This is a genomic window from Clostridium sp. FP1, from assembly GCF_011065975.2.
GTDB classification, from domain to species: Bacteria; Bacillota; Clostridia; order Clostridiales; family Clostridiaceae; genus Clostridium_AD; species Clostridium_AD tagluense.
Genome location: NZ_JAAMNJ020000001.1, coordinates 1178087 through 1235757 on the forward strand (window position 1 = coordinate 1178087; position 57671 = coordinate 1235757).

General features: G+C 31.0%; 47 protein-coding genes, 1 tRNA gene and 3 pseudogenes (2 of these 51 running past the window's edge). 39 read left to right on the forward strand and 12 right to left on the reverse strand.

Going from position 1 to position 57671, the window contains the following annotated elements:
* A protein-coding gene (locus tag G9F70_RS05750) for a permease (protein ID WP_164947113.1) crosses the window boundary here: on the reverse strand, positions 1 to 884 show its 5' portion. It extends 40 nt beyond the left edge of the window; the window shows 884 of its 924 coding nt (coding positions 1-884); its start codon is at positions 882 to 884; the stop codon falls past the left edge of the window.
* Entirely contained in the window at positions 884 to 1141 is a 258-nt protein-coding gene (gene saoT / locus G9F70_RS26915; RefSeq protein WP_263484254.1) for a thioredoxin-like (seleno)protein SaoT, read from the reverse strand. The genes G9F70_RS05750 and saoT overlap by 1 nt, the downstream gene beginning before the upstream one ends.
* A gap of 484 nt (positions 1142 to 1625) precedes the next feature.
* Between saoT and G9F70_RS05760 the strand changes: the two genes are divergently transcribed.
* From G9F70_RS05760 to G9F70_RS05785, 6 genes are all read left to right on the forward strand, one after another.
* Positions 1626 to 3344, forward strand: coding sequence for a methyl-accepting chemotaxis protein (locus tag G9F70_RS05760; RefSeq protein WP_164947112.1), 1719 nt, complete (start codon positions 1626 to 1628; stop codon positions 3342 to 3344).
* A gap of 518 nt (positions 3345 to 3862) precedes the next feature.
* Positions 3863 to 5032, forward strand: coding sequence for an ABC transporter substrate-binding protein (locus tag G9F70_RS05765; RefSeq protein WP_164947111.1), 1170 nt, complete (start codon positions 3863 to 3865; stop codon positions 5030 to 5032).
* An 85-nt stretch (positions 5033 to 5117) separates the two neighbouring features.
* Positions 5118 to 6002, forward strand: coding sequence for a branched-chain amino acid ABC transporter permease (locus G9F70_RS05770; RefSeq protein ID WP_164947110.1), 885 nt, complete (start codon positions 5118 to 5120; stop codon positions 6000 to 6002).
* A gap of 10 nt (positions 6003 to 6012) precedes the next feature.
* The gene (locus tag G9F70_RS05775; RefSeq protein WP_164947109.1) at positions 6013 to 6963 is read left to right on the forward strand and encodes a branched-chain amino acid ABC transporter permease; all 951 of its coding nucleotides are present in this window, start codon (positions 6013 to 6015) and stop codon (positions 6961 to 6963) included.
* Positions 6941 to 7723, forward strand: a complete 783-nt coding sequence (locus G9F70_RS05780) for an ABC transporter ATP-binding protein (protein WP_164947108.1) — start codon at positions 6941 to 6943, stop codon at positions 7721 to 7723. Before G9F70_RS05775 ends, G9F70_RS05780 begins: the two co-directional genes overlap by 23 nt.
* Positions 7717 to 8421 carry an ABC transporter ATP-binding protein gene (locus G9F70_RS05785; RefSeq protein ID WP_164947107.1) on the forward strand — a complete coding sequence of 235 codons (705 nt, stop codon included), beginning with the start codon at positions 7717 to 7719 and terminating at the stop codon, positions 8419 to 8421. The genes G9F70_RS05780 and G9F70_RS05785 overlap by 7 nt, the downstream gene beginning before the upstream one ends.
* Before the next feature lie 75 nt (positions 8422 to 8496).
* Here the strand turns inward: G9F70_RS05785 and G9F70_RS27440 are convergent, their stop codons facing one another.
* Positions 8497 to 8646, reverse strand: coding sequence for a double zinc ribbon domain-containing protein (locus G9F70_RS27440; protein ID WP_224617805.1), 150 nt, complete (start codon positions 8644 to 8646; stop codon positions 8497 to 8499).
* A 426-nt stretch (positions 8647 to 9072) separates the two neighbouring features.
* Between G9F70_RS27440 and G9F70_RS05800 the strand changes: the two are divergent.
* The 4 genes and pseudogenes from G9F70_RS05800 to G9F70_RS05815 all read left to right on the forward strand — a co-directional run.
* A pseudogene (locus tag G9F70_RS05800) lies at positions 9073 to 9255 on the forward strand (methionine ABC transporter permease); the annotation flags it as partial.
* Between the two features lie 63 nt (positions 9256 to 9318).
* Positions 9319 to 11394 (forward strand): sigma-54 interaction domain-containing protein, encoded by a 2076-nt coding sequence (locus tag G9F70_RS05805; RefSeq protein ID WP_164947104.1) that lies wholly within the window; start codon positions 9319 to 9321, stop codon positions 11392 to 11394.
* 189 nt (positions 11395 to 11583) lie between these two features.
* A complete protein-coding gene (locus G9F70_RS05810; protein ID WP_164947103.1) occupies positions 11584 to 12750 on the forward strand; it encodes a MalY/PatB family protein in 1167 nt (388 codons plus the stop codon).
* Positions 12751 to 12818: 68 nt separating this feature from the next.
* Entirely contained in the window at positions 12819 to 14147 is a 1329-nt protein-coding gene (locus G9F70_RS05815; protein WP_164947102.1) for an APC family permease, read from the forward strand.
* 38 nt (positions 14148 to 14185) lie between these two features.
* Here G9F70_RS05815 and G9F70_RS05820 read toward each other — a convergent pair whose 3' ends face one another.
* Positions 14186 to 14401 (reverse strand): BlaI/MecI/CopY family transcriptional regulator, encoded by a 216-nt coding sequence (locus tag G9F70_RS05820; protein WP_164947122.1) that lies wholly within the window; start codon positions 14399 to 14401, stop codon positions 14186 to 14188.
* A gap of 137 nt (positions 14402 to 14538) precedes the next feature.
* Here G9F70_RS05820 and G9F70_RS05825 point away from each other — a divergent pair, with 137 nt between their 5' ends.
* The 5 genes from G9F70_RS05825 (at position 14539) to G9F70_RS05845 (ending at position 21704) form a co-directional block, all read left to right on the forward strand.
* Positions 14539 to 15393, forward strand: coding sequence for a DUF1186 domain-containing protein (locus tag G9F70_RS05825; RefSeq protein WP_164947101.1), 855 nt, complete (start codon positions 14539 to 14541; stop codon positions 15391 to 15393).
* 55 nt (positions 15394 to 15448) lie between these two features.
* A complete protein-coding gene (locus G9F70_RS05830) occupies positions 15449 to 16894 on the forward strand; it encodes a DEAD/DEAH box helicase (RefSeq protein ID WP_164947100.1) in 1446 nt (481 codons plus the stop codon).
* Positions 16895 to 17043: 149 nt separating this feature from the next.
* Positions 17044 to 18003 carry a helix-turn-helix domain-containing protein gene (locus G9F70_RS05835; protein WP_164947099.1) on the forward strand — a complete coding sequence of 320 codons (960 nt, stop codon included), beginning with the start codon at positions 17044 to 17046 and terminating at the stop codon, positions 18001 to 18003.
* Positions 18004 to 18238: 235 nt separating this feature from the next.
* Entirely contained in the window at positions 18239 to 19996 is a 1758-nt protein-coding gene (locus G9F70_RS05840; RefSeq protein ID WP_164947098.1) for an ABC transporter ATP-binding protein, read from the forward strand.
* A gap of 1 nt (position 19997) precedes the next feature.
* On the forward strand, positions 19998 to 21704 hold the full coding sequence (locus G9F70_RS05845; protein WP_164947097.1) for an ABC transporter ATP-binding protein: 1707 nt from the start codon (positions 19998 to 20000) through the stop codon (positions 21702 to 21704).
* 212 nt (positions 21705 to 21916) lie between these two features.
* On the opposite strand, the gene G9F70_RS05850 is transcribed toward G9F70_RS05845, so the two are convergent.
* The 3 genes from G9F70_RS05850 to G9F70_RS05860 all read right to left on the reverse strand — a co-directional run bounded on the left by G9F70_RS05850 (position 21917) and on the right by G9F70_RS05860 (position 24592).
* Positions 21917 to 22108, reverse strand: a complete 192-nt coding sequence (locus G9F70_RS05850) for a hypothetical protein (protein ID WP_125003220.1) — start codon at positions 22106 to 22108, stop codon at positions 21917 to 21919.
* A 376-nt stretch (positions 22109 to 22484) separates the two neighbouring features.
* Positions 22485 to 23693: a DUF5692 family protein gene (locus G9F70_RS05855; RefSeq protein WP_164947096.1), complete on the reverse strand. Its 1209-nt coding sequence runs from the start codon at positions 23691 to 23693 to the stop codon at positions 22485 to 22487.
* A gap of 50 nt (positions 23694 to 23743) precedes the next feature.
* The gene (locus tag G9F70_RS05860; RefSeq protein WP_164947095.1) at positions 23744 to 24592 is read right to left on the reverse strand and encodes a hypothetical protein; all 849 of its coding nucleotides are present in this window, start codon (positions 24590 to 24592) and stop codon (positions 23744 to 23746) included.
* 302 nt (positions 24593 to 24894) lie between these two features.
* On the opposite strand from G9F70_RS05860, the gene G9F70_RS05865 reads away from it, so the two are divergent.
* Together G9F70_RS05865 and ppaX are read left to right on the forward strand one after the other, a co-directional pair.
* The gene (locus G9F70_RS05865) at positions 24895 to 25491 is read left to right on the forward strand and encodes a TetR/AcrR family transcriptional regulator (protein WP_164947094.1); all 597 of its coding nucleotides are present in this window, start codon (positions 24895 to 24897) and stop codon (positions 25489 to 25491) included.
* Positions 25492 to 25698: 207 nt separating this feature from the next.
* Positions 25699 to 26346 (forward strand): pyrophosphatase PpaX, encoded by a 648-nt coding sequence (gene ppaX / locus G9F70_RS05870; RefSeq protein WP_164947093.1) that lies wholly within the window; start codon positions 25699 to 25701, stop codon positions 26344 to 26346.
* Between the two features lie 91 nt (positions 26347 to 26437).
* Here ppaX and G9F70_RS05875 read toward each other — a convergent pair whose 3' ends face one another.
* Positions 26438 to 28093, reverse strand: coding sequence for an oleate hydratase (locus G9F70_RS05875; RefSeq protein WP_164947092.1), 1656 nt, complete (start codon positions 28091 to 28093; stop codon positions 26438 to 26440).
* A 414-nt stretch (positions 28094 to 28507) separates the two neighbouring features.
* Here G9F70_RS05875 and G9F70_RS05880 point away from each other — a divergent pair, with 414 nt between their 5' ends.
* Positions 28508 to 29413 carry an MBL fold metallo-hydrolase gene (locus G9F70_RS05880; RefSeq protein WP_164947091.1) on the forward strand — a complete coding sequence of 302 codons (906 nt, stop codon included), beginning with the start codon at positions 28508 to 28510 and terminating at the stop codon, positions 29411 to 29413.
* 45 nt (positions 29414 to 29458) lie between these two features.
* Here G9F70_RS05880 and G9F70_RS05885 read toward each other — a convergent pair.
* A tRNA-Leu gene (locus G9F70_RS05885) sits at positions 29459 to 29543 on the reverse strand.
* 88 nt (positions 29544 to 29631) lie between these two features.
* The gene (locus G9F70_RS05890; protein ID WP_164947090.1) at positions 29632 to 30429 is read right to left on the reverse strand and encodes a hypothetical protein; all 798 of its coding nucleotides are present in this window, start codon (positions 30427 to 30429) and stop codon (positions 29632 to 29634) included.
* Between the two features lie 223 nt (positions 30430 to 30652).
* Here G9F70_RS05890 and G9F70_RS05895 point away from each other — a divergent pair.
* The 7 genes and pseudogenes from G9F70_RS05895 to G9F70_RS05925 form a co-directional block, all read left to right on the forward strand.
* A pseudogene (locus G9F70_RS05895) lies at positions 30653 to 30751 on the forward strand (methionine ABC transporter permease); the annotation flags it as partial.
* Positions 30720 to 31181, forward strand: a pseudogene (locus G9F70_RS05900) (MetQ/NlpA family ABC transporter substrate-binding protein); the annotation flags it as partial. The pseudogenes G9F70_RS05895 and G9F70_RS05900, both read left to right, overlap by 32 nt.
* Before the next feature lie 61 nt (positions 31182 to 31242).
* Positions 31243 to 31785: a uroporphyrinogen decarboxylase family protein gene (locus tag G9F70_RS05905; protein WP_224617446.1), complete on the forward strand. Its 543-nt coding sequence runs from the start codon at positions 31243 to 31245 to the stop codon at positions 31783 to 31785.
* Positions 31786 to 31851: 66 nt separating this feature from the next.
* Positions 31852 to 32253 carry an IS200/IS605 family transposase gene (tnpA, locus tag G9F70_RS05910; RefSeq protein ID WP_164947089.1) on the forward strand — a complete coding sequence of 134 codons (402 nt, stop codon included), beginning with the start codon at positions 31852 to 31854 and terminating at the stop codon, positions 32251 to 32253.
* 17 nt (positions 32254 to 32270) lie between these two features.
* Positions 32271 to 33731, forward strand: coding sequence for a transposase (locus tag G9F70_RS05915; protein WP_224617447.1), 1461 nt, complete (start codon positions 32271 to 32273; stop codon positions 33729 to 33731).
* Between the two features lie 162 nt (positions 33732 to 33893).
* Positions 33894 to 34229, forward strand: a complete 336-nt coding sequence (locus G9F70_RS05920) for a uroporphyrinogen decarboxylase family protein (RefSeq protein WP_224617448.1) — start codon at positions 33894 to 33896, stop codon at positions 34227 to 34229.
* A 178-nt stretch (positions 34230 to 34407) separates the two neighbouring features.
* Positions 34408 to 35856: a lipopolysaccharide biosynthesis protein gene (locus G9F70_RS05925; protein WP_164947386.1), complete on the forward strand. Its 1449-nt coding sequence runs from the start codon at positions 34408 to 34410 to the stop codon at positions 35854 to 35856.
* 59 nt (positions 35857 to 35915) lie between these two features.
* Here G9F70_RS05925 and G9F70_RS05930 read toward each other — a convergent pair whose 3' ends face one another.
* On the reverse strand, positions 35916 to 36593 hold the full coding sequence (locus G9F70_RS05930; protein WP_164947389.1) for a YARHG domain-containing protein: 678 nt from the start codon (positions 36591 to 36593) through the stop codon (positions 35916 to 35918).
* Between the two features lie 400 nt (positions 36594 to 36993).
* On the opposite strand from G9F70_RS05930, the gene G9F70_RS05935 reads away from it, so the two are divergent.
* On the forward strand, positions 36994 to 39291 hold the full coding sequence (locus G9F70_RS05935) for an HD domain-containing phosphohydrolase (RefSeq protein WP_224617449.1): 2298 nt from the start codon (positions 36994 to 36996) through the stop codon (positions 39289 to 39291).
* A gap of 150 nt (positions 39292 to 39441) precedes the next feature.
* Here G9F70_RS05935 and G9F70_RS05940 read toward each other — a convergent pair whose 3' ends face one another.
* On the reverse strand, positions 39442 to 41160 hold the full coding sequence (locus G9F70_RS05940) for a methyl-accepting chemotaxis protein (protein ID WP_164947385.1): 1719 nt from the start codon (positions 41158 to 41160) through the stop codon (positions 39442 to 39444).
* Between the two features lie 368 nt (positions 41161 to 41528).
* Between G9F70_RS05940 and G9F70_RS05945 the strand changes: the two genes are divergently transcribed.
* The 13 genes from G9F70_RS05945 to G9F70_RS06005 form a co-directional block, all read left to right on the forward strand.
* Positions 41529 to 42452: an NUDIX hydrolase gene (locus G9F70_RS05945; RefSeq protein ID WP_164947384.1), complete on the forward strand. Its 924-nt coding sequence runs from the start codon at positions 41529 to 41531 to the stop codon at positions 42450 to 42452.
* A gap of 92 nt (positions 42453 to 42544) precedes the next feature.
* Positions 42545 to 44035, forward strand: a complete 1491-nt coding sequence (locus tag G9F70_RS05950; protein WP_164947383.1) for a nicotinate phosphoribosyltransferase — start codon at positions 42545 to 42547, stop codon at positions 44033 to 44035.
* Positions 44036 to 44077: 42 nt separating this feature from the next.
* Positions 44078 to 46765 (forward strand): sigma 54-interacting transcriptional regulator, encoded by a 2688-nt coding sequence (locus tag G9F70_RS05955; protein ID WP_164947382.1) that lies wholly within the window; start codon positions 44078 to 44080, stop codon positions 46763 to 46765.
* Between the two features lie 306 nt (positions 46766 to 47071).
* Complete coding sequence (locus G9F70_RS05960) at positions 47072 to 47389, forward strand: PTS sugar transporter subunit IIB (protein WP_125003255.1); 318 nt, start codon at positions 47072 to 47074, stop codon at positions 47387 to 47389.
* A gap of 93 nt (positions 47390 to 47482) precedes the next feature.
* Positions 47483 to 48817: a PTS cellobiose transporter subunit IIC gene (celB, locus tag G9F70_RS05965; protein ID WP_164947381.1), complete on the forward strand. Its 1335-nt coding sequence runs from the start codon at positions 47483 to 47485 to the stop codon at positions 48815 to 48817.
* Between the two features lie 384 nt (positions 48818 to 49201).
* Positions 49202 to 49519: a PTS lactose/cellobiose transporter subunit IIA gene (locus G9F70_RS05970; RefSeq protein ID WP_164947380.1), complete on the forward strand. Its 318-nt coding sequence runs from the start codon at positions 49202 to 49204 to the stop codon at positions 49517 to 49519.
* Between the two features lie 54 nt (positions 49520 to 49573).
* Positions 49574 to 50887 (forward strand): 6-phospho-beta-glucosidase, encoded by a 1314-nt coding sequence (locus tag G9F70_RS05975; protein ID WP_164947379.1) that lies wholly within the window; start codon positions 49574 to 49576, stop codon positions 50885 to 50887.
* Positions 50888 to 50978: 91 nt separating this feature from the next.
* Complete coding sequence (locus G9F70_RS05980; protein ID WP_125003262.1) at positions 50979 to 51239, forward strand: HPr family phosphocarrier protein; 261 nt, start codon at positions 50979 to 50981, stop codon at positions 51237 to 51239.
* Between the two features lie 38 nt (positions 51240 to 51277).
* The gene (locus G9F70_RS05985) at positions 51278 to 52366 is read left to right on the forward strand and encodes a DUF871 domain-containing protein (RefSeq protein ID WP_164947378.1); all 1089 of its coding nucleotides are present in this window, start codon (positions 51278 to 51280) and stop codon (positions 52364 to 52366) included.
* Between the two features lie 143 nt (positions 52367 to 52509).
* Positions 52510 to 53247: a 2,3-diphosphoglycerate-dependent phosphoglycerate mutase gene (gpmA, locus tag G9F70_RS05990; protein ID WP_164947377.1), complete on the forward strand. Its 738-nt coding sequence runs from the start codon at positions 52510 to 52512 to the stop codon at positions 53245 to 53247.
* A gap of 151 nt (positions 53248 to 53398) precedes the next feature.
* A complete protein-coding gene (locus G9F70_RS05995) occupies positions 53399 to 55156 on the forward strand; it encodes a sigma 54-interacting transcriptional regulator (RefSeq protein ID WP_164947376.1) in 1758 nt (585 codons plus the stop codon).
* A 273-nt stretch (positions 55157 to 55429) separates the two neighbouring features.
* Positions 55430 to 56668, forward strand: coding sequence for a threonine synthase (locus G9F70_RS06000; RefSeq protein ID WP_164947375.1), 1239 nt, complete (start codon positions 55430 to 55432; stop codon positions 56666 to 56668).
* A 29-nt stretch (positions 56669 to 56697) separates the two neighbouring features.
* A protein-coding gene (locus G9F70_RS06005) for a pyridoxal-phosphate dependent enzyme (protein ID WP_164947374.1) crosses the window boundary here: on the forward strand, positions 56698 to 57671 show its 5' portion. The gene runs 514 nt beyond the window's last position; 974 of the gene's 1488 nt are visible here — the first part of the coding sequence; its start codon is at positions 56698 to 56700; its stop codon lies beyond the right edge, outside the window.

Consider the following 57671-nt stretch of genomic DNA (forward strand, 5'->3'; position numbering starts at 1 on the left):
GAAATTGCACGGATGCAAAATAAAAATATAATAAATGAACATAAATATTTTAACCATTCTGGTGCAACAAAAATAATTTTATTAGCTGCACTTATTGAATTATCTACTCTATCAAAGTTCATAGCTGGTTTAAAATTAGGCATTAAAATTAAATTAGTTATATAACCCACTAATACCGAAGTTGTAACAATTACCGAGGAATATATAATAACCGTACGTTTACCTATGATTTTGTAGATACTTATTAATTCCGGGAGATTGGTTGCCGCTCCAGCCATTAAAAATGTAATAGCTATCCCCGGTGCTGCTCCACTGGCTATAAGTGCTGCAACAAAAGGAATATGTCCTACGGCACAAACATACATAACAGTTGCCAGTAATGTTATAAATATAAGTGAAATAGCACTTGGATTTCCAAGATAAGCTTGAATATTTTCTTCTACACCTGGTGCTTTTAGCTCTGAACCTCCAAAAGTATTACCTATAATTCCAATAATAATTGGAACTACAAATCCAGTAGTTAAATAAATTATTGAAATTTCTGGACCTAAAAGTCCAAAGCATAATATAACTGCTATGGGATTTATAATGGGAGTAGCTACCATAAACGCTAGTGTTGGTCCTAAATACGCTCCTGAATAATACATACTCAAACCTAATGGAATTACTCCACAGCTGCAAATAGGTAACAGCATACCGGATATAGTACTTTTAATTAGTGAACTTATTTTTTTATTACCAAGCATTTTTTGAAATTTATCAGGGGCTAATATATCATGGAGTAGTCCTGCTAAAATGAAGCTAATGACTAGCCATACTGAAGCACCATTTAATATATTAATTGAAGCAAGTACAATTTTTTCTATGTAATTTAAAATTGACATTAGCTATTTATCACCGCCTCTTCAATTGCTCTCGAAATTACTCCTTCTGATAAATTTTGAATTTTCTTTTTTTCGTTAATAACTATCATACTTTTAGTAACCATTCCGTATTTCTTTATGTAGTCAAAATCTTTACCTACACGATAAATTTTTAGCTTCATTTTTCCATTATATTTTTTTACTTCATCTTCAACGAAGACAGCATATTTATTACATCATGCACATGTATTAACAAATTCAACTAGAATATTATCCATTATTTCCACTACCCTTCTTATAGACTAATCAGTAATATAGCTGTTTATTCCTTTTTTTTTCGTTTTTCTTTATTATTTTGTATAATATAACGATTAATGACGTATATATTACCACATGATTCATTAGATGTAATATCTTGTTTTTATATACATAAACTCATTGCTATAGATAAACATAATAAACCTAATTTTACAAAAATTTGAGATAAATAAAAAATTTATTATTTTTACTTGTACTTTACCAAAAAAAATGTTTAATTATCCTTTATAGTAGTCCTGATGATCGGTACTTTAGAATATACTTGAGCTTATAATGGTGATCTATTCTGTTATATATTATATTCAGGTAAGTTTATATAAAAAATCGGAAAAAGTCAGAATAAATAGAATTTTCTGCTAAAGTTGATGCATATTTTAACGATATATTTAATGTTAAATTAATTATTTAGTGTTATAAAATTAAATTAAAAAGGGAGAGAAAATTATGGGATTAATTAAAAATGCTAAGGTGAAAACAAAAATACTATCATCCTTTATTATTATGCTATTATTATCATTAACTGTATCTACATTGTCTGTGGTTAGGGTAACAGATCTTAAAAATTCCTTTACTAATATTAAAGATAAGGAGATGAAAAAATTAGATTTTATGTACAAAATGAGAGGCGAATTAAATAATATTAGTAGCTCATATAGTGATATGCTTATACACCAAGATATTAAAGATATTGCCGATGATTCAAAAAAAATAGATTTAGATATAGAAAATTATAAAAAGTCATCAGATGAATTAAATTCTATGATTACCACGCCAACGGGAAAAGACGGCATGAATAAAGTTAAACAAGCAGAGGAAAAGGGATTTAAACTTTTGGATGAGTTTGAAAAGCAAGCACAAAGAACTGATTTAACTAAGGGGGAAATTATAACTTTAAATAATCAATTATCTACTATTAAAAATGAATGGATGGGTAGCATAGAAAATATTGTTAATATAATAAACACATATCTTGATAATCAAAATAAAACAGTAATGAATATGATTACTTCTACTATAACAATTATATTTATAACATCTGGAATTATTATTTTATTAGCAGTAGTATTAACTTCAGTTATAACTAGAGATATAACTGTACCTTTATCAAAAATAAAGCAGTTTGCAGAAAATATGGCACAGTATGATTTTTCAACACCTATTATTATAAGTAGAAAAGATGAATTTGGTGATACTGGAAATGCTTTAAACAAAGCACAAGAAAACACTAAAGACCTTGTAAAAATTATTCTAGAAAAATCAACGGATTTAAGTGCTGGTAGTGAGGAATTGTCAGCTACAGTAGAAGAAATGACTTCAAAATTAGAAGTAATAAATGAAGCAACTAAAGGAATCGTTAATTCGGCTCATGAATCAAGTGCAGTAACAGAAGAGATATCAGCATCAGCTGAAGAGATAGATTCAAGTATAAATATACTTTCAAGTAAAGCATTGGAAGGAAGCACTGAATCTTCTAAGATAAGCCAAAGAGCAATTCAAGTTAAAAATAAAGCGCAAATTTCAAGCAATGAGACGCAAAGTCTTTATAAAGAAAAGCAAAAGGAAATAATGGCAGCTATAGAAGCCGGAAAGGTAGTTAATGAAATAAAAGTTATGGCTGATGCCATAGCAGCTATTTCAGGGCAAACTAATTTGCTAGCATTAAATGCTGCAATAGAGGCTGCAAGGGCAGGGGAGCAAGGTAAAGGGTTTGCTGTTGTTGCAGAAGAAGTTAGAAGACTTGCAGAAGAGTCATCAAAGACTGTAGCTACAATACAAATAACTGTAGAAAAAGTACAATTAGCATTTAAGAACTTATCATTTAATACACAAGGAGTACTAAAATTTATAGATGAAAAAGTAATTGGTGATTATAATGATTTTGTAAAAACAGGGGAGCAATATAATGTAGATGCGGAATTTTTAAATGACCTGTCTGAGAATTTAGCATCTATGTCGGAAGAAATATATTCTACTGTAAATCAAATAAGTGAGGCAATACAAGGTATGGCACAAAACACTCAAAGTTCAGCAGAAAATTCAAATGAAATACTAAATAGTGTAGGAGAAGCAACACAAGGAATGGAGCAAATAGCACAAACTACTGAGGGTCAAGCACAACTAGCTCAAATATTAAATCAAATAGTACAAAAATTTAAGATTTAATATGGTGTAAGATTTGCACGAATTGCAGGATTATTGCAAGAAAAAAGTTGACACATGTCAAAATTCGTGATAATATCATTCCCAACAGGAAAAAGTAATTAATTTAAAGTACTAATATTATACAAGAATTTAAAAACGATGACGAAGAAAAAAACTATGGGAAAGTTGATTACAGAGAACCGGGGGAAGCTGAGAACCGGATTGACCAGATAGAAATAATCACTTCAGAGTTGTATGGCTGAAAATTAGTAAGCTATACCGTAAGGCCACGTTAGAAAGCCAAGGTTTGATAAGAACCTACAGAGCCCTATTTACCGTAAGGTAATAGTTAAATAGAGTGGTACCGTGTTAATCACACCTCTATATGTATTTTTATACATATAGAGGTGTTTTTTTTATAAATTTTAAAAGAGGGGGAGATTTTTTTGGAAATAATAACACAAGCTGATGAGGATGATATTAGGCCTTTATGAAAAACCATAGTAAAAAAATATGACAACAAGAGGAGAGAAAAAAATATGAAAAAGAAAGTTTCATTATTATTGGCATCATTATTGGTAACAGCTTCATTTACAGGTTGCGGTAAAAATATAGCATCGGAATCAAAATCGGAAACTATTAAGGTAGGTCTAAATTATGAATTATCCGGGCCAGCAGCTACATATGGACAAGGTCTAGTAAATGGAATTGAACTTGCATTTGAAGAAATAAATAATAAGGGTGGGGTTCTTGGTAAAAAGCTAGAAAGTGTTAAGGCTGATAATAAATCTGAAAATACAGAAGCGGCAAATGTAGCTGCAAAACTTGCTACAAGAGATAAGGTTGTTGCAATGCTGGGACCTGCAACTTCCGGAAATACAAAATCCGCAGCACCTATAGCTGTTCAAAATAAAGTTCCACTTATATCCGCTTCTGCTACTGCAGACGATGTTACTGTAGATAGAAATGGTAAAGTGCGAGAATATGTGTTCAAAACTTGTTTTAGTGATTCCTTCCAAGGAGTTGTAATGGCAACCTTTGCCTATAAGGATCTTGGCAAGAAAAATGTAGCTTTACTTGTAGACAACACAAGTGATTATAGTAAGGGACTTGCAAAAAACTTTAAAGAAACCTATACAAAGCTTGGTGGTAATCTTGTAACAGAGCAGGCCTATCAAGCTAAAGAAACAGATTTTAAAGCAGTTCTTACAAAGATAAAAGGAACAAAGGCAGATGTATTATTCCTTCCTGGTTATTATGAGGAAGTGGGGTTAATTGTAAAACAAGCTCGAGAATTAGGAATTACTATGCCGATTCTTGGAGGAGACGGGTATGACTCACCCAAGCTGTCAGAGCTAGCAGGAAAGACAGCCTTAAATGATATTTATTTTACTAATCACTATTCTTCTAAGGATACAGCGCCTGAAGTTGTAAAATTCCAAAAGGCCTTTAAAGCAAAATATAATAAAGATGCAGACGCATTTAACGCTCTTGGATATGACATGGTATATTTACTTGCAGATGCTTTAAAGAGAAGTGGAGAGGTTGATTCTATAAAACTTAAAGATGCTATTGCCTCCACAAAAGACTTTAATGCAATTACAGGTAAGATTTCCATAGATAAGAACCATAATCCAGTAAAAGCAATCACCATACTTCAAATGAAAAATGGAGAACAAACTTTTTTAAAGAAACTCTCTCCACAATAATGTATTTAAAGTTAATTTCAAAATAACAAAGCACAGGAAATAACTGCTGTGCTTTTTACTAAATTTTAGAAGGAAGTGATATAAAGTGAAACAACTTTTACAGCAGCTTATCAACGGTCTTACTTTAGGAAGCATATATGCATTAATAGCTTTAGGCTACACTATGGTATATGGGGTTATAAATTTAATAAATTTTGCTCATGGTGATATATATATGCTAGGAGCCTATATAGGGTTTGCAATTACAACTTTTCTTCATCTAAGTTTTTTCTCAGCACTGCTTATCACTATGCTTCTCTGTGCAATTTTAGGGGTTGTACTTGAAAAAGTGGCATATAAACCCATAAGAAAGTCTACTCGAATTGCGGCACTTATCACCGCAATTAGTGTCTCATTATTTTTAGAATATGGGACCATGTACTTTGTAAAAGCGGAAACCAGAACTTTTCCAGAGGTAATTGCAAGTAAGAGCTTAAAGCTGTTTAATGGGTCAATTGTTGTAAATACTATTGAAATCTACATCATACTTACCACCCTAGTATTAGTTGTACTGCTTCAATATATAATACATAGAACAAAAATGGGAAAAGCAATGAGAGCAGTAGCCATGGACAAAGAGGCAGCACAATACATGGGCATAAGTATTGATAAAACAGTATCTTTTACTTTTGCAATTGGTTCTGCTCTTGCTGGAGCAGCAGGAGTCCTTGTTGGAGTATATTATAATTCTATAAATCCTCTTATGGGAGTTATACCTGGACTTAAAGCCTTTATCGCAGCGGTAATAGGTGGGATTGGTATTATACCTGGAGCTATGATTGGTGGATATTTTCTTGGTATGACAGAAACCATGGTAAGTGCTTATGGAGGGTCATTGTATAAAGATGGAGTAGCCTTTGCAATTTTAATACTGGTACTTTTAATAAAACCCAACGGACTTTTAGGTCGAAATGTAAAAGAAAAGGTATAGGAGGTATAATATGAAAATATTTAATAGAAACAATATTTTGGGTGCATTCATAGTGATTTTAATATATATATTGGGACAAGTACTCATAAATGCTGGAATTTTAGATTCATATATTTTTCTTAATATAGTGGTTATCGGAATAAATATTATACTTGCTGTAAGTCTTAATCTTATAACAGGATTTACTGGTCAGTTTTCACTAGGACATGCGGCTTTTATGGCAATCGGAGCCTATGTGTCAGCTGTAGCTACTATGAACTTTGGACTACCTTTTGCAGTAGCCCTGATTCTTGGAGCTGTAAGTGCAGCTCTAGCTGGTATTGTTATAGGGATTCCTACATTGAGATTAAAAGGGGACTATTTAGCTATTGCTACTTTGGGATTTGGAGAGATAGTAAGAATTATAATTTTAAATAACGAATATATAGGTGGGGCTAGCGGCTTAAATGACATTCCTCAAAGTACAAACTGGACATGGCTTTATTTTATGACCGCAGCTACAGTTATACTTATAAAAAACTTCATAAGTTCAAAGGGCGGAAGAGCTTGCATCGCCATTGGTCAGGATGAGATTGCTTCAGAATCCATGGGCATTAACACTACTTTTTATAAAGTACTTGCCTTTGCCATTGGTGCTTTTTTCGCAGGTATTGGGGGCGCTTTATATTCTGGATATTTCTTTTTTATAAAACCAGAAGCCTTTGGATTTATGAAATCTATAGATATACTTGTAATTTTAGTGTTTGGGGGTATGGGAAGCATTGAGGGCTCTATCGCAGGCGCAATTGTACTTTCGTTAATCTCCTTAGCACTTCAAAATATACCTGAGCTTAGAATGGTGATTTATTCTGTTATACTTTTCCTTATTATGGTCTATAGACCTCAAGGGCTTATGGGAAATTATAAAATCAAACTATTCAAAAAAGGAGGTCTTGAAAATGTCAGTATTAAAAGTAAGTAATTTATCTAGATTTTTCGGAGGAGTAAAGGCCGTATCTGGTGTTAATATGGACATAAAACATGGCGAAATAATAGGCCTTATTGGTCCTAATGGTGCTGGTAAAACCACTTTTTTTAACTTACTTACAGGCATATACAATCCAACGGAAGGAAACATTGTATATAATTTTAATAAGGGAAACCCTATAAAAAATAAAGCGCCTTATAAAATTGCAGCTTCTGGCGTTTGTAGGACCTTTCAAAACATAAGACTTTTTAGCAATATGACAGTAGAAGAAAATGTAAAGGTAGGACTACATAAAAATATACATTATGGGGCATTGTCATCTTTTTTTAGAACAGGTAGATTTTATAGTGAGGAAAAAGTTGCGCAGGAAAAAACAATAGAACTTCTTAGAGTCTTTAATCTTTATGATAAAAAAGATTACTTAGCTAAAAATTTGCCTTATGGACAGCAAAGAAGACTGGAAATAGCAAGAGCACTTGCGTCTGGTCCTAAAATCCTCCTCCTTGATGAGCCTGCTGCTGGTATGAATCCAAATGAAACAAAAGAATTGATGGAACTTATAAATTGGATTAGAAAGCAGTTCGATATTACTATTTTGCTTATAGAACATGATATGCCTCTTGTAATGGCACTATGCAGCAGAATTTATGTACTTGATTATGGTCAGCTTATAGCAGAAGGAACACCAGAAGAGATAAAAAGGAATCCTAAGGTTATAAAAGCCTATCTTGGGGGGGAGGATGAAGCATGTTAGAACTAATTGATGTAAATATATATTATGGTGCAATTCATGCATTGAAAGGAATAAGTTTAAAGGTATTGGAGGGTGAGATTGTTACTTTAATTGGTGCCAATGGAGCCGGCAAAACTACTGCTCTTAAAACTATATCAGGAGTTTTAAGGCCAAAGAGTGGGAAGGTGTTATTTAAAGGTAATGAAATACAAAAAATAAATGCAGAAAAACTAGTGGGTCTTGGAATTTCCCATGTACCAGAAGGCAGAAGAGTTTTTATGAATATGTCCATTATGGAAAATCTTGAAATGGGGGCCTATTCAAGAAAGGACAAGTCTGAAATAAAAAAAGACTATGAAAAAATATTTCAAACCTTTCCAAGACTTTTAGAGCGCAAAAATCAAATGGCAGGAACGCTTTCAGGCGGGGAACAACAAATGCTTGCTATTGGTCGTGCATTGATGGCAAGACCTAAACTTCTTCTTTTAGATGAACCTTCTATGGGACTTGCACCTTTAATGGTAAAACAAATTTTTTCTATAATAAAAGATATTAATGAAAAGGGAACCACAATTTTATTGATAGAACAAAACGCAACTATGGCGCTTAAAATTGCAGAGCGGGCTTATGTAATACAAAATGGATGTATCCAAATGACAGGGAATGCCCAGGAACTTTTAAATGATGATAGTATAAAAACTGCCTATCTCGGAGCGTAGAGGGCCTTAGCAATTTTACAAATTTAAAAGTGCTGTAATCCCTTAAATTTGAGGAGCTGCAGCACTTTTTTATATTTACTTTAAATTTGTGGCACATTTCGGACAAACATTCCAATCGGGATCTACTATGCATCCACAAGAATTACAATTGTCTTTAAGCTTATACCCACAGAAGGGGCAATTCATAAAGTGTTCATCTATAGGTTTTCCACAGTTTGCACAGATTTTTTAGTGTATGAATTCCTTACTATTAGATAGATTATTAAACCTATAAGGTCTGGGACAAATATTACCACTGTTGTCCAAAGCCAAGGGTCCATACCTCGTTTTTTTTGAATCTTTAAATACAAAACGACCAATTAAATCACTCCTTTAGATAGTGGCCGTAAATTTTGATTTGAATTGCTCTTTGAAAAATATTACAGGTAATATTGATAAGCTTGAAATAAAAAGTGTTCTTAAAAGTGAAGCTTTACAGCAAAAATTTATTGTAAGGCAAGCATCGATTAGTATTTCATATAATGATAGGAAATGTCGAATTGTGATGATATAATACTAACGTATCATGTGGCCATAAGTACTATATAATATAGTTTTAAACTCCTTTTAAAATTAAAGAGCTAATGACTGTCAAAGAGATTGTGGCAGTTTATTCTTGCTGTAGCTATAATACCATTTACAAGAAGTATTTTAGGTACATCTATAGGAGAAACTGTAGTCATAGTTCAATTAACAATAGCAGCGGTTGGCCTTACATATAGTTATCAAAGTTTTAACGATACTATAATGTATACAACTTTAGATTTATTAATAATAATAGTTGGAATTATATAATTTATAGGAAATTTTATTTATAAAAAAAAAATAAAAATATTTTACACATTAGGAGGTCAGATTATGGTTAAAGTAGTGGCAATCGTTACATCTGTTGTTTCAGCTGCAAAATTTTATAAAGAGCAATTAAAAGAACTATTTGGAGAGCTTATCGATGTTAAGTTGTTTTCATTTGAAGATAACTCAATTAGTAAAATAATAAATGCTGATTTAGTAATGGCAGCAACATATTCAGTTTATGAAACAATAAAAAATAATATTTCTGATGAATGTGAAATTGTAATCCCAAACTTAACACTATCTAAAATAGTACTTAAACAAATTAAAAAAATTTCCAGTGGAACAAAGTGTATGCTTGTTAATTCCAGTGTGGATATGTGCATAGATACTATTTCTTTGTTTACTCAATTGGGAATAAATCATTTAGAATTAATTCCTGTATATCCAGGAATCAATGAAATTCCAAAGCTTGATTTTGCAATAACGCCTGGAGAATCAAAATTTGTTCCTGAAAATGTAAAAAACGTAATGAATATTGGCGATAGAATTTTAGATACTAGTACTATAATTGAGATTGTACTAAAGCTAAATCTTGAATATCTACTAAAAGAAGACAAGTTTGTAAAGTATTCTGATAGGGTTGCATCAAACAGTTATAGCTTAGAGGAATTAGCAGGTAAGACAAATAAACTGGAAAGTCAGTTTGATATTCTGCTAAAAGTGTTAGATGAGGGGATAATTGGAGTTAATGCTAATGGAATTGTTTTTGCTTTTAATAATAGCGCAGAAAGAATTATTGGAAAAAGAAAAGATGAAGTTCTTGGAAAACCAGCAATAGATATTATTTCAGATATTCATTTTAATACTGTAATAAATACATTACAACCTATTCAGTCTAAATTGATAAAAATAAATGATGTTTATATTGATTTTAACTTTGTACCTGTTATTAGTGAGAATAAATCAATTGGCGCATTTGCTATAATAAAAAAATTTAAGGATTCTGAATATCGGCAGCAAAAATTAAGATTACAGTTACTAAATAGAGGATATAGAGCAAAGTACTCATTTGAAGACATAATTGGTGAAAGCTCAATAATTGTAAAAACGAAAAACATAGCAGAAAAAATGTCTAAAACCAACTCACCTGTTTTAATTACAGGAGAAAGCGGTACGGGTAAAGAGCTTTTCGCCCAAGCACTTCATAGGAGTTCTCCAAGAAAAGAATTTCCTTTTGTTGCAGTCAATTGTGCTGCTATTCCTGAAAATTTACTGGAAAGCGAACTTTTTGGATATGAGGAAGGTGCTTTTACTGGAGCAAAAAAAGGAGGGAGGCTTGGGTTATTTGAATTCGCACATACGGGTACTTTATTTTTGGATGAGATAGAAGGAATGAGTTTTAATCTTCAATCAAAGCTATTGAGAATTTTGCAGGAGAAAGAAGTCGTTCGTATAGGTGGAGATCGGGTTATTAATGTTGATGTAAGAATTATTGCTGCTACAAATATAGATATAAAAGAACTCGTTTGTAAGGGTGATTTTAGAAAGGATTTATATTATAGGTTGAATGTTCTACCCTTAAATATTCCTCCACTAAGGGATAGAGGGCAAGATATATTGCTTATCATGGAAAAGCTAAAACAGGATTTAGAAAGTAAGATTCAACTTTCAGAAGAAATTAAAAAAATATTCTTAGCTTATACATGGGAAGGAAATATAAGAGAGCTTCGAAATTATATGGAATACTTAACATGCATTTCAGAGGGAGAAATAACCGTTGAGGACCTTCCATTTAATTTATCAAACTCAACAAATAACACGAATATAAAAACCCTATATGAAAATACAGAATTTAAAGATTTCATGGATATGGCAGGGAAGAAGCTTAGCAATTATTTATTAGTATTGGAAGAGTTGGCCGTTTGCTATAAAAATCGAGTTGGAATAGGACGAAGGGCAATTGCAAAGATTGTTGAAGAGAAAAACATATTTTTAACTGAGCCAGAAATTAGGACAATATTTGTGAACTTGGAAAAATATAAAATGATAATAATATCTAAAGGTAGAGGTGGAAGTAGAATAACTGATTTAGGTCTAAAATTTCTTAACGATATTTCAGCACCGCAGGTGATGATTTAATAATATATAAAAGGGCTAAATGGATTAAATATAAATATATTTAACCCTTTTATTATACTAAATATGTATATTATATATAAATTAATATGATTTTTACTGTAAACGTTATTTTATTAGCATTGGCATAGTTATTGCTAATTAGATAATTGTATTCATTACCATAAATCTAAAATAAAAAGGAGAACAAAAATGAAATATAATTTTGATGAAATTAACAATAGAAAAGTGAATTTTTCGGCTAAATATGATGAATTGGAGTCCAAGTTTGGAAGAGATGACTTAATACCTATGTGGATTGCAGATATGGACTTTAAAACTGCAAAACCTATTATTGATTCAATAATAGATAGAGCAGAGCAAGGAATATTTGGATATGTATCAAGACCAGATTCATATTTTGAATCAGCTTGTGAATGGTATAAAAAAAACCATGGATGGGATTTGAAAAGTGAATGGATGTCTCACAGCCATGGAGTAATTCCGGGAATGGTTATGATAATCAAAGAATTTACTAAACCAATGGATAAAATAATAATCCAATCACCAGTTTATAATGAATTTTTCGAAATTGTAAAGGATCATGATAGAGAATTAGTTGTAAATCCATTAAAGCTTGTAAATGGTCGATATGAAATGGATTATATTGACTTGGAACAAAAGGCAAAAGCAGGAGCAAAATTATTTTTCCTTTGCAATCCACATAATCCAGTTGGGCGAGTATGGAGTAAAGAGGAATTAATAAAACTTGGAGATATTTGCCTTAAATACGGAGTACAAGTTATAGCAGATGAAATACATTGCGAGCTTGTTTATGGAAATAATAAATATACTCCGTTTGCCTCCATTTCAAAAGATTTTTTTGAAAATTCTATAACGTGTATTTCACCAAGTAAGACTTTTAATTTAGCAGGTTTACAATCATCTATACTAATTTTTGGAAATAAACAGCAACGCGAAATATATAATCATCTTTTACAAATACAAGATATAAAAAGAAATAATTGCTTTAGCTTAGTTGCCACTGAAGCTGCATACAGGTATGGAGAAGAATGGCTTAAGCAGCTATTGGTATATTTAAAGGGTAATTTAGATTTTGTAAATAATTATATTAAATTAAACATACCGAAACTAAAAACTTATATTCCAGAAGGAACATATTTTGCTTGGATAGACTGCAAAGAGCTTGGAATGAATGCTCAGGAAATAGAAGATTTTATGAATAATAAAGTTAAAGTAGCATTTGGATTATGGTATGGAAAAGAGAGTGAAGGTTATGTAAGAATGAATGTTGCATGTCCAAGATCAGTAGTTGAAGAAGCGTTAATAAGATTGAAGACAGCTATAGATAAGATATAGAAGCATTGAAGGCTAATGGATATTACAAAATAAATTTGATCAATAATAAGCTTTAAGGGGGAAAAGGTATGAACCCGGAAAAAAAATTAAAACTTAAAAGAAGCATGAATGTATTTGAAGGTATGATGTATGTTATTGGTTTGGTTATTGGATCAGGAGTATTCTTAAAACCAGCAATAGTTCTAAAAAATGTGGATTCTACAGGTGCTGCAATATTAATGTGGATTGCTGGTGGGGTAATTACCACAGCAGCAGCATTGACTATTGCAGAAATTGCTGGTTATATACCTAAGGTTGGTGGACTGTATACCTACTTAACAGAAATATATAATGAAGTAATTGGTTTCTTATTTGGTTGGGTAGGTACTTTCATAAACGTTCCAGGATCAGCTGCTGCAGTTGCAATAGCTTGTGCTACATTTGCAACATTCTTTATACCCATGACTGGTGTGCAGCAGAAAATTCTAGCCATATCATTGGTTCTTTTATTGACAATAGCGCAAATAATTTCAACTAGGTATGGAGTTTGGTTGCAGACAATAGCAACAATAGGTAAATTGCTTCCAATTGCGGCAATATCTATTTTTGGTTTGTTACATGGAACTGTAGATATAAGTATGGAGTCAGTTGGAAATATAAAGAATGCTGCACCTGGGGTTGCATTACTTGGTGTATTATGGGCATATGATGGTTGGTTAAGTGTATGTACATTAGCTGATGATATGAAAAGACCTGAAAAAGATTTGCCTAAGGCAGTAATTTCAGGAGTAGCCTTTGTTATGGTAGTATATGTGGCATTTAATGCAGCTATTTTCTTAGTATTACCAGGCGATGTTGCAGCAAATTCAAGCAAAATTGGTGTAGATGTATGTGTAAAATTGTTCGGAAATGCTGGAGCAACCTTTATAACAATTGGAATGATGCTTTCAGTATTTGGAACTTTAAATGGATTGGTAACCTGTGGTTCAAGATATACTTTTGCAATGGCCCAGCGTAAACATCTGCCGGGAGCTAAGACTTTATGCGCGATAAACCCTAAACTGGGAACTCCAGTTAATTCATTGTTATTACAATCTGTAGTTACAATTCTATATATATTAACTGGAACGTTTAATTCAATAACTGACTTGATTGTATTTGCATTATGGATTTTTTATACATTAGGTGTCATTGGAATATTTATTCTTAGAAAAAAAATGACGCATAACCCAAAGCTATATCATGTGCCATTATATCCGGTTGTTCCAATCATAGGAATATTAGGAGGAGTTTATTTAATGGTTTCTACTATTAAAGATTCACCTACTAGTGCTATGCTAGGACTTGGACTTACATTATTAGGTTTACCTGTATATTATTACTGTAAAATGAAAGATAAAAAAGAGATTCAAAGTTAAGTGGGTGTCACATACGATAATAAAAAGTGCTGTTAATTTCATATAATTGAAGTTGACGGCTCTTTCTTTTTATCAAGAATATTTCTTAGTTCTTCGATTTCCTCATCAGATAATTTTGATTCATTTAAAAAATCAGCAAATACACCATTTAAAGAGCCATTAAACACACGCTTTATAAAGGATTCGCTCTCAGCTTTTATACACTCGTTTTCTGATAATAGTGGGGAATAATAATATGGTTTTTTACTTGTTATATCCGTAGAAACTTAGCAAGCATCCCACTAGAGTAACTGTGATTTTTGTTGATAAATATATAAAACATTGATATTATAAAGAAAGTAGGAAGATAATAAATTAAGTAAAAATTCAAATGAAGAAGGAGTTTTATTTTATGAATGAATTAATTAAAGAAGTTGAGTATAATAATGGAAAGTTTCCAGAGGAGCAATTAAAGGAAATAATAAGTCGCAGGGAAGAATTTATACCTCAATTACTTGAGATATTAGAAAATGCTAAAGAAAATTATGAAGAGATTTTAGAAAAACCTAATTATTTTGCACATATATATGCAACGTTCTTGCTAGCACAGTTTAAAGAAAAGAAAAGTTTTAAGCCAATTATAGATTTAATTAGTTTACCAAATGAAATTCCAGACGATATTTTTGGTGATTTTCTTACAGAGGATTTACATAAAATTTTAACATCAGTTTGTGGCGGAGATGTGCTACCAATAAAAAATTTAGTGGAAGATAGCAATGTTAATGAATATGTTAGATGTGCTGCTATTAAATCATTTATTGTACTACTAGGTGAAGGTGTTATATCTCAAAGCGAAGTTATTGAATACTATAAAAGTTTATTTGAAGGAAAACTTGAACGGGAATTTTCACAAGTTTGGAATGAGCTTATATATGATTCTTGCGAAGCAGGTCCTAGTGAATTATATAAATACATAGAAAAAGCTTATGCGGATGAATTAGTTGACGTAGAATGCATATCTTTAGAAGAAGTAGATGGAGCTGTTAAAATCCATGATAAAGAAAAATTCCCAAAATTAAAAGATGAAGGGTATTCATATATTGTGGATACTATAGAAGAGTTAGGCTGCTGGAGATGTTTTACTAAGAGTAGCACTGAGTCTAAATCTCAATATATGATGGGGATTAATAAGATGAATAAAAACAACAAGAACAAAAAAAATAAAAAGCAGGTAAAAGCTACTAAAAAGAAGCAAAGAAAAAAATAGTAGAAAAGACTAGAGATGCGAGCAGTAATGGAAATATAAGAAAAGAGATGATCATATGATAAAAGCAAATTTTGAGGATTATAAATTAAGTAGTGACATATTAAAAGCAATTAGTTTGTTAAATTTCAAAGGTTTAACAAAAGTACAGCAGCAGGTTATACCTGCGGTACTAGCGCAAAAGGATGTAGTAGTAAAGTCCCAAACCGGAAGTGGGAAGACTGCGGCATATGCCATTCCTATTTGCCAACTTGTAGATTGGGAAGAAAATAAACCGCAAGCACTAGTGCTTACACCAACAAGAGAACTTGCTATTCAAGTCAAAGAAGATATTTTTAATATAGGCAGATTCAAAAGACTTAAAGTAGCTGCAATTTATGGGCAGTCACCTTTTTACAATCAGAAAAAAGAACTTACACAAAAAACACATGTAGTAGTTGGAACACCGGGTCGTATTATAGATCATTTGGATAAAGGCACATTGGATACATCAAATATAAAATATCTTATAATAGATGAAGCTGATGAAATGCTTAATATGGGATTTGTAGATCAGATAGAAATAATAATAAAGAGCTTACCAAAAGAACGTGTTACCATGTTATTGTCAGCTACAATGCCAAAAGATATAGAGACTTTATGTAGAAAATACATGAAAGACCCTATACGCATTGACATAGAAGACCAAAATAAAGCCTCAGATAGAATATCTCAAGAAAGATATAACGTAAATGAACCTGGTAAAATAAATCTTTTAAGAGATATAACCGTAGTAGAAAACCCAGATAGCTGTATGATATTCTGCAATACAAAACTAAAGGTAGATGAAGTTTACAATGAGCTGAAAAATCTACAATATACTTGTAGGAAAATACATGGTGGAATGGAACAAAGTGATAGATTAAGAGTAATGAATGATTTTAAAAGCGGTTATTTTAGATATTTAGTAGCTACAGATGTTGCAGCTAGAGGGATAGATATAGATAATATTACCCTTGTAATTAATTATGATATTCCAGAAGATAAGGAAAGCTATGTTCATAGGATAGGAAGAACTGGACGCATAGGTAAGTTGGGCCGCGCAATAACTTTTGTGACCCAAAATGAAAATAGGTTTTTAGAAGATATACATGAATATATCGGTAAAGAGATTCCGTTGATGACAAAACCAGAAATTGAGACTGTAAATAATGCCAAAGAAGAATTTGAGGAGAAGATGAATACAAGACCTGAAATTAAAGAAGCAAAAGGCGCAGAGCTCAGCAAAGAAATTATGAAATTACATATTAATGCAGGTAAGAAAACAAAGATGAGGGCCATGGATATAGTAGGTACTCTTTGTAATGTTAAAGGCATGACAAAGGATGATATAGGAATCATCAATATAGTTGATATATCTACTTTTGTAGAAATATTAAATAATAAGGGTGAGTCGGTGTTCCAGGAATTACAAAATACACCTATCAAAGGCAGACTTCGTACAGTAAGCAAGGTTGATATTTAACACCAGGATAGTCATGTAGTAGAATAGAATATATTCAAGAAGATGGAAATTATTTTTATAATCTATCTTCTTTTTTTTGTTTAAGAATAATTGCATATGTTATATAATAAGTAATCTAGTACTAGCAATAGAAAGAAGGTGAATAAGAAATGCGACGATTTGATGAAGATATGAACATGTTTAGATATATTATTGGATCAAAAGAAATTACTCAGGATAGTGTAGTATACAACATTTCAGTAGAATTTGGTGAGGGGAATATAATAAGTTACAGTGCAATGCCTGGAATTGAAGTTACCTATAATGATTTTGAGATATATAAACCATTAAGTGAAAGCTTTAACTTAAGTATTGATTCCTTGGAAATAAATTATTGTTTAGAAGGATATTTGGAAAGCGAATTTGCAAATAAGAAAATAGTTTATATGGGTGATGGTGATATCTCTATTTTTGGGTATAAGACAGGAGTTGTTTTAGCTGATTTTACAACTAAACATTATAAAGGTGTAACAGTAATGGTCTATATAGATGAGGCTTCTAAAAGTATAGGGGATATGCTTGGAGTTTCTGATGCTGAAATTAAAAGCTTTATTATGGCTTCTTTTAACGGAGATACTTGCATAGTAAATCATGCCAGTCAAAGTTTGGAGCATATTTTTAAAGAATTTTTTGTACTACCTGAAAAATTTAAAAATTATTTTTTAAGAATAAAGGTGGTAGAGCTTTTACTTTATATATTAGGAAATTCTGATTATAAAACAAGCAACAAGAAATATTTTCCAAGAACATTTGTAGATAAAATAAAGGATGCTAGAAGAATTATATTATCTGATATAGATTCTCATATTACAATAAAAGAACTTTCGCATAGGGTAGGAATTAATTCAACTGATTTGCAGAAGGGGTTTAAGGCAATTTATCAGTGTCCTATATATGCGTACCTTAAAAGTTATAGAATGAAAAAGGCCAAAGAACTGCTTATGAGGGAAGAATTAACCATAGCGCACATAGCAAATTTAGTAGGTTATACAAATAACAGTAAATTTTCAAAGGCTTTTAGAGAAGAGTTTGGATTATCTCCATCTAAATATAGAATTTCTAGTAGATAAAAATCTTTCAAAATTATTTTGAAAGATTTTTTTCGTTTATAGGAAAGTGAAAAGCTAAGCAAATACTTGCTTGTTGTTAAAAAACTCTAAATAGCAATCCAAATTTAATAACTGATATTAAATATCAAATGAAAAGCAATTTCAAAAAGGTACATTTACAAATTAATGGAGTAGATAATATTTCTGCCATGAAGTATTCTTTAGTTACAAAAAAAAGAAATGGTAGGTGAAAGTTGTGAATGAAAAAAAACAAAATCCTTTATCAATATTATTTAAATGGGCAGGAAAAGAAAAATACAAGCTTTACTTCTCTATGTTTTGTGGCTTTGTAAGTGGGTTAATGGTGATAGCTCCATATATTGCAATATACAAAATTATAGAAAATATATATTTTAAACAAATAACAAGAGAAATACTACTTCAATATAGTATTTTACTAACAATTTCAATTATATTAAGATATTTTTTTATGGCAGTTGGCATAGTAGCCTCTCATAAGGGAGCGTATAATGCACTTTATAATGTTAGATGTATGATTATAAATCATATGGCAAAAATACCTTTAGGATATCTTAATGAAAAAAGTGCTGGAGAAATTAAAAAAGTAATTAGTGAAGACATAGAAAAGTTGGAACTTTTCTTAGCACACCATCTTTCAGAAATTTTTATGTATTTAAGTGGACCAATAGCTATATTTGGTTATTTATGTACTGTAAATCCTATTTTAGCTCTTATTACGCTAATTCCAATACCTATTTGTGTATTATTGCAGTTTATGATGTTTAAAGGTCAAAGCACTAGAATGAATGAATTAAACAAGGTGACTGGAAATTTAAATTCAGTAATGATTGAATATATAAATGGAATGAAACTTATAAAAGCTTACGATATGGGGGCTGATTCTTATAATAAGTATAAAGGAGCTATTGATGAGCAACATAGTTTATGGAAGAAAATTGCTTATAAAATGGGACCCTTGTATGCAGTTTTTGTAATAGTCCTTCAATGTGGAGTTGTATTTGTAATTCCTATGGGTGGGTTCATGTACAATCATGGAAGTGCTAAAGCTGGGGCTTTAATATTATTTGCATTTGTAGGAAGCCTTTATCTATCAGAACTTCGTCCGTTAATGGAACTTGGTTCAAATTTTTCTCAGGTTCTTAATGGAATTAATAATGCAAAAGCAATTATTGAAATACCTGCTTATGGAAAGGGGGACAAGGTGTTTCCAAATAATACAGATATTAAACTTAAGGATGTAAGCTTTTCCTATGATGGAAAGATAAATATTTTAAATAAAGTTAACCTTACTATTAAAGCTGGCGAAAAGATAGCTTTTGTAGGAAGGTCTGGAGCTGGAAAAAGTACAATAATGCAGCTTATTGCAAGGTCTTTTGATACAAATAAGGGGAGAATTTTAATAGGCGGAAAGGATATAAAAACCATAGATTATGAAACTCTTCTTCAAAATATATCCATAGTGTTTCAAAATACTTTCCTAACAAAAGAAAGCATACTTGAAAATATAAAAATGGGTAAAGAAGCAAGCCTTGATGAAGTAAAGATGGCAGCTAAAAAAGCACAGATTCATGATTTTATTGAAAGTCTTCCAGAAGGATATGATACAAAAGTAGGGAGTTATGGATCGCGTTTTAGTGGAGGAGAAAAACAAAGGATTGCCATTGCAAGAGCAATACTTAAAAATGCACCAATACTTATACTTGATGAAGCTACCTCAGCGGCGGATCCAGAAAAGCAACAGGAAATAGATATGGCTATAGATGATTTGTGCAAAAATAAGACAGTAATTATTATTGCTCATAGACTTAATATAGTGAGGAAATGTGATAGAGCGGCCATAGTAGAAAATAATACAGTAACAGATATAGGAGTTCATGATGAACTAGTAAAAACCAATGAGTATTATAGAGAAATATGGGACTTTTATGATAAATCTAAGAATATTCAGTATTCTGTAAAGGCAGGTGAATAACATGGAAAATTATACGTGGATAAAAAAGGATAAAAGATTAATTGTTTCAATTTTTCTTAATATGATAGAAGGGATACTTACAGGTTCTGTTCTTGGAAGCATATTTTTAACCATAGATTCATTATTTCAAAATAAATTTGATTTAAGTAAGCTAATAAACTTATGTATATTAGTAGCATGCATATTCATTGTACGTTTAGGATTATATTCTATAGGATATACATTAGGGCATGTGGGTGCGTCATCTACGGCAAAAGGTATAAGACTTTTCCTCGGAAATAAGATAAAAAATCTTCCTCTTATAAATTTTTCAAAATATAAGACAGGAGAATTCATTAATGTAGTAACTCATGATGTAAATAACTACGAAGATATCTTAGGCCATAAAACTGGAGAAATAGCTAAAAATTTAACTTTAAGTACTGTAACCTTATTATTTTTATGCAGTGTTGATATTAGTATTGGTGCAGTAAATTTAATTATTGCCTTGTTAATTATTCCTTTCATGATTATATCTTCTAAAATGGTAAAGAAGTATGGAGGAATGAAAAAGGATATACTCAATGATAATGTTAGTGATTTAGTTGAATATATAAATGGTATCCAAACCTTTAGAAGTTATGGACTTGGTGGAGTAAAAAATAAAAAAATAAATAGATCATTAAAGAATATAAGTGATATAAGTTATAAATTTGAATCTAAAGTAGTACCCATAGGTTGTATTTATAGGGTAGTAGAAGATATAAGTGTCCCATTATCCATTATTCTTGGAGGAAACCAATGGATTTTAGGTAAAATATCCTCTTCGCAGTATGTTATTTGTGTAATTTTAGCATTATTTATATCACAACTTATGGGAAATCTATTTATAGATTTAACCAGTTATAAAAATCTTATGATTTCAAAAAAATCTATGGATAATTTGGCAAAGCAAAAGGAAGATGCCTACTTAGAAATTGAATTTAAGCCAGCTAATTATGATATTGAATTTAAAAATGTTTCTTTTAATTATATAAAAGATCAACCTATTTTAAAAAATATAAGTTTTAAGGCCAAAAATGGTGAACTTACTGCGATTGTAGGAGATTCAGGATCTGGAAAATCTACAATACTTAACCTTATTTCAAAATTTTATGAAATAGAACAGGGGGATATAAAAATAGGAGGAGTAAATACTAAGAATATCAATGGGGAGAGAGTCCTTAAAAATGTTTCAATGGTATATCAAGATGTTTTCTTATTTAATGATAGTATAAAAAATAATATAAGATTTGCAAAACCTGAGGCTTCAGACCAGGAAATAGTAAGTGCGTGTAAAGCTTCCAATTGTCATGAGTTTATTTCAAAGTTAGAAAAGGGATATGATACTTTCACTGGTGAAAATGGAAATAGGTTATCAGGCGGAGAAAAACAGCGTATTTCTATTGCAAGAGCTATACTTAAAGATAGTCCCATAATTCTTCTTGATGAAGCTACAGCATCTTTGGATATAGAAAATGAATTATATGTTAAGGAAGCAATATCAAAGCTTATAAGCAAAAATAAAACCTTAATTATAATTGCCCATAATCTTTCTGTAGTTAAAAACGCAGATAATATTTTAGTTGTATCTGATGGAAAAATTATTGAACAAGGTAATCATGAAAAACTTATAAAAAAACGTGGAAAATATTATTCAATGTGGGGAGTTGAAAGGTCTATACATTGACGTGTTGTTAGTATTGCAGTTCCCCAGGAGATGATACAAAGGATGATATATTTAATATACCATCCTTTGTAGAAATATTAAATATTTTTTAAACATGCACATTTTATACTGAAATTACATACAATATAATTGTTTAGTCTAGATGATAGAGATACCGCAGGACACAACAGATTAAGAATCAGTAGTTTAAAATAGATAGTACGCCTAACTATCTATTTTATTTTTTCAGGGTCTTTAGCCACTTCGATACCAAACTCTGTTTCAGACTGATCAGGTAATTTGGTACGAGCCTTTATATTAAAATTTACTTTATCTTTAGAAAAACAAATCACTGCGGATGTCACACAAAGAACAGCTATTAAGGTAATACAAAACAGCATGAACATTTGGATACTATCCGACATTTAATTCTTACCCCCCTCCAAATTTGTTCCTGCGGTGTCCCATAATTAGGGAGGTATTAAATCTATTGTGAAAATATTAACTACATGTAAATATATGGTATAAGTATAATATATACCTATTTTAAATTTAATTCAATATTTAATATGATACAATAAACTACAAGAAAAACCTTTTTTTGTCCGTTTTATACTGCGTTTAGGTACTAAAATGTACGTTATGGGGACAATGCATTGTATTATATATATAAATAAGTAAACTTTAATCCTTATACATAAAAAAGGTGCCATTAATAAAAGAAAAAATTCATAGGATTAAATAAATTAAGATAGCAACAAAAACTTTTCTAGTTTTTATTGCTATCTTAATTTATTTGATTTACACAGTAAAACCGAAAAGTTTATCCTTAGAAGCATTTTTATCATTTTGCACATTCATAAAGAAGGCTACAGCACATAAAATATTTAAGGCAATACTGATCAATGCTATAGTTATGCTTAATGTCCCATTTCTAGGAATGTGAAGCTCCATTGATTCTGTAAAGCGCGGTGCTGTAAAATAATACATAAACCAAGCTGCCAAAGTGAAGGCACGAGCCTGAAGCCAAGTACCCTTTTTAATAAAGAGTGATGGAAGGGTACAAGAAAGAATTACCATAAACTGGGCAGATGCAGAGCCTGGGAAGTTTAGATATACAAAAGCAAAGTTCCAAACATCATAAGCGATTATCCACAAAACAGTCATCTTAGGCCAAACCATGTCATGCTGCTTGCTATTATCGATATGTACCCCCTTCCATCCATAGAAGAGTGTGATAATAGAAAGAATACCTGCAATTCCATTTAAAATATTTGGTGCAAATCCTAATGAGAAATCCTGAGTAACAGCTTCGGTAATATTGAGTGCTATAAACATTCCAGCGATTAATCTAGGAAATATTTTTTTGCTTAGTTTTGTATATCTCATAAATGTAAACCATATGCATGCAGTTACAACTGAGTATACTTTTGCCCACTTAAACCAATAACTTACTCCATGGCTAGCCCATAATGGTATTAGTGCAAAGGGTAGAATAAAGTAAAATATTATAGTTGGAAATTTAAACCTTCTAAAAATTTCATTAAGAGCCATTAAAACTACTAAGATTAATATCCAATGAACAAATGCTATATCATTCTTATGCTCTTTGAAAACTGTTTCATAAAAACCATATTTATATACAATAGTTTTAGAATCAGTGAATTTAAATAGAACCTTGTCACCTTTATCAAAATCTATTATATTGGCATTTGGAGCACTAATGATTTGAAGGTTATTTCCGATTTTATTCCAAGTTTTATCTTCCTTTTCATCATGACCGCCATATTGTTTGGTAACTGTAACTGTTCCATCTTCATGAAAATTAAATCGATAAAAAAATGACCCTTGGCCTTGTTTCCCATCTACGATCCCTTGCCAAGTTCCTAGGTTTGGATGATTATTAGCAGTGAAATTATTACTAGGTTTAGCAGATACTGAAGCAACCATTATCATAAATAAACAGATACTAATGACGAAGGTTTTAACAACCATTTTGATTTTTTCCATACAAAAACGCCCCCCTTATTTATTAAGAAATTTATTTAGGGATTATAAGATTAGGAGCTTATGGATTCAACTTGGCCACGGCGGAAGCGGGTCCCAGATTTTCCTGTGTGAAGCTGCCAAGTGTGCCAGAATACATAAGGTATAATCAATATTGCGTTTATGATACCCCAATATTTCAAGACATTTGGATTGAACCATGCTGAAGAATCCATTATTGCAGGGAATAGGTTTGGTAGGCAGGCGCGAAATAGCATATGTGTTGCCAATGTGTATACCCTAGAAGTAATGTAAAGTTCAGGACGCCCTTTGATAATTGGATATATTTCTGCAGCCATTAGGATACATATTGAACTTGCAAAGAAACTATGACTTTCACCATACACGAAGCATAAATTCCAGGTTGTATATAGGAAGTTCCAAGCAATTGTAGTGTATGAGATTAGATCGCCCCGGTCTCCATGCTCTGAGGATAGCTTCCAAAACCTTGGAGCATAGGGCATAGTTACGCAAAGTAAGAAACCACAGAGTGAGTTGAAGTAGTTGCCTGTTTGCAGATCTTTCACAGTGGCTTCCATGATATTAAGAAATAGAACGCCAAAAAGAACCCAAAGTACCCAGTCTTTTTGCAGTGCTGTCCAAAATTTGCCCTGCCTCTTTTCATAGTGGGCAACTCGAGAAAATCCTAAAAATATGGTGGGAAGTATAACGCTTATGATTTTAAACCAACGAAACCAACCTACTACTCCTCCTGATATAAGCCAAATCGGAAAAGTTAATAGTGATGCGAGCCAGAACCAGTTTGAAAATTTGTAGTATTTGCGCATGCAACCTACGATAAACATGAGTAATGTAAAATACGAAGCCATGGAAAGTACATACTTCCATACAGGAATGTTCATAATAACGCCCCCCTTTTTTTCGCGAAATTCACAGAATACTAATATTTAGTAATCTGTGAAGTAAGGGACATTCAAATAAATAACAAGTCAGTATGCTAGTCTATTTTCATGTCCCTAAGATAAATAATGCAGTTGTATTTTTTAAGATGTGAAGTAAAACATAACAAACGTTCGGTATAATAATCAGTATAGCACCATCGTTGCAATTGTCAATATATAACTGTTAAAAAGTTACATATTATAAAATGTGAGGAATATGCTATAATTGGATGGGAAACAATAGGCTTGGAGGTGTAAAGTACATGTCAATAGAGGGGAAATCACGTATTATTCAGGCGGCTAAGCGTGTCATTAGTCGAAGTGGTATAGCGGGTGCCACCATGCGAGGTATTGCTGAAGAGGCAGGTCTTAGCACCGGGGCTATATACCATTATTACAGCAGCAAGGAAGATATTCTTTATGAAGTAATGGATGAGAGCCTTTCTGAAACACTGCGTATAGCTGAAAAATCTAAGGGAGTAAAACGCAGTAGTGAGGAGCTTATTGAAGAAATCTTTGAAAACATAGTCAAACGATTTGAAAAGACTGATGAAAATCGTATTCAGTTATATCTGGCTCAGGAAGCAATTCAGGGTAACTCTGAACTTAAAGAAAAATTCAAGGATAAATATCAAGAATGGGTATGTAGGACAGACGAATTAATGCAGCATATGTATGGAAAAGTACCTACTAAATATAATAAGGCATTATCATCATTATTGATTGGAGCAATAGATGGCATTGTTGTGCAACTTCTACTGGGTGCAAATCCAGCGGAATTAGATGACATTTTAAAAGTATATCATCATATTCTTAAAGATGGAATTCCAAATTTTTTAGACCAATTGGATGGAATATAAAATAATTTTTCAGGAAAATTTGAAAAAATAACTTTATGAGTTAATAATATAATTTGTATAAGACTAATTGTAGTGATTAGGTAAATAGTGCATAAGGTAAGAAAAAAAGCTATAATAAAGTAAGTTTAGAAACTAATTGTTATTGTAAATAAGTGATTAAAAATATAATAGTAACTCTGCTACTGGAGTTAAGAAGGAGAAAATTTTATGGCTATTCGGAATATTTTATTTGATTTAGATGGGACGCTGTTAGATACTAATGAATTAATTATACAATCATTTCAACATACTTATCAAAGGCACTTGAATAAACAGGTGGATAAAGAGGAAATCATTAAAAACTTTGGAGAAATTTTAAAAATTACATTAGATAGGGAATTTGGTGCGGCTGGTGAAGAAGCTATTAAAACATATAGAAGCTTCCAAATTGAAAATTTCGAAAAGCTAATTACCATACACAGTGGAATAAAGGAAGGAGTAATAGAGCTTCATAAGCAAGGTTATAAGCTTGGAATAGTAACTTCGCGTTTAAATGATTCTGCCCTGAGGGGATTAAACCATTTTGGACTTAAAGATTATTTTGAAAGTATTGTAGGAGCAGATAATACAGATGTACATAAGCCAGATCCTACTCCAGCATTTATGGCTTTAAAGGAATTAGGAGGGAAACCTGAGGAGACATTGATTGTGGGTGATAGTCCTTATGATATCTTATGTGGAAAGAATGCAGGGATTACCTCTGTGCTTGTTGGGTGGAGTGCACTACCTATGGATCTTCTCCTTAAGTATGAGCCTGATTATATTGTAGATAGTATGGAAGAACTGGTGTCATTGGTTGGAAAATTAAAGGATTAATCCGAATTATCGGATTAATCCTTTTTCAATTGATGTATATTTAACTAATTTAAAGAATTTGTTGCCAATTAAGATCGCACCATTATTTAAATTATTTTAGCAATGATTTAACTGCAGCTAGTTCTTCGCGTAGGTTACCATCCTTCATCATTTCAAGTGCGGAATTAAGTAGTACACGAACGTCGTGCTGTCCTTTATAAATAGGGGTTAGTCTTTTATTTAGATTTAGGAATTTATAAACAGCAATTTGTGCGCCTCTTACAGAATAATCCATAGTAAATACTACATCATCTTTTATTTCACAGAACTGTCCGAGTAATGCTAAGTTAGTTGAACCTTCTGGTATGTTTGCAGGTCTATCACCCTTTGCTCTAGTTAAAAATTGTGCTGTTGTAAAAGGTAATATACATGGAATGCAAATAGATGTTTTAAGAATCTTCTTCATATCATCTTTGAAGTTTAGGTGATATAATACCTCAGTTAATATTTCCTCACCAGTACAATCTACCATTCTCTTCTTTACGAAATCACCCTTTGCATATGGGAACAGTGAATATCCCCAGATAATTTGTACAGTATCAGGTTGACTAAGAAAATGTGGTTGATTGTGTAAAACTATTGTCATGAGCCATGAGGAATCTCTAAATGTCATATGAGCACCAGTACCAGGCTTATTTCCTGAGAATTCTACTATTTTCTTAAACATTGTTGGGTCTTTAAGGGTAACTGTGAAAGACTCCCACATTGATTCTTCTACACGGTCATCAAAAACCTGTGGTTTACCAAACTCAGGACGTCCCTTGGCTATTTTCTCCCAAAGCTCCCATGCTCCACCTACATGTTTGTCATTAATCTTTGCTGGTGTAGTCATAGATCCAAGGCTTGTACCAGCTGTTAAAGAACCAATAGTAACAAAAGCAAAATCCTTATCTCCAATTTCTATTCTAGTTTCTTTCCCGTTTTTAACACATTTGAATGCTGTAACTGTAGTTTCAGTATCTGATGGCTTAAATTCTAAATCAGTTACTCTACAGTTTAATTCAAAATTAACACCTTGTGACTTTAACCATTCTGTCATAGGTAATAACATTGAATCATATTGATTGTATGGTGTACGACGTATTCCAGATAAATCCTTTAAACGTGGTAATTCTTGAATAAATCTATGAATATATCTCTTCAATTCTACAGCACTGTGCCAAGTCTCAAATGCAAAGAGTGTAGTCCACTGAAGCCAAAAATTTGTTTTGAAAAATGAGTCTGGGAAACACTCTTGAATAGTTTTTGTGCCCAAAGAATCTTCTGAATTTACAATTATATCCATTAATGCCAGTCTATCAGCGCGAACAAACCCTAAAGTTGATACATCAGTTATTTTAGCATCATTATCTATTAATCTTGCCTTTGCAGAGGTATGAATTTTTTTGTTAAAAGCATTAAATTCATCCAATATTGAAACTTTAGGATCAGTTAATGAAGGTATACTTTCCATTATTCCAAAAGTACAAGCATAAGCTTCCCTATCAAACATTCTTCCACCACGAATTACATAACCCTGCTCAGCATCACCATTTCCATCCATACTACCACCTGTTATATTTAATTCTTCATATATATGAATATTTTTACCTGGTACATGTCCATCTCTAATTAAATATATTGCAGCTGCCATTGATGCAAGTCCAGCACCAACCATGTAAGCATTTGTTTTTTCTACATCAATAGTTTGATCAAAATTAAATTTCATTTTAAACCCCTCCATTTAAAAAATTATGCCATAAGCTATGAGCCTACAGAAATTTTATATTTACCAAGTTGTCAACTTGTTATAAGAGCAGTATAAATCTAACTATAAATATTGGGTACAATCACTTTTGTAAAACTGTCTGAAAATTATACATATATATTAAAGTGTATGGTTTTGCTTAAAACTATAAAAAAAAGCCAATTGGCTTTGATTATAAATTTTCTGATGGTATTAATTGATTTTATATTGTATTATAGAAATACAAAACGTGAGATTTAAAATTTATTATTAATGTTTGTCATGAATGAGTTTTGCTTAAAAAAAGAAAATGTACGTTAATAATAAAAAAAGAAAGGAAGTGACTATTTGGTGTTTTTGTGTACTAATAGCACACTATCTCGCTAAATATAATACATGGAAATAAAAGAAATAAAGGGAAATACATTTTGTATCGATACTGGAATGACATATATACCTTTTTATAAAATTAATAATGAAGAAATTATTATGTTGGATTCAGGGTGGGCAGAAGGTGAAAGAGAAGGAATAGATAAGCTTTTGGAAAAAAATAAGTTTAAGGTAGCTGCTATAATATGTAGTCATGCACATATAGATCATGTAGGAAATAATGCATATTTGAAGGAAAAATATAACTGTATTATAGCTATGCCAGCCTATGAAGCTCTTATTTGCAGTTCAACAGTGAATCTCAAACTTTATTATAATATCCAAACATTATCCGAAGTTACAGAGCATTTTGGACATATGGTTTGTGAAACGGACATTATGATTTCGGATAACCAAGATAGCATAACTGTTCGGGATATTAAATTTAAGATTATACATACACCAGGACACAGTCCAGCGCATATATGTATCACTACCCCTGATGATGTTGCATATCTAGGGGACACTCTTATAAGTTATGAAGTAATGAGGGGTGCTAAAATGCCCTACGCTTATATACTCAGTGAGGATTTGAAAAGTAAATTAAAGCTTTATGACTTAAAATATAGCAAGTATGTGGTGGCGCACAAAGGTATGTACGATGATATTACAGAACTTATAACTGATAATATAAACTTTTATAAGGGCAGGGCTTCAAGAATATATACTGTCATTGAGGGTTCTATGACAATGGAAGACATCCTGAAGGCTGTTATTGAAAATTTTAATATTCATGTAAAAAGCAAATATAGATATACCATAATAGTAAGAATGTTAAGGTCTTATGTTGAATATTTAAATGAAACAGGAATGATAGAGCTAAATATGGATAAGGGATTTCTTAAATATTCAAAAGCTTCATCATATATGTAGTAAATTTTGAGAAATAAAAAAAGCACTCATAAAATGAATGCTTTTTGGTGCAGATGACAGGAATTGAACCTGCACGCCGTAAAGCGCTAGATCCTAAGTCTAGTGCGTCTGCCAATTCCGCCACATCTGCGTAGATTATCATTAATGAAAACGTTTCATTAATATAAATTATAATATCATCTATCCCTATATATGTCAACACAATATTTTATTTATTTTTAAAGTAAAGCATTTATTATTTTGGTTTCATTGTCTTTAGTTATTGTGCCTACAGCAACAAGGGTATCTAGCCTTCTATGCAATTCTAGTTTTTGTGAATCATCATTGGAAATTTTAGCAAGATTTATTACCGCGTTCCTTTGATCACCATTGATAGTTCCTATTGAAATTAACTTATCAAGTTTGGATAGTAAAATATCATTAATAGTTTTAGAGGTGGATTTTTTACAATAGGTAAAGCTATTTAATATAGTGATTTCTTGATTTTTACTTATAATTTTATTTGTAACAAGGGTATCAATATCTATAAGCCCCTCTGTGCTAGCTTCAGAAGTAGGAAATAAATTCATAATTTCTTTTTTCTGAAGCTCAGTAATAGTTCCTAAATCTATAAGGCTGTTTAGTCTAGAACTAAAATTATCCTTAATAGCTTTTGAGATAGAATTTTTATAATTTGCAAAAAGATTGGTTATAATAGCTTCATCTGTTTTAGAAACCTCTCCAGTAGTAGATAACTTATCAATACTTGGGTTTGGTATTGCTTGTTTATAAGTTACAAGATATTTTATCACAGCGGCTTTTTGAAATTGGTTAATACTTCCTGAAGTAACAAGACTATCTAATTTATTTATAATATTGATACTGTTTTTATAATGTTGCGCATTTAAAATTTTGGTATTTTGTGATTTACTATTTGATGAAGTAAGTGCGTAAGCGGATGAACCTGAACCAGATACTGATACTATAATTGCTAGTGCAGCAATTTTGTTAAATTTAACTTCTTTTATTTTTTTCATTATTATTTCCTCCAATATGTATATTTTATTGTGTGAAATCTGAAATTTAATCATAAATATACCATATTTATAGCCTATTACATTTTAGTGACAACGGGGTGGCAGAATTATTAACGTTTAATGAAGGCTATAAAAAAACAAACTCTAGATTTTCATTGGGCTAAAATATATGATTTGAAAAATGATGGTAGAAGTAAATCACTAAAGATGAATTTTATAAACATTTATTGCTAGATTAATAAAAAGTAGTTTAAAAGAAGTAAATCCTAGCTTAATAGGAGCAGCTAAATCTTTTGGGGCTTCAAATAGGGTTATATTCGAATAAAGTCAAGAAGATATCTGATATTAAAGATGGAATGACAGTTGCAGTATCTAATGATAACTCTAATAGAGCATTAGCATTAAAGTTATTGGATAAAGAAGGAGTAATTAAGATTAAAGATGACATTAAAGTACCAAATGTTTTAGATATTGCTGAAAATAAACATAATTTAAAATTTGTTGAAATGGAAAGACTAAATTTAGCAAATGTATTAAATGATACTGATATGCCTATAGTTATGGCGGATGTTATGTTGAAAGCTGGTAAAAACTCAGAAAATGCTTTAGCTTTTGCGCAAGAAGAAGGTATTGTTTTAGTAACAAAAGAAGAGAAAGAATGGGCAAAGGAAGTTGAAGAAGCTTTAACTAGTAATGAAGTTAAAACCTTTATAAAAGAAAAAAGTAAAGGAACGAAAATACATTTATTTTAATTTATGAAGACTAATGATAAAAAATATAAAAAACTATAAATTATAAAGGGAAGGTGGAAGGGTGGGTATTTTTAGAGATGAAATGACTTCTAAAGAGAGAAGAGAAGCTTATTTTAGAGGAGAAGAAGTAGACAGATTACCTTGTGCTATTATATTCGAAGAAACAGTAGCAGTATACGCAGATATAAATGTTAAAGAATATTATTTTGATTCTGATAAAATGCTTCAAGCTGAAAAATTTATAGTAAGAGAATTTGGAGCAGAAAGCTGTGGAATTAATGTAACTTTAAGAGGAATGGCCGAAGCCCTTGGAAGTAATATAGGGTATAGTGACACAAGAGCTTCGTTTTTAATAGATTCTGTTTTAAAAGATTATAAAATGTTAGAAAACATGGATATTGTAAATCCATATAAAGACGGTAGGTTGCCGATAATATTTAATGAATTTTCAAAGCCGTATCTTAAAAAAACTATAGATGGAATATATAAGATAACAGGTAAAAAGTTATCCCTTCATATATGTGGAAAAACAAAAGGGATTTGGAGTGAATTACAATATTTGTGCGGAAAGCCCACTCCTTCAAGTGTGGGATGGATAGCATAAGAAACTAGTTTTGTTTTAGGGTATAAAAGCATTGATAACATACACATTTTGCGATATACTTTAATTATGGAAAATAAATATAGAACAACTAAAACTACAGTAAGTTTAATTAATTATCATTTTATATTTTGCCCAAGGTATAGAAGAAAAATATTCTTAATACCTAATGTGGAAGAAAGATTTAAGAATATGGTCAAATGTGTATGTGATGAGATAGATATTGAAATTATCGCAATAGAATGTGATAAAGACCATACTCATATGTTTTTGAATTGTATTCCAACATTAAGTCCTTCTGATATTATGCAAAAAATAAAGGGTGTAACAAGTAGGGTTTTGAGAGACGAGTTTAACGAATTGAAGAAAATGCCTAGTTTATGGACTAGAAGTTATTTTATATCAACTGCAGGAAATGTAAGTAGTGAAACGGTAAAAAAATATGTGGAAAGTCAAAAAACAAGATATTAAAAAGCGAGGTGAATACTGTGCCAAATTATATTTTAACAGTAAAGCTAGATACGGAAAAATATCAAGAAAAGATTTTAAATAAAAGATTAGAAATAAGTAGGAATATATATAATAGCTGTTTAGGAGAATTATATAAAAGATATAATAGCATGAGAAAGTCTAAAGAATATAGGAAAGTTGTTAAAATGACTATAGGAAAAGACCGTAACAAACAATTCAATGAATTAAATAAAAAATATGGTTTGACAGAGTATTCACTTCATGATTTTGTAAAACCTATTCAAAAACATTTTAAAGGCAATATAGATAGCTTCACCGCTCAAAAAATAGCTTCACGGTGCTTTAGTGCATTTCAAGGATTAATGTTTCATACTGCAAATAGGGTTTGTTTTAAGAAATATGGAGAAATGAACAGTGTAGAAGGAAAATCCAATAAAACAGGAATTAGATTTAAAGACGGTAAGCTATTTTGGAATGGATTAGAAACAGATGTGATTATAAATAAAAATGATGAATATGCAGAAATTTCGCTATTAAACAAAGTTAAATATTGTAGAATAGTTAGAAAATTTATTCGTGGAAAATATAAATATTATATTCAATTAGTTTTAGATGGTATTCCTCCTGTTAAATATAATAAAGAAACTGGAGAAGTTAAAAATAGTATAGGGAAGGGCAATGTTGGAATAGATATTGGAACTCAAACTATAGGAATTGCTTCAAAATATGATGTCAAATTATTAGAATTAGCACCTGAAGTTAATAATATTGAAACAATTAAAAGAAAATTATTAAGAAAACTAGATAGACAAAGAAGAATTAACAATCCTAATAATTTTAATGAAAATGGTACAATAAAACATGGTATAAAATTAATATGGGTTAAATCCAATAAGTATATTAAAACGCAAAATGAATTAAGAGATATTCAAAGGAAACAAGCTGATATAAGAAAGCAAAGTCATAATATTTTAGCTAATAAAATAGTGGGTTTAGGTGATAGGATATTAGTGGAAACAATGAACTATAAAGGATTGCAAAAACGTTCCCAAAATACTACCGTAAATGAAAAAACAGGAAAATTTAATAAGAAAAAAAGATTTGGAAAGTCTTTAGCGAATAAAGCACCAAGTATGCTTTTAACTATATTAGACAATAAATTAAAGTGGAATAATACTGAATTATATAAAGTTAATACTTATAAAATAAAAGCATCACAGTATAACCATTTTGATGATAAGTATAATAAAAAAGAATTAAGTGAACGTTTCAACATATTTAATATAGATAATGAAGAAATTAAAATTCAAAGAGATTTATATTCTAGTTTTTTAATAATGAATGTAAAAGAAAATTTAGAAGAAATAGATAGAGAAAAGTGTTTCAGCGAATACGGTAATTTTAAAATGCTTCATGATAAAGAAATAAATAGATTATTAAGTAGTGAAAATAAGAAAATACCAAGTATGGGAATATAAAAAAAATAAGGTTTTGATATGAGCCTTTAAACTATCGTTAATTTATCCATTGGGACAATTGGTAGTAAAAGTCTTAGAGAAGTCATTTAGTTCTTATATGTTGTAATTTATAGTTTTCATATAAATGAGAGTATAGGAGAAGATAATGTATTTAAGAACCCCATGCCTTTAGGCGTGGGAGTATCAGGTGATCTGAATATATCGGCTTTTAGTGTTGATAATTGTGAAGATATAGAAGAAGTGAAAAATGTACTAGGGAACAAGATGTGTTTAGTTGGGAATATTGATCCTGTTTCTGTCATAAGAGATGGAACAGTTGAGGATGTGTATAGAGAGGTTAAAAACTGTATACAAAAGGCAGCGGATAGTCCAAAAGGGTATATAATTGGAACAGGATGTGATATTCCTAGTGGCGCTCCAATTGAAAATATAAAAGCAGTTATAGAGGCAACTAAAAAATATAGTGGTAGAGTGTCTATTGGGAAAAGAAATAAATAGGACATTAAATGGTTATAATTTATAGAAAAGTATACAATATAATCCTGTTAAGGAGTATAATTAACACTGCATATGAAATGCTGTCCATATGCAGCTTTTTTTATGTTTTCTTGAGATTAAGGCATCCTCAGAAACAACTAACTAGCATAATGGAAATACGACCAATGGGGGTATACTTATGAGAAAAAGCAAACTTATTAAAAATTCTGCAATATATACTATTGGAGATTTATTGCCAAGATTAATTTCAGTTTTTATGATTCAAATATATACAAATGAGGCGTATTTAAGTATGAGCCAAAAGGGAATAATGGATACTATAATGCCTATTACATCTATATTTTCTACTTTCTATTTATTGGGATTAGATGCAGCGCTAAATCGATTTTATTACAGTGATAAAGATGAGGAAAAGCAAAAAGTACTTATTAGTACTTTATGGATATTTTTATTTGCATATACTTTGATATTAAGTGCCGGTTTAATTATATTTGGACAAGGATTGTGCAAGTTAATATTTAAGAATATACCCTTTGACCCATTCTTTAAATTAATGATTATAAATTGTTTTTTTTCAACGTTTACTATAATGCCCTTAACCCTTTTCAGAATGAAAGAACAAGCATTAAGATTTGGTATATTCAACATATTAACCACACTTTTAAATGTAAGTTTTTGTATCTATTTTATAGTTTTCTTAAAACAAGGAGCAGAAGGAAATATAAAGGGATATATACTTTGTAATTTTGTATTTGCAACAGTATATTTGGTATTAACATTTAAAGATTTAAAATTTAAATTTTCATTACCTATTTTAAAAGAAAGCTTAAAGTATGGTATTCCTCTTATTCCACATGCTATTGGTGGATGGGTTATTAATGCTTCAGATAGGTGGTTTATTGATAGATACAGAGAGCTTGCAGAGGTAGCTATTTATGGATTAGCCTATCAAATAGGTTCATTACTAGATTTCTTAATTGGAGCAATAAATAAAGCATATGTGCCATTTTTCTTTAAAACCATAGATGAGGAGGAAAACGCTAAAACAATATTCGAGGATATATTAAAATATTATTCAGTGTTGATACTATCATTAGGTTTAGGCATTGCTATGTTTGCCAAAGAAATAATTACATTATTGGCTCACAGTAATGCTTACATCGTAGCATATAAGATAATACCTATAATTGCATTGGTTTCAGTTGTTCATGGATACTATTTTATGAGTGTGAATAGTATATTTTATGCTAAAAAGACTAAGTTTTTAGCAACGGTAACAGCTATATCAGCAGTTATTAATATAGTACTTAACTTTATATTTGTTCCTAAGTATGGGATGTATGCAGCAGCATATACAACGCTAGTAGCATATTTATTTTCGTCTATTGCCACCTATATTGTTGCACAAAAATGCTATTATATAAAATGGCATTGGAATGTTATTATTACGAATATGGCAATATGTTTGGGTGTTTATTTTGTAAGTATGATAGGGTTTGGTAATATATTTATCAATATAATTTACAAGACAGTTATATATATGGGATATATTTCAGTATTATTTATGTTTAAGATACTTTCCTTTGATAAGTTTTTATATTATAAAAGCGAGATTTTGAAAAGATAAGAGGTATTTAGCATATAAATAAATTTAAGGGACTGATATCATATCAGCCCCTAGGGTAGTTATTTTTCATATTTTGAAATTAATTGTATGTTATGCATTTCTATATCGGTTAATTCTCCATCAGAGCCTTGAAAGTTAGGATTTGGTTTATACCAAGATTTTTTTTCGAAATAACTCTTAAATTGTTCAGCCTTAAATACAAACCCATGTCTAGCATAGATTTCATTTCTAGCCAAGGTTAAGTTTTCTTTGATTAATTTAGAAACATCAGATTCTATTAGATTTTCACTTGCACTTTTAGGAAAAATATAATAATCCGGGGAATTGAGGTTACTTATATCTGTTTTATCTGCAGTTGCAGAAACAGTTGGTTTTATATTAGCATCTTTTTTAGGGGTAGTATCAGTAGGTGTAATCTTATTTTTTGTGGTTGTCTTCTCCGATTTTTTAGAACTATCAGAGAAAAATTTTGAAACTGAAATGTAATAGCTACCAAAGCCTACAGATAAAAGGAGTATTAAAACACCAAGTATAATAAAAACTTTTGGTTTAGTAGATTTAGTATGAATTTTTTTTGAATTAGTTTGTTTAGTATTAATTTCTTTTGAAGAAGTATTAAAATCTAAGCTTGGTTTTTTTTCAGCAGGTATTAAATTATTATATATATTTTTACTACCACATTTTCTGCAAAAATTCGTGCCATCTTCTAATTTATAGCCACATTTAGAACAATACATAAATTATCCTCTCCTCACTAAGGTGTATAATAGATAGTATACTAAAATAAATGTATGTTTTAAAGCTTATAAGATAGAAAAATAAACAATTCATAATAAATTTATATTGTGAACTTCCTTTAGATATGCATATTTTTTTAGCTAAACAGCCATGAATAGCAAGAGTGGAAAGGTTCTGTAAACCAAGAAAGCTTAATTGTAGTGGTGTGAGGGTTAGTTAAAAACAAGTAAAAATCAGAATAAAAAGAATGATGTATAAATTCAATTTATTCACAATAATCTTGTAATAATTGATTGAAAATATGCATAATAGGTAGTAAAATATAACAATAAGGAGGTTGTTATTACTATATTTATTATTATAATAAAAAAAATAAAATATAGAGCTAGTGAGGTGAACATGATTAAAAGCAGAAGGAAATATTACTTTATCGCTATATTGTTTGCATCATTTTTTATTTTAAGTACCTCTGAAATATATGCTAATTCTGAGAACATTAAGAGCATAAGTGTTGTAATGGATGATAATTATCCACCTTACTCTTTTCGAGATAGTGACGGAAATTTGCAAGGTATAACTATTGATCAATGGAAACTTTTCCAGGCCAAAACGGGAATAAAACCTGTAATCACTGGCATGGAATGGAGTAAAGCATACTCAGCCATGAACAATAGTGAATTTGATGTTATTGATACAATTTCTTATAATGTGAAAAGAGAAAAGGCATTTGATTATACGGAGCCTTATGCAACTATTGATGTTCCAATTTTTTCTCAAAAGAACATTTCAGGAATTACTAATGTAGAGTCTTTAAAAGGCTTTACTGTAGGGGCAAAAAAAGGTGATAATAGTATCGATATTCTTAAGAAAAACGGAATTACAAACATAATAGAATATAATAGTGCAGAGGATATTGTTAAAGCTGCTAAAAAGCAAAAACTTGTGATATTTGTTTTGGGTAAATCTCCAGGACTTTACTATTTATATAAGATGCAAATCCAAGATAATTTTAATTATTCAAGTTCATTGTACACAAGTGAATTTTATAGAGCAGTAAAAAAAGGTGACACAAATATTCTAAATGTTATAAATGAAGGGTTTTCTACCATATCAAAAGCTGAATATAAGTCAATTGATGAAAAATGGTTTGGGAAAACAGAATCAAATTTTTATAAGAGTAAGATTTTTAAGTTCGGTGCATTAGGGATAATAGGTATTATTTTATTTGCATTGTTACTTATTGTTTGGAATAGATTACTACATCGCAAGGTTAAACAGAAGACCAAAGAATTATATGATTCTATTGAAGAACTAAAAAATAGTGAGTCAAGAAGCAGAGCACTCTTAGAAGCTGTTCCAGATATGTTTATTTTGGTTAATAGGGATGGCAAAATCATTGATTATAATTCAATGGAAGAGAAAATCAAATATTTTAATAAGGAAAATTATATAAATAAAAATGTTTGCGACATATTGCCTAGTGAGATATGTATGCAAATTAATTTTTTAATTAATCAGGATTATATAATAGAAAAAGTTAAGACAATTGAATATTGTTTAAATATAGAAGGTTGTAGGAGAGATTTTGAAGCTAGATTGGTGGGAAGTAGGAATAATACTGTGGTAGGCATTATTAGAGATATCACTAAGCGAAAACAAATGGAACAAAAGTTAGAATCTTTAGGGTACCAAGATCAACTAACAGGATTATATAACAGAAGGTTTTTTGAAAAAGAGGTAGAACGACTAGATTTGGAAGAAAACTTACCTTTAACTATTGTTATGGCGGATGTCAATGGCTTAAAGCTTGTCAATGATTCATTTGGACATGCTGTTGGAGATGGTTTGCTTAAGGTGGTTGCTGAAGTTATTTTAAGGGGGTGCAGAGCTTTTGACATTGTTGCTAGACTTGGAGGAGATGAGTTTGTCATTCTACTATGCAAAACAGATATTTATGAAACTGAGCAAATCATTAAGAAGATACAGACAATCGCCCAAGAGGAAAAAGTAGGGTCTGTTGATATATCCGTTTCTTTTGGATATGCAACAAAGAATAGTATGAGCGAAAAAACTCAAGAAGTTTTCAAAAAAGCTGAAGACCATATGTATAAGAGAAAGATATTTGAAGGGCCTAGTATGAGGGGGAAAACAATAAATACTATTATTAAAACTCTTCATGAAAAAAACAAAAGGGAAGAGCAACACTCCCATAGAGTATCCTCACTATGTGAAAGTATGGGTAGAGCTATTGGCCTAAATGAAGTGGGAATTAATGAACTTAAAACCGTTGGCTTACTTCATGATATAGGAAAAATAGCTATAGATGAAAATATACTTAATAAACCTGGTAAGCTTGATGAGGGTGAAAGGGATGAAATTGAGCGTCATCCTGAAATCGGATATAGAATACTTAGCACAGTAAATGACATGTCTGAAATGGCAGAATATATCTTAGCACATCATGAAAAGTTGGATGGTAGTGGGTATCCTAAAGGTCTAGAGGGCGAAAAAATACCACTTCAATCAAGAATAATAGCTATAGCAGATGCTTATGATGCAATGACTAGTGAAAGGAGTTATCGCAGTGCATTATCAGAAGAAATTGCAGTTGCTGAATTACAAAAATATGCAGGTACTCAATTTGATGCAGAACTTATAGAGGTGTTTGTGGAAAAAGTGTTAGGCAAGCACACCTAACTTTGAACCGGAAATCAAAATGAAATCCTGGACTTATAAGTCCAGGATGGGAATGTAGCTAGATTTGTCTACACTTTAGCACACTTCAATGCAAATTTCATTATTGCTAATATCCATAAATGCAATGGATAAAAAACACAAAATAACAAATTATATTTTAAACTTTTGAATTACCTCAGTAAGCTTTTGAGAAAGTTCTGCTTGTCCTTGTGCTGTTGATGCAACTTGTTGTATAGCAGCTGTAGTTTCATCTATGCTCTCTTTTATTGTTTCTGATTGTTCGCTTGATTTTTGTGATGTCTGGGCCATGTTTTGAATAGATTCACTTACTTGCCCAACTGTAACAGTAATACTCCCAGACATAGAAGTAATTTCCTCGGATATTTTACTTACAAGATCTGCATCATTATAATACTGATTACCTATTTCTACATAAGCATCAAATTGTGCTTGTACATCTGTATTGATAAACTTTAATATATCACTACCTGTATCTATACTGCTTTTAAATGCTTGATGAACTTTCACGATAGTTTCTTGAATGCTTGTTACTGCTTGTGAAGATTGTTCTGCAAGCTTTCTTACTTCGTCTGCTACCACTGCAAAGCCTTTTCCGTTTTCTCCTGCTCTTGCTGCCTCTATTGCAGCATTTAATGCAAGTAAATTTGTTTGCTCTGCTATACTTCCGATGGTATCTGCCATAAATTTTATACTATCTACTACTTTTCCATCTTCAATTGCTTTTAACATCTTATTTTGTTTTTCAGCATATATTTTTCGAGTCTCCTCTAAAGCTTTCTGACTATTACTTTGAACTTTTATAGCTCTTTCTTTAGACTGTTTTGCATTATGACTTCCTTCCATAGCTTTTGAAGTTAGTTCATTAATACTTGAATCTACTTCTTCAACAGAGGCACTTATTTCCTCTGTTGCTACACTGGAATGTTGAGCACCAGAAGTAATAGTATTTATTGCTTCATCAATAATTTCAGTTTTGCAAGATAATTCTTCAACAGTTGCTGATAACTCTTCTGAGGAAGCACTTAAATCCTGTGAATTTTCCATAATTATTTTTACTAAGCTACTCATGTTTTCCTGTGCAGCATTTAAAGCTACAGCTGTTTGTCCAAATTCGTCTTTCATTGTAATCGTGATTGCAGTTGAAAAATCGTAGGAAGATAATCTACTAGCTAAATCTTTTATTTTGTTTAATGGATCCACTATTTTCTTACTTAATATGTATGCCATAAAAATTATAATTAAAAATGCTATAGTTGTATAAATTATAATAGAATTTTTAACAGTGTTAAACTGAGCTATATTATTTAAATTTTCCTGTTCAGCTGATCTCCCATTTATGTCGATGCATTCTTGTAGTTTTGAAAGCATAGCAATTGTAAGTGTAGCTACATCTGAATTATAGATTTTAGTTGCTTCATCATAATTATTAGATTTTACAAGTTCTATTACCTTACTTTTTGATTCTCTATATTTTAATAAGTGATTTTTAAAATCATCATAAATTTTATTCTCTTTTTTTGATATTGTATTTATACTATCGTATTCACTCATATATTTTTCATCTTTTTTACCTAAATCATCAATAGTTTTTATCAGATTATCTAAATTACTTCTATCTTTTTCAAAAATGATTTTTAGCATATTAGAATTAGTTTCATTTATACCACCACGCATTTCTTCTAAATCCCTAATAGATATTAAGTTATTACTGTACATTTTATTTCCACTTTTACTTATTTTTGAAGAACTTAATATACCCTCTACTCCTATTAAAACCATAAAAATACAAATCACTGAAAATACAAATATAATTTTTTTCCTTACACTTAAATTTACAAAAAAATTCATTTTGACGCTTCCCTTCTTTTTCATAATATATTTTGAAATCATGGTGATTATTAGAAATCTATGAAAACTAGAATATGTAACTATATATTTTCTTTAAAACTATTTTCAAGTTTGCACAAACAATTGAATATTAACATATTATTGTATCAAAAAGTCGAAAATATATACAAGATGCCTATAGGGCGGTTATATAGCTATTTAGTAGGCCTGAATTACAACTAAATCATGAAAAGATTAAATCTTTAGTAGTTATTTCAAATGTATTGACTTTGTACTAAAATGGTGCTAAGGTTATAGTATCAAAACAATACAAAGGTTGCTGATTCTACATAGTCATAAAAATAACAAATAAGAAAGGAAAACTGATTATGAGAAATATAGATATGAAAAATAAAGACGGATTAACTGAGAAGGAGTTTTTAGATAGTTACATACCCGGAGATTATGATAGGCCAGCGAATACAGTGGACATGTTACTTTTCACGGTGGATGATGTACCCATAGAGGGGAAAGACCCAGATAAAGCACTAAAATTGCTTTTAATAAAAAGGGCAGACCATCCATACATGGGATGCTATGCTATTCCAGGAGGGTTTGTACATATTGATGAGGCCTTAACTAGTGCTTGCTTTAGAGAATTGAAAGAAGAAACTAATGTTGAGAGCGTATATTTTGAACAGTTAAAAACTTTCGGTGATTTAGTACAGCGAGATCCAAGGATGAGGGTTATTTCAATAGCTTATTTAGCATTAGCTGATAAAGCCAATATTAAGGAAGTAGCGGGAGATGACGCAAGTTTTGCACAATGGTTTACGGTAAGAAAGGATTTTATTTCTTCTAATAATTCAGGAATAGAGAGAGTGGATACATACAATTTAACTTTTGTTTCTGATGACGGTGAGGTTAGGATAGGGTATCTTGTCACTGAGAGATTTATTAAAAATGGTGTTATTTCAATTAAAGTACCTTCTTATGAGCTTTTAGGATGGAGTAAAGAGGAACTTGCCTTTGATCATATTGATTTGGTGTATTGTGGCATTGAAAGATTAAAAAATAAAATAGAATATACACCTATAGCATTTACCCTTTTACCTAAATATTTTACGCTAAGGGAAATTCAAAAAGTTTATGAAGCAATACTACATTTAGAAAAGCCTTTTTCAAGAGCTAATTTTAGAAGAAAAATCAAAAAAATGGTAATAAAGACTGAAAAAGAAAAATTAACATCAGGAAGACCTGCAATCTGTTATATGTTTAATGAAAGTTGGGAACATAGTTTTTTTGATGAATAATGGGAAAAAATATATTTCACTATGGGAAATGCAATCAAATGGTATAGAAGTAGTAGATAGTATAATTTAATAATTAAGAGGGAGCGATATAAATGAGTAAAATATTAAACAAATTCAATCTTAAAGATGAAAGAAACCTTTCAATGTTAATGGATTTTTATGAACTAACAATGTCAAATGGATATTTTGTAAATGGGCTTTCAGATACTATTGTGTATTTTGATATGTTTTACAGAAAGAATCCGGATGGAGCAGGTTACTCAATAGTTGCAGGATTGGAGCAACTTATTGATTTTATCAAAAAGCTTAAATTCACTGGAGAAGATATTGACTACTTAAGAAGTAAAGGAATTTTAGGGGAGGAATTTTTACAATACTTATTAACCTTTAAATTTACTGGAGATATTTATGCAATACCTGAAGGAACACCGGTATTTCCTAATGAAGCACTTGTAACTGTTAAATCTAAGGTAATTGATGCACAACTTATTGAAACAATGATTTTATTAACAGTTAATCATCAAAGCTTAATAGTTACTAAGGCTAATAGAATTGTTAGGGCTGCAAAAGGGAGACCAGTTTTAGAACTAGGAGCAAGAAGGGCACATGGAGCTGATGGAGCTATAATGGGCGCAAGAGCTTCTTATATAGGTGGCGTTGCGGGTACTGCCACTGTAATGGCAGAAACAATGTTTGGAGTTCCTGCAACTGGTACAATGGCTCATTCCTGGATACAATTATTTGGAGATGAATATAAGGCATTTGAAACCTATGCAAAAACTTACCCTGACTCCTGCACACTGCTTGTTGATACTTATAACGTTTTAAATAGTGGTATTCCTAATGCTATTAAAGTTTCGAGGGATGTGCTAGAACCTATTGGAATGAGATTAAAAGCAATTAGGCTAGACAGTGGGGACCTTTCATACCTTTCAAAGCAAGTGAGGATTATGCTTGACGATGCAGGTCTCATAGATTGTAAGATAGTAGCTTCAAACAGTTTAGATGAATATATCATTACTGATTTATTAAATCAAGGTGCTAAAATAGATATATTTGGTGTTGGTGAAAGAATGGTTACTGCTAAATCAGAACCGGTATTTGGTGGAGTTTATAAATTAGTAGCTGTTGAAGAAGATGGAGAGATTTCACCAAGAATTAAATTAAGTGAAAATGAAGAAAAAATTATCAACCCAGGATACAAAATGATTTGGAGATTATACGACAAGGATACACATAAGGCAATTGCTGATGTTATCACATTGGCGGAGGAGGTTATAAATGAATCAGCACCTTATAATATCTTTGACCCAGTTTATACTTGGAAGAAGAAAAAAGTCACCAATTTTTATGCTAAAAAGCTTCAAGTTCCAGTTTTCCTTAAGGGAGAATGTGTATATGAATTACCAACCATAGAAGAAATAAGAATTTACTGCAAAAATCAAGTAGACAGCATATGGGAGGAAGTTAGGAGATTTTCTAATCCTCATAAATACTATGTAGATTTATCTTTGGAACTTTGGCTTGTTAAACAGGAATTAATTCAAAGGTATAGGAATTCAGAAGAGAAAAACAAAAAGTAATTTATTATTCCCCAAAAAAAATAATAATGTAGGGGTGTAAATATGAAGAGAATTGATATTATTTATGAAAATTTAAAAGCTATATGTTATCAAGATGGAATTAATGCAAACGATTTAGCAGGAGTATTAGGGCTTACTAGAGCGAATGTAAGTAGTGATTTAAATAAATTATGTGTTGAAGGTAAAGTAAAAAAAAGTAATAGTAGACCTGTATTATTTACTGTTAATTATGAAAAGGTTCAGTGCAAGAATGAATGTGTATTTGACAGATATTTAAGAGAAAATAATAGTCTATCAGTAGCAGTTGAATACGCTAAGGCAGCTATATTATATCCGCCTAAAGGAATGCATACGCTGATTTTAGGCGAAACAGGTGTTGGAAAATCAATGTTTGCAGAGCTAATGTACAGATATGCATTAGAAGCAGGTAAAATCAAGAAGGATTCTCCATTTATAATTTTCAACTGTGCAGATTATTCAAATAATCCACAACTTCTTTTAAGTCAGTTATTTGGTGTGAAAAAAGGCGCATATACTGGGGCTGATAGCGATAGGCAGGGCTTAATAGAAAAATCACAGGGGGGGATATTATTTTTAGACGAAGTTCACAGATTACCATCTGAAGGTCAGGAAATGCTCTTTACAGTTATGGATAAGGGTATATTTAGAAGGCTTGGAGAAAGCGAAAAGGAAAGAACGTCAGAAGTGATGTTTATTTCAGCTACTACTGAAAATCCAGATTCTAGTTTGCTTACAACTTTTACAAGAAGAATTCCTATGATTATAAAAATACCTAGCTTAAAAGAACGCGGATTTCAAGAAAGATTTAAGTTAATAAGAACTTTTTTTACAGAAGAATCTCATAGGCTAAGCAGAGATATTTCAGTGTCTATTAATTCCTTAAGAGCACTTTTTAGTTATGATTGTAAAAATAATGTTGGACAGCTTAAAACAGATATTCAGCTTTCTTGTGCTAAGGCATATGCTGATTTTTTAAGCAATAAAAAACAGGTCGTAAAAATAAATAGCTCTGATTTGCCTGTTTATGTTAGAGAAGGTTTATATAAGGAAAAGGAGCATAGACAAATTTGGAATAGTATTATTGGTATACATAATAGGTATTACGTGTTTAATAATGAATGTAATGAGGATATTTTCGATTTTGAGAAAAAACAACAAAGCATATATGAGATTATTGATGAAAAGGCTAATGAATTAAGAGCTAAAGGAATTAGTGATATTTGTTTAGAAAAAATAATGGAAGAAGATATTGACAGATATTTCGCACAATATATAGGTAGAGTAAACAATAATATAAATGTATCTAATATTAAAAATTTAGTAGATCCATTTATTGTGCATGTGGTGGAAGAGATTTTAAAGTATAGTGAATTAAAGTTAAATAAAAGTTTTAGCCAAAAGGTATATTTTGGACTATCGTTCCATATAAAAACCCTTGTTGATAGAATTAAAAATAATAAAACAATAATTAACCCTCAAATTAAAAAAATTAAAAATGAATATAAAAATGAATTTAATGTAGCATTAGATTGCTTAAAGATAATAGAAAGCAATTTAGACATAAAATTACCAGTGGATGAGGCTGGATTTATAGCCATGTTTTTTGTATTAGACCATAAAAATATTCAAAATACAATTAATAACCCTGGTGTACTTGTTATAGCACATGGAAATAGTACGGCTACATCCATGGTACAAACTGCTAATACTCTCTTAGGAATAGAGTATGCTGTAGCTTTTGATGCACCTCTTGATGTTAGTGCTAATGAAATCTTAAATGAAGTAAGAGAATATGTAACAAAAGATACCAGAAAAGCTGGATATATTTTTTTAACTGATATGGGGTCATTAACTACTTTTGGTCAAATTATAGAAAAAGAATTTGAAATTCCAGTTAAAGTAATTTCTTTGGTTAGCACGCTGCATGTTATTGAAGCAACAAGAAAATCATCTCTTGGATATAAATTAGATGATATATATAGGGACTGCTATGACATAATGCCATTTGTTGAAAACGAAACCATAGAGAAAACAAAGTGTAAAACAATGGCAATAGTAACAATATGCATGACTGGAGAGGGAAGTGCAATAGCAATCAAAAATTTACTTTTGGACAACTTAAAAATTGATGATAAATTATGTGAAATTATTCCACTCAATTTAATTCATAAAGAAAAAATTGAGAGTAGAATAATTACACTCGGTAAAGAAAAGGAAATTATAGCAATAGTGTCCCATTTTAATATAAATACTGAAATACCTCAATTTAGCTTAGAACAAGTTATAGGGTTAAATGCTATTAGTGATATACAAAAAATAGTTGATATTCAAAGTACCTACTACGGTATGGGAAAAACCTTGAAAAATCATTTGAAAAATGTTGAGGGGGAAAAAGTTTTTCAAGATGTAGAACAGTTTATTTCTAAAATTCAAAAAAGTATAAAAGAAAAAATAGCTGTTGAAGATTTAATTGGTATTACCCTTCATATTAGTTGCATGATAGACAGATTAAAATCAGGAGAAAAATTTATAGAATATGGGGATAAAAACAAATACATCCATAACAACAAAGGCTTATATTATATAGTGAAAAATTCATTGTTCTTTATAGAAGAAAAATACAAGATAAATATAATGGATGATGAAGTATGCTATATTATGAATATAATAGAAAAAAGGAAAATGCAATTTGAAAAACTTGAAGAATAAAACACTATTTAATAGTGTTTAAAAAAAGTACATTGTAAACGAAATCATTAAAACAGTAAGTAAATTATTAAAACACTATAAAATATATTGAAAAAAAGTAAAACAGTGTAAAACATAGACTGTATTATGGTTAGTCGTAAGTTTCAATTTTATAAATATTTTGGATTAAAATAAGTAGCAACAATAATGGTTCCATAGCCGTAAATGGGTTGTAGGACTATCTATTAATTTAGCAACATGGTGTTTTGGCACAGATGTTGCTATTACTATATGTATACAAATTTAAAATGTGATGGGGGGTTGGAAATGAATATTTTATTATGCTGTGCAGGTGGAATGTCTACAAGTTTGCTAGTCAAAAAAATGCAAGAAGCTGCAGTACAAATGGGTATAGAGTCAAAAATATGGGCTATAGGGGAAGCTCAAGTAGTAGATAATATACAAAATGCAGATGTTTTATTATTAGGACCTCAAATTAGGTTTAAACTTAATGATTTGAAAAAAATGGGAAAAGAGCAACACATACCTGTTGAAGTAATTAGCATGATTGATTATGGAAGAATTAATGGAAAAGCTGTACTTGAGTATGCAATGAAGTTAATTGAACTTCAGAAGGAAAGTTAGTTCTATAGGAAAAGTGAAAATTACGGTGATTTATCATTGTTAAGGGGAGTAATAATTAATAATAATTATTATTAATTACAAGGGGGCATTAATGTGAATAAGATATTAGCATTTCTTGAAAAAAGACTCATGCCAGTTGCATCTAAAGTTGCGGCTCAAAGACATATGCAGGCAATGAGGGACGGTATGGTTTTAGGCATGCCACTTTTAATTGCAGGTTCTATATTCTTAATTTTATGTAACATACCTTTACCTAATGGTGCATGGCCAAAGTGGTTAGCAAGTACATTTGGACCAAATTTTCAGGGAATGTATTTAGCAGCACCGGCTCATGCTACTTTTTGGATATTTTCTCTAATAGTGTGTATGGGTATTTCTTATTATTTAGCTCAAAGTTATCATGTTGACCAACTACCAGCTGCGGTTATAGCCTTAGCATGCTTTTTTACAGTAACGCCGCAGGATTGTGGAGGCGTAAAAGGTGCCTGGGGAGTTTCTTTTGGTAATATGGGTCCTGGAGGAGTTTTTGTTGCAATTATAGTTGCATTTATATCAACAGAGGTATATAGACGTGTTATACAAAAAAATATAACTATAAAGATGCCAGAAAGTGTACCGCCAGCAATTGCAAAATCATTTGCAGCAATGATTCCGGGTATAGCGTGTATTTTTACTATGTTCATTATTCATTGCTTGTGTGGATTAACACCTTATGGAAATTTACACGCACTTATTACTAAATTAATACAAATACCACTTAGTAATTTAGGCACAAGTTTACCAGCAACATTACTTATTGTATTTTTAATTCATTTATTATGGATATGCGGACTTCATGGCGCAATTATAGTTGGTGGGTTAATGGAGCCAGTATGGTTAAGTTATATGGAAACAAATTTAAATTTATACAAAGCAGGTAGTCCAGTTACTCAAATTATTAGTAAGCAGTTTTTTGATTCATGGGTTTATGTAGGAGGATCAGGGGCTACTTTAGCACTAGTTATTTTAATGGTAGTAAGGGCTAAAAGTAAGCAAGGCAAAACTTTTGGTAAATCAGTTATTGGAAGTTCATTATTTAATATTAATGAGCCAGTTATATTTGGTATGCCAATTGTAATGAATGCATTACTTATTATTCCATTCATATTAACACCATTAGTGTTGGTTGTAGTTACTTATTTCTCTATGAAGTGGGGATTTGTAGCAAAACCAGTAGGAATAGTCGTACATTGGGCCACACCACCGATTATTGGAGGATTTCTAGCAACAGGTGGAAAAATATCGGGAGCTGTTCTTCAAATAGTTAACTTCGGAATAGCAATGGTTATATATTATCCTTTTTTCCTTGCATGGGACAAAAAGTGCGTACAAGAAGAAAGTCAAGCTACAACTACTTCAGCGAAAGCTAAAGCTAATGTGAATATCTGAAACTCCCACACATAAATGAATGGGGTTCTTAAATACTAAATAACTTCTTTTATACTCTCATTTATAATAAAAACTATAAATTACAACATATAAAAACTAATTATTTTCTTCAAGAATTTCACTATCAAGCATCACAATTGATACATTAACGATAGTATATGGCTCGTTTCAAAACCTAGGTATATTATATCCTACTAAAATAACCATGTCTAATGGTATATTTTAGTAGTGATATCCATACCACACCTAAAGAGAGTGGGATGGATAGCAGAAATTCTTTGTAATATTTTTTAAAATTGAGAATTGAGAATTGAGAGTGAAGAATTGAAAATATAATTAACTCTCAGCTCTTAATTCTCAATTAATAAAAAGGGGATGTTAATTATGGACAATGTGGATAATCAAGAAGTAATAATGCAACTTATAGTTTTAGGTGGAAACGCTAGAAGCATAAGTATGCAAGCAATAGTAGAAGCTAAAAATGGTAATATTTTAAAAGCAAAAGAAACCCTTAAGGAAGCATCAATAGAATTAAACAATGCTCACAAAATTCAAACACAGTTAATACAAAAGGAAATATCAGGACAAGGCGTAGAGATATCTCTATTAATGATACATGCCCAAGATCATTTGATGAATGCAATAACAGTAAAGGATTTGGCAACAGAATTTATTGCTTTATATGAAAAGATAGCAGACTAAGTAAGATGGAGTTGTGCATAGCTATATGTTATATATATAAAGGAGAGTGCATATATGATGGGGCTTAAAATTGTTACAATAGGTGGTGGTTCAAGTTATACACCAGAATTAATAGAGGGATTTATAAAAAGATATGATACATTACCAGTAACAGAAATTTGGCTTGTAGATATTGAAGAAGGCAGAGAAAAATTAAACATAATATGTGAATTAGCCAATAGGATGATTAAAAAATCAGGTTTACCAATTAGTGTTTATGGAACTTTAGACAGGACAACTGCATTAAAGGATGCTGATTTCGTAACTACTCAAATACGAGTAGGGGGACTAGAAGCTCGAATTCTAGATGAAAAAATTCCACTGAAATATAAAGTTATAGGACAAGAAACTAACGGGCCAGGGGGTCTATTTAAGGCTCTTAGAACTATTCCAGTTATATTAGACATAGCCGCGGAAATGGAAAAAATATGTCCTAATGCATGGCTTATAAATTTTACTAACCCAGCAGGGATGGTTACAGAAGCAGTTTTAAAATATGGAAAAATTAAAAAAGTAGTAGGGCTATGTAATGTACCTATACATATGGAAATGAATATTGCAAAAGCTTTAGAGGTAGAACCAAACCGTATACGTGTAGATTTTGCAGGACTAAACCATATGGTTTATGGACTTAATGTATATTTAGATGGGGCGCGCGTTACTGAAAAGGTTATAGACACTATTCTTAATGGTAATGTATCTATGTCTATGAAAAATATAATAGATTTAGACTGGGAAAAAGATTTTATAAAGGCATTAGGTGTACTCCCTTGTCCATACCATAGATACTACTATAAGGCAGATGAAATGTTAAACCATGAATTAAGTGAAGCAGAGACCCTAGGAACAAGAGGTGAGGTTGTAAAAGAAATTGAAAAAGAATTATTTGAACTTTATAAAGATCCAAATTTAGATATAAAGCCACCACAACTTGAAAAGCGTGGAGGCGCTTATTATAGTGATGCGGCTTGTAGATTAATTGAATCAATTTATAATGATAGGAAAGATATCCAAGTAGTTAATACTAGAAATAATGGTGCAATCTCAGGTATTCCGAGAGATTCAGCGGTTGAGATAAGCTGTGTTATTACAAAAGAGGGACCTGTACCATGCACCCTAAGTGAACTTCCTATAGCCACACAAGGACTTATAATGCAAATTAAAGCTTTTGAAATTATATCAGTAGAAGCTGCAATAACAGGTGATTATCATAAAGCATTACTCGCAATGACTATTAATCCATTAATTCCATCTGATACTTTGGCTAAGAAAATACTTGATGAAATGCTTGAGGCACATAAAAAATACTTACCAATATTTTATAAATGATGATTTAATGGTGATGTTAAATAAAAGTAATTATTTTTATAATTATAAAAAAATATTGATGTTAGATAATTTATGGAAAGGAGGAAATACATTGAAAAGTGAAAAAGTGATTTTGGGAAATGAAGTAGGACTTCACGCAAGACCTGCTGCTTTACTTATAAAAGAAGCATCAAAATATAAAAGTCAGATAAATATTATAAAAGAGGAAAAAAATTATAATGGAAAAAGTATAATATCAATTTTATCAATGGCTGCAATAAAAGGTGATGAGTTAACCGTATTAGCAGAGGGTGAAGATGAAGCAGAGGCAGTAAATTCACTTAAAGAATTTATAGCAAATTATAAGGACTAACTAGATTTTCTGAAAATATAATTGTGGAGGCAATAAAAATGAATAAACTTGGGATCTCAGTGTATCCTCATAATGGGAGCAAAGAAAAAAATTTAGCATATATTAAACTTTCAAGTGAATATGGATTTAAAAGGATGTTTACTTGCCTAATTTCTTTAGAGGATAGAAATTTAGAAAAGAGCATAATTGAATTTAAAGAAATTGTGGCTTTTGCAAATGAATGTGGTATGGAAGTAATTGCAGATGTTGAACCAGCTGTGTTTAATAAATTTGGAATAACTTTTCAAGATTTATCATTTTTTAAAGAACTAGGTGTATATGGTATAAGATTGGATTTAGGTTTTAGTGGAATAGAAGAATCTATTATGACGTTTAATCCCTATGGATTAAAAATTGAATTAAATATGAGTAATGGAAGCAAATATGTGGATAATATTTTATCTTATAAGCCTAATGTGGATAACATTTTAGGCTGTCATAATTTTTATCCTCATGTTTATACTGGATTAAGTTATGAACACTTTACAAAGTGTAGCAAACAGTTTAAAGAATTAGGCATTAGGACTGCTGCTTTTATAAATTCTAAAGTGGCTAAGTTTGGGCCTTGGCCTGTATCCGAAGGACTTTGCACTTTAGAAATGCATAGAAATTTACCAATAGAAATACAGGCTAAGCATTTATTATGTACTGGAGTAATTGATGATATAATCATAGGCAATGCATTTGCAAGTGAAGAGGAATTACAAAAATTAAGTAAGATAAATAAAGACATGTTGCAATTTACAGTAGAATTGCAGGACAATATTCCGGAATTGGAAAGAAAAATTGTTTTGGAAGAGTTTCATTTCAATCGTGGTGATGTATCAGAGTATGTTGCTAGATCCACGCAAAGTAGAGTCAAGTACAAAGATTGCGAATTTCCCACTTTTAACACTCCTGATATTAAAAGAGGAGACGTTTTAATTGAATCTTCCTTATATACAAGGTATGCAGGAGAACTTCAAATTGCATTAAAAGACATGGAAAATAGCGGTAAAACTAATGTGGTTGGAAAAATTGCAAAAGAAGAAATCTTTTTATTAGAATACTTAGAGCCTTGGATGAAATTTGGATTTGTGGAAAAATAATAGAAGTGCCAGGCACTTGGTAAAAAATGTAAATATGGGTGAATTATAGTTAGTTAGCTTTATTGGATATGTACAATGATTTGGAGTATAATAATCTAAATACAAATAATCGTAGTATATAAATTAATAAAGGAGTGATCAAGTTGATTAAGCTAGTATTAATAAGACATGGCGAAAGCCTTTGGAATAAAGAAAATAGATTTACCGGTTGGACAGATGTAGATTTATCAGAAAATGGTTTAATTGAGGCAAGGAAAGCAGGTGAAATTCTTAAACAAAATGGGTATACCTTTGACATAGCATATACTTCTGTGTTAAAAAGGGCAATTAGAACTCTTTGGATTGCACTGCATGAGATGGATTTAATGTGGATTCCTGTATACAAGTCATGGAAGCTGAATGAAAGACATTATGGCGCATTGCAGGGTTTAAACAAGACGGAAACTGCAGAAAAGTATGGAGATGAGCAAGTCCATAAATGGAGAAGATATGTAGATGTAAGACCACCAGAACTTTTGAAAACTGATGATAGATATCCAGGTAAGGAATTAAAATATAGTGAATTAAGAGAAGATGAGATTCCTACAACTGAAAGTTTAGAGGATACTGTAAAGAGAGTGATGGTTGAATGGTTTGGAGAAATAGCACCCAAAATCAAAGAGGGTAAGAAGGTTATAATTTCTGCACATGGAAATACTTTAAGAGCACTAGTGAAATATCTGGATAACATATCTAGTGATAATATTGTAAATTTGAATATACCTACAGGTATTCCACTTGTATATGAACTAGATGATAATTTGAAGCCTATTCGGCACTATTATTTAGAGCTAGATGGCAAGTTGCCTCAAGATGCAATTCCAAAAACATTTAAGGAATAAAATCATACTTATAATTCAAAAAAAGCCCCTAGCTTAATTTACTTACTAATTAAGATATAGGCTTTTTTTTACTTTACTTAAATATACAAAAAGTTTAAAATCAGTATTAGGTACAGTTTAAATTATTATTTGCGAAGGAGGAGTAACAGTATTGAACTCCATATTGAAAAATATACAGGAAGCAGTAATTAAATATGCAAATATTATATCCCAGATTCTTCAGGTAGAAGTTGAAATAGTAGATGATAATTTAATTAGAATAGCAGGTACAGGAATCTATAAAGATAAAATAGATGAAGATATATCGAAAGAAGGGTACGTTTATAGAAAGGTTATAAAATCTGGAGAATCACAGATTATATATGAGCCAGGAAAAGATGAACTTTGCATCCCTTGCCCTAAAAGAGAATTCTGTGGAGAAGAATTTGAAATGAGTACACCTATAAAGATAAATGAGGATACTATAGGGGTAATTGGTTTAATATGTAGTAACAACGATCAAAAGGAACATCTAATGGCAAGCTTTGATATATACATGGCCTTCCTTCATCAGATTTCTGAGTTTATAAGTAGTACCGCCTATGAAAAAAGAGAAAAAATGAGAGCACAGACCTTGCTACAACTCCTGAATTTTGTTGTAGATAAAATTGAGCAAGGTGTAATTATACTAGACAAAGACAATTGTATTACCAATATAAATGAAAATGGTTTAAAAGAACTAAATTTATCAGGAAATTTTATAAATCATAAAGTTCAAATTAAGATAAGTGGAGATAACGTTTTTGATCTTCAGGAATACAAACTAATGGTAGATAAAGAGGTTTTCTTTGTTATTGGTAGCATATACCCTATAAAATTTAATGAAGCGCAATATGATAGGATGTTTTTCTTTCAAGATGCAAAAAAATTCAAAGAAAAGTTATCAAATTTTGCGGCCTTTAATAAAATAATAAAGAGTGTGGACATTTTTGGTGAATCAGAACAAATTTTAAAATTAAAGCAAAAGGTTAAGAAAATTGCAATGTCTTCATCTACAGTTCTTATAACTGGAGAAAGTGGTACTGGAAAAGAGATGTTTGCAAGAGCTATACACGATGAAAGTAACAGGAAGGACAAGCCTTTTATTGCTATAAATTGTGGTGCTATTCCAGATATGCTTCTGGAAAGCGAACTTTTTGGATATGCGAAAGGCGCATTTACAGGTGCAGATCCTATGGGTAAAATGGGCAAGTTTGAATTCGCGAGTAAAGGTACCATATTGCTAGATGAGATTGGGGATATGCCTCTTTACCTTCAAGCTAAACTCTTAAGAGTCCTGCAAGAGAGAAGTATTACAAGAATAGGTTCAAATAAAACTATTGATATTGATGTTAGGGTCATTGCAGCAACAAATAAAGATTTAGTAAAAGCCATAAAGGAAAACAAATTTAGAGAGGATTTATACTATAGATTAAATGTAATCCCTCTTGAAATTCCTCCACTAAGAGAAAGAAAGGAAGACATAAAACTACTTATAGAAACTTTTATTGAAAAATATTGCAGTTTATTCAACAAAAACTTTTTAGATATAAAATTAGGGGGTGACATATGGCAAATATTTTATAACTATGAATGGCCAGGTAATGTACGAGAACTAGAGAATACTGTGGAATATATTATTAATATGATGGGTACTGATGGTATAATAACAAAAGAAATTTTACCTAAAAGTATTTTTCATAATGCAACTAATATTTTTAATAATGAGGATGAGATATATACACTAAAATATCTTGAAAAAAACGCAATAAAAAATGCACTAGAAAAATGTGGTGAAACCACTGAAGGTAAAAAAAATGCAGCTATGAAACTTGGTATAGGAATAGCAACATTATACAGAAAAATTGAAGAATACAATTTATCAAAATGATAAATTATTATTCATTAACACTTTTAAAGATTGAAAATTCAGAAAAAGAATACTTTTATCATAATGATAATATTTATCATTATGATATTTTTTTTTAAAAAATTGAAAAAATACCTACTTTAAGCGTTGATATCAGCTATGTAGCTACTCCATAATTTGGCACAATTGTTGCTTGGTAAATTATAGATTCACAATTTAAATTTTCTATATATAAGTATGAATAAACTCGTCTTTACAGTTTGTGTAAAAAAATAAAAAAGGTAGAGGTGAAACATGAAAAAAATTAAGCACTTGAAATGCTCCAAATGTGGAGCGGTTGTAAGCGAAGAAGTCATGTATAATTGTCCTCATTGTGGCACTTCCGGCACCCTTGATGTTATTTATGATATGGAGCTCATTAAGAATGAGCTGACTAAAGAATATTTAAAGAAAAATAAAAATACTAATATATGGAGGTATATACCAATTCTTCCTTTAGAGGGATTAACAGGAGTGGCACCGCTTCAAATAGGAATGTCGCCTTTATATAAATCTAGCAGACTTGAAAAACTTTCAAATATAAAAAATATTTATGTGAAAGATGAAGGAAGAAATCCTACTGCCTCCTTTAAGGACAGGGCTTCAGCAGTTGGTATTGCGAAAGCTATTGAACTTAAAAAAGATGTAATATGTGCTGCCTCCACAGGTAATGCAGCATCTTCAGTATCTGGCTTTGCCGCTTGTATGGGTATTGAAAATTATATTTTTGTTCCAGAGGCAATTCCAGAAGGAAAGCTTGCACAACTTTTAATATTTGGAAGCAAAGTAATTCTAGTGGATGGAGATTATGACACAGCCTTTGATTTCTGCCTAAAGGCAGTAGATCATTTTGGATGGTATAACAGAAGCTGCGCCATTAACCCATATTTGGTTGAGGGAAAGAAAACAGCAGCTTTTGAAATATGTGAGCAGCTAGATTTCAAAGTTCCTGATAAGGTAATTATGTCCGTTGGTGATGGTTGCTCTATTGCAGGAGTGTGGAAGGGCTTCAAAGAATTCTATGACCTTGGCCTAATTGATAAGTTACCAGCAATGGTATCAGTACAAGCGGAGGGATCCAATCCTGTGAACAGAGCGTTTAGAAATAATAAAAGTGAGTTCGACTATGTAACTCCAATAACAATAGCAGATAGTATTTCCGTGGGAATACCAAGAAACGGATATAAAGCACTTAATGCGTTAAAGGAAAGCGGTGGAATTGCAGTAGATGTTAGTGATAGTGAAATATTAAATGCCATGACGGTGCTTGCAAGACATACAGGGGTATTTGGAGAACCAGCAGGTGTAACAGCTTTTGCAGGGCTTATGAAACTCGCAAGTACTGGAGCTATAAGGCCAGAGGAAAGTGTAGCTTTTATTGTTTCAGGTAGTGGCCTCAAGGATGTAAAATCTGCTCAAATGGCAGTTTCAAAGCCAGATAAAATTAAGCCGGAATTAGACTTACTTATTAAATATTTTGAAGAAAATAAATAAAATTATATATACACAGAGGAGGTTTTTAAGTGGAAAAATTAATAGATTTAACAATTAATGAGGAGCAACTTAAAAAAACCGTAGAGAGTGCTAAAGAAAGAAATGTTATTATACCAACTTTTGCTCAGATGAAGGACCCTAGCAAGATATTTGAAGAAATTAAAGAAAAGTTGAAGACTACTGGGTTATGGGATATTGACCCTGTTAATTTGTTCAGAATTTCATGGAAAAATCAGCCTGTAAAGCAGGGTGGACTATACAACGAGCTACCAAACTATATCGAGATTCCGTCAGAAATATCAGGTGTTAAAGCAAGGATTTTTGCTATGGTTGGGAAATATTTTCCTGTTGGATGCCATAAGGTTGGAGCAAGTTTTGCTTGCCTTGTTCCACGTTTAGTTACGGGTCAATTTGATCCTACCTATCACGAAGCAGTTTGGCCATCAACAGGTAATTACTGTCGTGGTGGAGCATATAACTCTGCGTTACTTGGATGCAAATCCATTGCTATATTACCCGAAAATATGAGCAAAGAACGTTTTGACTGGCTTTCAAAAGTAGCTGGAGAAGTTATTGCAACTCCCGGTTGTGAAAGTAATGTAAAAGAAATTTATGATAAGACCTGGGAACTCAAAAATACTAGAGATAATGTTGTGATATTTAACCAGTTTGGTGAACTTGGTAATCATTTATGGCATTATGAAGTAACTGGAAATGCTATGAATGATGTGATCAAAGCGGAGGCTGGTCCAAAGGGAAAACTTGCTGGCATATGCTTAACATCGGGTTCAGCAGGCACACTTGGAAGTGCAGACTTTTTAAAAGATCAATACCCAAATGCTAAAATTGCAGTGGGTGAAGCGCTTCAATGCCCAACACTACTTAATAATGGTTTTGGTGATCACAGAATTGAAGGTATTGGTGATAAGCATATTCCTTGGATTCATAATGTACGCAATACAGATATGGTTATTGCTATTGATGATAATGATGCACTAGCTAT

Bases quoted from the DNA above. Each gene is read 5' to 3' on its own strand.
- G9F70_RS05780 (WP_164947108.1), top strand. From the start codon at position 6,941: ATGTCAGTATTAAAAGTAAGTAATTTATCTAGATTTTTCGGAGGAGTA.
- G9F70_RS06000 (WP_164947375.1), top strand. From the start codon at position 55,430: ATGAAAAAAATTAAGCACTTGAAATGCTCCAAATGTGGAGCGGTTGTA.
- G9F70_RS05760 (WP_164947112.1), top strand. From the start codon at position 1,626: ATGGGATTAATTAAAAATGCTAAGGTGAAAACAAAAATACTATCATCC.
- G9F70_RS05850 (WP_125003220.1), bottom strand. From the start codon at position 22,108: ATGTCGGATAGTATCCAAATGTTCATGCTGTTTTGTATTACCTTAATA.
- G9F70_RS05830 (WP_164947100.1), top strand. From the start codon at position 15,449: ATGATAAAAGCAAATTTTGAGGATTATAAATTAAGTAGTGACATATTA.
- G9F70_RS05810 (WP_164947103.1), top strand. From the start codon at position 11,584: ATGAAATATAATTTTGATGAAATTAACAATAGAAAAGTGAATTTTTCG.
- G9F70_RS05940 (WP_164947385.1), bottom strand. From the start codon at position 41,160: ATGAATTTTTTTGTAAATTTAAGTGTAAGGAAAAAAATTATATTTGTA.
- G9F70_RS05960 (WP_125003255.1), top strand. From the start codon at position 47,072: ATGAATATTTTATTATGCTGTGCAGGTGGAATGTCTACAAGTTTGCTA.
- G9F70_RS05785 (WP_164947107.1), top strand. From the start codon at position 7,717: ATGTTAGAACTAATTGATGTAAATATATATTATGGTGCAATTCATGCA.
- G9F70_RS05890 (WP_164947090.1), bottom strand. From the start codon at position 30,429: ATGAAAAAAATAAAAGAAGTTAAATTTAACAAAATTGCTGCACTAGCA.
- G9F70_RS05805 (WP_164947104.1), top strand. From the start codon at position 9,319: ATGGTTAAAGTAGTGGCAATCGTTACATCTGTTGTTTCAGCTGCAAAA.
- G9F70_RS05775 (WP_164947109.1), top strand. From the start codon at position 6,013: ATGAAAATATTTAATAGAAACAATATTTTGGGTGCATTCATAGTGATT.
- G9F70_RS05860 (WP_164947095.1), bottom strand. From the start codon at position 24,592: ATGAACATTCCTGTATGGAAGTATGTACTTTCCATGGCTTCGTATTTT.
- G9F70_RS05825 (WP_164947101.1), top strand. From the start codon at position 14,539: ATGAATGAATTAATTAAAGAAGTTGAGTATAATAATGGAAAGTTTCCA.
- G9F70_RS05920 (WP_224617448.1), top strand. From the start codon at position 33,894: ATGCCTTTAGGCGTGGGAGTATCAGGTGATCTGAATATATCGGCTTTT.
- G9F70_RS05925 (WP_164947386.1), top strand. From the start codon at position 34,408: ATGAGAAAAAGCAAACTTATTAAAAATTCTGCAATATATACTATTGGA.
- G9F70_RS05835 (WP_164947099.1), top strand. From the start codon at position 17,044: ATGCGACGATTTGATGAAGATATGAACATGTTTAGATATATTATTGGA.
- G9F70_RS05815 (WP_164947102.1), top strand. From the start codon at position 12,819: ATGAACCCGGAAAAAAAATTAAAACTTAAAAGAAGCATGAATGTATTT.
- G9F70_RS05970 (WP_164947380.1), top strand. From the start codon at position 49,202: ATGGACAATGTGGATAATCAAGAAGTAATAATGCAACTTATAGTTTTA.
- ppaX (WP_164947093.1), top strand. From the start codon at position 25,699: ATGGCTATTCGGAATATTTTATTTGATTTAGATGGGACGCTGTTAGAT.
- G9F70_RS05875 (WP_164947092.1), bottom strand. From the start codon at position 28,093: ATGAAATTTAATTTTGATCAAACTATTGATGTAGAAAAAACAAATGCT.
- G9F70_RS05765 (WP_164947111.1), top strand. From the start codon at position 3,863: ATGAAAAAGAAAGTTTCATTATTATTGGCATCATTATTGGTAACAGCT.
- G9F70_RS05930 (WP_164947389.1), bottom strand. From the start codon at position 36,593: ATGTATTGTTCTAAATGTGGCTATAAATTAGAAGATGGCACGAATTTT.
- G9F70_RS05935 (WP_224617449.1), top strand. From the start codon at position 36,994: ATGATTAAAAGCAGAAGGAAATATTACTTTATCGCTATATTGTTTGCA.
- G9F70_RS05975 (WP_164947379.1), top strand. From the start codon at position 49,574: ATGATGGGGCTTAAAATTGTTACAATAGGTGGTGGTTCAAGTTATACA.
- G9F70_RS05945 (WP_164947384.1), top strand. From the start codon at position 41,529: ATGAGAAATATAGATATGAAAAATAAAGACGGATTAACTGAGAAGGAG.
- G9F70_RS05855 (WP_164947096.1), bottom strand. From the start codon at position 23,693: ATGGAAAAAATCAAAATGGTTGTTAAAACCTTCGTCATTAGTATCTGT.
- G9F70_RS05955 (WP_164947382.1), top strand. From the start codon at position 44,078: ATGAAGAGAATTGATATTATTTATGAAAATTTAAAAGCTATATGTTAT.
- G9F70_RS05950 (WP_164947383.1), top strand. From the start codon at position 42,545: ATGAGTAAAATATTAAACAAATTCAATCTTAAAGATGAAAGAAACCTT.
- G9F70_RS05845 (WP_164947097.1), top strand. From the start codon at position 19,998: ATGGAAAATTATACGTGGATAAAAAAGGATAAAAGATTAATTGTTTCA.
- G9F70_RS05880 (WP_164947091.1), top strand. From the start codon at position 28,508: ATGGAAATAAAAGAAATAAAGGGAAATACATTTTGTATCGATACTGGA.
- G9F70_RS05985 (WP_164947378.1), top strand. From the start codon at position 51,278: ATGAATAAACTTGGGATCTCAGTGTATCCTCATAATGGGAGCAAAGAA.
- tnpA (WP_164947089.1), top strand. From the start codon at position 31,852: ATGGAAAATAAATATAGAACAACTAAAACTACAGTAAGTTTAATTAAT.
- G9F70_RS05865 (WP_164947094.1), top strand. From the start codon at position 24,895: ATGTCAATAGAGGGGAAATCACGTATTATTCAGGCGGCTAAGCGTGTC.